We start from the raw sequence: 41873 nt of genomic DNA, 5'->3' as shown, positions 1-41873 counted from the left end.
GCGGACGAAAATTTCGTCCACAAACAGTCCGACTAAAAGTAGGTCTTTGCCTTGAGAAACAAAAGAATCCGCAAAAAAATCCCCGCTCCGAAGAGCTGGGATTTTCGCTATGACAATTTGGTTCTAGATTCTATCGCCTCTTCGAGGCTCCAGAATGACAACCTGGCTTACTTCTTTTCGTAGATCTGGTCGAAGATGCCGCCATTGGAGAAGTGCGTTCCCTGAGCCTTGTCCCAACCGCCGAAGTGCTCGATAGAAATCAAGTTCACGTTCTGGTCGAATTCCTTGTACTGGTCGAGAATGGCCTTGTTGGAGGGGCGGTAATGGTTCTTCGCGGCAATGTGCTGGCCCTCGTCGCTGTAGAGGTAGTTCAGGTACTCGGTGGCAAGTTCGCGGGTACCGCGCTTGTCAACCACCTTGTCCACGATGGCAACGGAAGGTTCAGCCAGAATGCTGATGCTCGGGATTACGATTTCGTAGTCGTTCGGGTAGTCCTTGAGCGCGAGGAAGGCTTCGTTTTCCCATGCGAGAAGCACGTCGCCCTGGCCGTTTTCGATAAAGGTCGTGGTAGAGCCGCGTGCACCGGAAGCGAGCACGAGCACGTTCTGGAACAGTTTCTTGATGAAGTCCTTGACCTTGGCTTCGTCGTTATTATACTGCTTCTCGGCCCATGCCCAGGCGGCAAGGTAGTTCCAGCGCGCGCCACCGGAAGTTTTCGGGTTCGGCGTGATGATGCCAATGCCCGGCTTCACGAGGTCACCCCAGTCCTTCAGGTTCTTCGGGTTGCCCTTGCGGACCAGGAACACGATGGTGGATGTGTACGGGGAACTGTTCAGCGGGAATTCCTTGACCCAGCCGTCTTCGATGAGGCCCGCGTCGCGCACGGCGTTCACGTCGAATTCGAGGGCGAGCGTCACCACGTCGGCTTCGAGACCATTGGCCACTTCCAGAGCCTGCTTGCCGGAACCGCCGTGAGACTGCGTGATTTCCACTTCGCCACCGGTCTTTTCTTTCCAGTGCTTCTTGAAGACTTCGTTGTAGTTCGCGTAGAGTTCGCGGGTCGGGTCGTAAGACACGTTGGTGAGCGTCTGCTTTTCAACCTTCTTGGCAGAAGTTTCGTTCTTCTGCTCGTCAGAAGAAGAACATGCACTAAAACCGATAGTTCCCGCAATCAGGAGACTTGCCGCAATGGCGGACTTGACAAAATTCTGATTCATTCTTATACCTCGCTTGTTTATTGTTTTTTGTTTGTTGTTTTTTTGTGTGCCGAAATATAGAACCCGTTTTTGCCATTGTCCAATACTTAATTCTTATGCGGTATTATCGGTTTTTTTTATAAGTATCGAACACAAAATAGCCTTTTGCTATCGGCAGGTATAAGAAAATAGTATAGCACCGAATATTGAGCCATGAAACCGCAATTTGTATTTTATAGCATCATCTTTTTTATTTGATTTAAAATGTCTTTAACCCGCGAAGAAGCTCTTAATATTCTGACCACCGACACGGAACTCTTGCCCGTGCTTGTTGAAAAAGCATATAAATTGCGTACAAAGTACAAAGGCAACCACGTAAGCATCCAGTTGCTCACCAATGTCCGCAGCGGAAACTGCACGCAGAACTGCGCCTATTGCGCCCAGTCCCGCGATTCCAAAGCACCGATTGAAAAATACCGCTATGTAGAAGACAAGAAACTTTACGGCGACAACGACCTCGTCGACGAAATGCATTTGGCGAGGCACTGTATCGGGCTCAGCGGCATCCGATTTGCGGATGACGATATCGAAAAGCTCGCTGAACGCATCCGCAAGATGAAAAAGAACGACACGCAAATCTGTTGTTCCATCGGGTTCCTGACCGAAAAGCAGGCGTTGATTCTTAAGGAAGCTGGCCTTAACCGAATCAACCACAACCTGAACAGCAGCCGTCGTTTTTACCCGAGCATCTGCACGACGCACACATACCAGGAACGCATCGACAACCTGAAAATGCTGAAGGGCCTCGGTTTCGAAATTTGCTCCGGCGGCATCATCGGCATGGGTGAAACGCCCGAAGACGTGGTGGACATGCTTTTTGAACTGCTTGAAATCAATCCCGATTCGGTGCCCATCAACTTCTTGCTGCCGGTAGAAGGCACGCGTCTTGCGGAACGCGACATTTCGGCACTCACGCCCGAATACTGCATCAAGGTGCTTTGCCTGGCGCGCCTAATGCTCCCGAAATCGGATATCCGCTGTGCCGCCGGCCGCGAAGTGTATTTCAAGGGCCACGAGAAAACGCTTTTCAAGGTGGCCGATTCCATATTCGCGTCTGGCTACCTCACCGAAGGCGGCCAGAGCCTCGAAGAAACATTCCGCACCATCGAGGCGGCTGGCTTCACCTGGCAAGTGGAAAGCGAAGCTTCTCATTAGAAAAAAAAGACCCCCGGCGCGGGTGCGCCAGGGGAAGGTTTTGGAGGTGTGATTACTGAATGCTTGCGGTGAAGCGGGCGGCGATGGCGACGTCGGAGACTTCGTTTTCGCTATAGGCGCTCAGCTGAATCTTGCCGTGCTTGCCGAGTTTCTTGATGAGGCTCACCGTCCAGGCGAGTTCATCGGCGTCTTCGGCAAAGTCTTCGCGATCGCCGACATATTCAAGTTCTGCATAGAGGCTGTTCAAGATACCTGCCGTCGGAATTTCTACACCCACGAAGAACGGAAGGTAGTCAGTACCCTGTGCATATTCTGGCTTGGTGGCATTCGATGCGTTCAGATTTTCGTCGTCACCCGTGGAGATGTAGGCGACTTCGCCATAGAGCCCCAGGTTCTTTGCGAAGTAGTAGCTGGCGCGGCCTGCGACGCGGTGCGTGACTTCGGCGGTATGCTGGATCGGGTCGAGGGCATTGACGCGGTAGGCCGCACTTATTTTGGCGTCACCGAGTTTAAGCGTTTCTTCGGCGCGAAGGTAGCCGGTATCGAACTTGTTGTCGTAAGTACCGAGCAATAGGCTAAAGCTAGAAATGCCCTTGTCGAATCCCAGTCCAATAGCGTCATGCTGGTAATCGCGGGCGAGGAAGCCGCGCTTGGAGAGATGTACGTCAACATAGGTACCGAAGTTGCCTGCAACCGTCCAGTCCGTACGGAAACGACCGAATTGAACGCTGAGATCGCCGAAAGCCGGATTCCATTTGTACTTGGCGTAGTAAGTATCGGCGCTGATCTTGTCCTGTGCGGTCTTGGTCACCTTGACATTGCCTTTGTCATCTGTCGTGACATCGGTGACATTCTTGTTGCCAAAGGCGGGGCTGAAGATACGCACGTTGATGACGGCTTCGAAGTTGTCGGAATTGTACTTTCCGCCAATGTTCGCACGCAAGAAGGAATTGTCGAGCGTGTTGTCGGCATCGTTGTCGTAAACGGCCTTGATGGCCTGCGCCTGCACGTTACCGGTGAGCTTGAAAGCGGGCTCCTCTTTCGGTTTTTCGGGCGCGGCAGTTTCGGCCTTCGGGGCTTCTGCTACAGGGGAAGTATTCTGGGCGAAAACGTTGGAGGTAAAAAGGGAAGTCGTAATGACCGCAGCGGCGGCGAGCTTTGCAAAATTCTGGTTCATTCTTAAACTCCTTGGTTGTGGTTGTTGCTTTGTTTTTTTTGTGCGCACAAATATAGAAGGCACTTTTCACATTGTCCAATACTTTAATTTTATGCTGGGTTATCGGTTTTTACTATTGGCCAATTCAAATTAATTTGTCATTATTATTACTGACAAAATAATTATTACAAAAAAATAAATGCCCGCCTGGAGGCGGGCATGATAATGATGGACGACTTGCCAATATTAATGAATTACGACTTTCCGGTAAGTGTCGAAGCGGGACCACTGTTTAAAGAAGGCTTCGCGGGCACTGTCCTTGGCGTTATCGTATTCGGTTAGCAACTGGCGGACTTCTTCGTCGGAATGTACCGCAAGTTCAAAGCCGCGCCCGTTGATGACGGGAACATTTCCGTAGCGGTATTCGGCTACCGGGGAAATTGCCACGATGCGCTTACCGCGCACCTTGACAGCGATGCTGTCGCGCAAGATGATGATATCGAAATCGTCCGGGTAGTGGTAGGTCTCGCCTACGGTCGGGATTTCGTCGCCCACGGTGTAATGCTGCCTTATGGGTTGCTGCTTTACGACCGAGAGCGTTGCCGTATCGTAGAAGAATTCCTCGAAGATTTCTCCGCGGCCATGGCGTTCACCCTGCACGAAGGCGGCCTTGTCGCCTGCGGCGATTTGCTTTTCGAACAGCTCTTCTACAACGCCACAAGCCGATGTCGCATGCGTCACGCGATCAATCAGAATCAGTTCGCCGAGCGTCTTGTGGTTCGCAAAGCGGTCTGCAACGATTGCTTCGGCAAATACGATTTCGGTGACGGCGATTCCGTTCTTGCTCAAGCTTTCTGTTTCAAGATGTGCGCCCGTGTTCACGTCGATCGCGTAATCGATTTTCGTGAGTGTCCCGGGAATCGTCTTGGTGCCGAGTTTTACAAGGTAATCCTTGCCGATTTCGAGCGGCTCGTCGTCCATCCACAGGATAGACGCCTTGATTTTCTTGTAGCAGCCGACGTCGGCACCATTGACAAGGACACTTCCTCTAGACACGTCTATTTCGCGGTCCAGCGTGATGGTGACCGGCTCGCCGGTGTGGGCTTCTTCCACATTCTTGTCGGTGCGCAGAATGCTCTTGACCGACGCCTTCTCGTTACTCGGAAGGCTCGTGATGGTATCGCCTATGCGAATGCTGCCCGATTCGATTTGTCCCTGGAATCCTCTGAAAGTCCTGTCGGGGCGGCACACGCGCTGTACGGGCAGATAGAAGCCTTGTTCATTCGTGGTGTTCGAAACGTCGATGTTTTCGAGGTATTCGAGAAGTGCGGGGCCCTTGTACCAAGGGATATTCGCCGACTTGACGGTGACATTGTCGCCTTCCGTTGCCGAAAGCGGAATGATTTGCACGTCGGGCAAAGAAAGTTCCTTGACAAGCGCTGCAATCTGCTGCCCGATTTCGTTGCATCGGCTTTCGCTGTACTTCACCAGGTCCATCTTGTTCACGGCGAACACGAAATGGTTGATTCCCATGAGGCTGCAAATGCGCGCATGCCTGCGGGTCTGCACCAGAACGCCCTGCGAAGCATCCACCAGGATAATCGAGAGGTCGGCAAACGAAGCGCCCACCGCCATGTTGCGGGTGTATTCTTCGTGCCCCGGCGTATCGGCCACGATAAAGCTTCTCTTGTCCGTCGTAAAGTAACGGTAAGCGACGTCGATGGTGATGCCCTGTTCGCGTTCGGCCATCAGGCCGTCCAGCAAAAGGGAATAGTCGATTTTTCCGTTGCGGCTGCCGACCTTGCTGTCCAATTCCAGAGCCTTTTCCTGGTCGGCGTAAAGCAGCTTGGAATCGTAAAGGATGTGCCCGATGAGTGTGGATTTTCCGTCGTCCACCGAGCCGCACGTAATAAACTTCAATAAGCCTTTCATTAGAAATATCCCTCCCTCTTGCGGCGTTCCATGCTGCCGGCGGCTTCGTTGTCGATTACGCGGGACGTGCGTTCCGAAGATACGGCGCTCAAGGTTTCGTCGATGATTTCGTCAAGCGTGGTGGCGGTCGATTCGATGCCGCCCGTAAGCGGATAGCAGCCCAGCGTGCGGAAACGCACCGACTTTAGCTGCGGTTTTTCGCCTTCGCGCAAGGGGAATCGTTCGTCGTCGATCATGATGAGGTTGCCGTCGCGTTCGACGACAGGGCGTTCTGCAGCAAAGTAAAGCGGAACGATGTCGATGTTCTCGCGCTTGATGTACTGCCAAATGTCTTTCTCGGTCCAGTTCGAAATCGGGAACACGCGGATGCTTTCGCCCTTGTTGATCTTGGTGTTGTAAAGTTTCCACATTTCGGGGCGCTGGTTCTTGGGATCCCAGGCGTGTGCGGAGTTGCGGAACGAAAAGATTCTCTCCTTGGCGCGGGACTTTTCTTCGTCGCGCCTGCCGCCGCCAAAGGCTGCGGTAAAGCCGTACTTGTTCAGCGCCTGCTTTAACGCCTGCGTCTTCATGATGTCGGTGTAGGCCGAACCATGGTCGAACGGGTTGATTCCCTGCTGTACGCCGTCCTGGTTGATGTATTCCAGCATCTCGATACCGAGTTTTTTTGCGGTCTCGTCGCGGAACTTGATCATTTCCTTGAATTTCCAGGTGGTGTTCACGTGCAAGAACGGGAAAGGCGGCTTTTCGGGATAAAAGGCCTTCATGGCCAGATGCAACATGACGGAGCTGTCCTTGCCGATGGAGTAGAGCATCACCGGCTTTTCGCATTCGGCGGCAACTTCACGGATAATGTAGATGGCTTCGGCTTCCAGCTCGTTGAGGTGTGATAATTCGCTCATATTAAATCTCCTGTGAAATTCCTAGTATTTGTTAGATTCTTTCGGGTCTATGTCGATCGATTTTACGCGCCCGTCGGGGAACTCGACAATCCAGCGGACAAGACCGTTTACTTTTTCGGTGTGCACCTTGCTTCCCTTGCCGCCAATGTCTTCGCCGAGGAAGAATCGAATGGCGTGAACGGGGCATTCCTTGATGCACGAGGTGCAACCCCAGCAATCCTTGGGGTACTTGATAAACGCCTTTTTATTTTCGCTTATCTTGATTAGCGTGCCTGGGCAAACATCGTGACATTTCCCGCAGCCGATGCATTTGCTTTGATCAATGCTGATGCTCATAATTCTTTTGCCCTTCTGCGGTGAGTTCGCGCGTGAATGTCTGGATTTCGCCGTTTACGAGGCGCGAATTCACGTACTTGCGGAAATTTTCGTTGTCTTTTTCGGGATAGTCGAGATTTTCGGCAAAGCTGTGCCAACGGGTCTCGTGGCGGGCTGCCAGGTGCGCAATCACGCTCTTGCAAACCGTAAGGCGTTCCTTGAGCTCGTAGATGTACATGAGCTCCTGGAAATCGTTGGCATGCAGGGAATTGATGCGGGCCTCGATTCCCTCGATTTTTTCGAGTGCAACCGCTAGCTGATTCTCGCTATAACGATAGCTTGTCTGGATGCCTCCTGCATAAGCGTCCATAGCAGCCTGCATTTCTTCTTCAAGGCGCTCGGCAGTGTCTCCGCCGTCGTCGCCTCGGGAGTCAAGGAATTTCTTGATTTCTGCGATGTGGTTTTCAACTTCCGCTTCCGGGATAGATGTGCGAGATGTGGTTAAACCTGCCGCGCCGATGTATTCCACCGCAGACTTCGCCGCGATTTCACCTTCGGCAAGAGCGCCTGTCACGTACTTTTGCGGGGCACCTCCGGCAACGTCGCCGGCTGCAAAAAGTCCTTCGATTGTCGTGGCGCGCTTGGTATCCACCCAGTAACCGCTTGCGGTGTGGCCGCCCACGATGTAGGGTTCCGTACCTTCAATTTCGACATTCGCTTTCGACGGCGTGCCGTTTTCAATCCAGCGAATCGTCTGCGACGGAGCCATGTTCAGGTAAGCCTTCAACAGGGATTCTTCCTGTTCGGCAGAAATGCCTTCGGTCCTCAAGTAGCACGGTCCGCGGCCTTCCAGATTTTCGGTGACAGTCCCATAAACCCTTTCGGAAGTCGAAAGACCGTACTTTGTCTCGTAAACTTCTCCAAGCGCATTTACCTGCTTCGCGCCCACGCCCTGCGCGAGCGTTCCCGTCGGGGCGATGGTGTCCTTGCAACGCAATGCGATAAAGCGCATCTCGAACGTGGTCATCTCGGCGCCGTGGCGGATTCCCATGGCGTAGCCCGCGCCCGTATTGAACGGCGGATACCACATCTTATGTCGGGAAAATCCCGGATTGTTCGGCTTGTAGAGCCCCGCGGCACCGCCCGTCGCGATAATGACTGCCTTGGCTTCGATTGCATAAAAAGTATCGTTTTCGATTCCGAATCCGAATGCGCCGTCGATTTTATTGTCGTGTACGGAGTAGTCGAAGATGTTGACATGGTTCAGAACGGTCACATCGTCGAGCTTCTTGACGGCGTCGGCAAGAATCGGCTTGATGTTCTCGCCGTTGATTTTGATGTTGCGGTTGCCGCGCGTTACATATTTGCCGTCCTTGTCCTTCAAGATGACAAGCCCGAGCTTTTCCAGGTGTGCGGTAACCTCATTGAACTTCTCGGAGATGGAATACAGCAGATCTTCGCGGACGATTCCGTCGGCGTCTTTCTTGGCGTATTCCACGTAGTCCTTGGGCGTGCGACCTTCGGTAATGTAGGCGTTCAAGGCGTTCACGCCAGCGGCAAGGCATCCGCTGCGCTTGATATTCGCCTTTTCGACGATGAGAATTTTAAGGCCCGCGGCATTATTTGCGGCATTATTTACGGCATTTGATGCGGCATCTGCTTTCGCTGCCGTAATAGCCGCATAACAGCCGGCTGTCCCGCCACCTATAATCAGCAAATCGGTTTTAATTTTTTCCTGTTTCACCGCGCGCCTTTTTCTTCTCGATATTAAGCGTTGTAAACGTCCTTGATTTTTTGTGCGAAAACATCCTTGCCGATGCGGTCGATGGTGTACTTGAATCGCTCGCTGGGCTTTGCGTTTTCGGCGAAGAACGTAATCGCGGCATCGCAAATGTCGAGCAGCTTTTCTTTGTCATCAATGAACGGGATAATGGTTTCACCCTTGTTGATGTTGTTGCCGAAAAGTCCGCCGAAAGAAACGATGTAGCCGGGAGTGGCGTCCCATGCGTCGGTGGGGCACGCCTTGTAGCAGCGCCCGCAGTAATTGCACTGGGATTCATCGAAAATGACTTTCTTGTTTTCGACCTTGATGGCGCCCTTGCGGCAGGTCTTTGCGCAGAGCCCGCAACCGATGCACTTGTCTTCGATCCACTTGACCTTGATGGCGCCCTTGATGCCCACGTCGTTTTCTTCGGCCTTGAGGCAGTTGTTCTGGCAGCCGGTCACGCCGAATTTGAACTTGTGGGGGAGTTCGCGGGCAAAGTAGCGGTCGTCAAGTTCCTTGGCGAGCGCGTAGGTGTCAATGCATCCGCTCGGGCAAACGGCAGAACCTTGGCATGCCGTAATCGTGCGCACACGAGGCCCGCAAACACCCGGTTCCACGCCGCCTTCGGCCAGGGCGGCCTTGACGTCGTCTACGTTTTCAAGCTTGATAAACGGGATTTCGACGCTCTGTCTCGAGGTCAGGTGGGCATAGCCTTCGCCGTACTTTTCTGCGACTTCGGCGATTTTTGCAAGTTGGGTAGCGGTAAGGTTGCCGCCTACGACGCGCACGCGAAGCGAAAAGTTGTCCTTTTGCTTTTGGCGCATCCAGCCGCCTTTTTTGAGAGTAGAATAATCTGTTGCCATGTTGTGTGTCTCCGTAATTAAATTGCCTTGATTGCCTGTTCGAAATCTTCCTTGAGGTCTTCGATATCTTCGATTCCGATGCTCACGCGGATGGTGCCTTCGAAAATGCCGGCATGTTCCTTCTGTTCCTTGGAGCTGTGCGTAAAGATCGTGCTTTCCGGGTGAATCACGAGCGTGCGCAAGTCGCCGATGTTCGTGGCGATGGTCGCATACTTCAAATTGTTGATCAGCTTGAAGGCCCTTTCCTTGGTTCCTGCGTCAATCGTGAGGATGGCACCGCCTTTTCCGTGCAACTGTTTTTGTACCAGGTCGTAATAGGGGCTGCTTTCGAGGGCCGGGTAGTTGACAGAAATACCTTCGAAATTCTGCAAAAATTTGGCGAGCTGCAAGGCGTTATCGCACAGGCGTTCCATGCGGAGCCCGAGCGTTTCGAGCCCGAGGGAATTCAGGAAGGAGGTCTGCGGCGCTACGCAGCAGCCCACGTTACGCCAGATGCCGTTGCGGAGTTTGGCAATATAGGCGAACTTGCCAAAGCGCCTGTATTCTTCCAGACCCTTGTAGCGTTCGTAATCCCACTTGAAGTTTCCGCTGTCGATGATGATGCCGCTGATTGCGGAACCGTTTCCGTTGATGTACTTGGAAGACGAATGAATTATGATGTCGGCTCCAAAGTCAAACGGATGCACAAGATAGGGCGTCGCTGTCGTGCTGTCGACAATAAACGGAACGCCTCCCCGATGAGCCTCGTCCGCGACGCTCTTTAAGTCGACTACGTTCAGTTTCGGGTTCCCGATAAGTTCGGTAAACACCGCCTTTGTCTTTTCGTTCAGTTCGGCGCGAACGTTCTCGGCGGTCACTTCGGTTACGAATCGCGTCTTGATGCCGAACGCTTCCAAGTCGTGGAAAAGGTCGATGGTTCCGCCAAAAAGTCCGGCGCTTGCAATGACTTCGTCGCCCGCCTGCAGAATGTTCAGGAGCGAAAGCGTCACCGCGGCCATGCCAGAAGAGCACGCCACCGCACCGATGCCCTTTTCGAGCGATGCGATGCGGCGTTCAAAGGAATCGGTTGTGGGGTTCGCGATGCGCGTATAAGCAAAACCAGGAGCCTTGTTGTTGAAAACGGCTTCGAGTTTTTCTGCTGAATCCTGCGAAAAGGCACTCACCTGGTAAATGGGCGTAAGCGTAGAGCCGGTACATCGATCGCTGCCGAAATCCTTGTGCAATAGGGTGGTATTAAAATTCATTTGGCTTTCTCCGTACTTTTTGAGTTGAAGCCAAATATAGAAGGCGCTTTTTGCCGCGTCCAATACTTAATACATATGGCCTTCTATAGAAAAAAATTATAGAAGACCTTTTTACGGAATTTTTCTATTTCGCTATCGCCTTCTGCCAGATATCCTGCATCACGAGGCCGGCGAGCGTAAAACCGAAAATTGCAGTGGCGTGGGCCATAGTCCCGTTGATTTGCGCCTTGCTGCTGCACCATTCGTGGCCGATGAGTTCGGCGTTCTTGAGTTCGGCTTCGCTGTGTTCGTTACGGATTTTGGGGCACATGCAGGCGGCTGTTCCGCAAGAGGAATTCTTGCCGCGGTTCGTCAGCAGTTCGTCGCTGTAGACGCACATCACCTTCTTGGCGAGATTCTTTTTTTTGCGCTTGAACTTGTCGCGCAAGGCGCGCCCGAGCGGGCAGCCTGCCACTTTCCAGAATTCGGCGACCTTGATGCGCGTGGGGTCCATCTTGAGTGCGGCCCCCATCGAAGAGAAAACGGTTGCCTTCGTGCGCGTGGCATGCCACAGCAGCTGCATCTTGTTTTCGAGGCTGTCTATCGCGTCGATGATGTAATCGAAGGTGTCCAGCTGGAACTTGTCCGTATTCGCTTCTTCGTAGATGTCCTGTAATGCGACAATGTTTGCGTGCGGGTTGATTTCGAGCAGGCGTTCCTTGAGAACATCGACCTTGACTTTGCCGACGGTCTTTGTGGTGGCCATCAGTTGACGGTTCACGTTGGTAACGCACACGCGGTCGGAATCGACGAGTACGATTTCCTTGATTCCTGAGCGTACAAGGCTTTCGGCGCACCAGCTGCCTACGCCGCCGAGCCCGAAGATGATGACGCGCTTCTGGAAGATGCTGTCCATGACGTCGTCCCCGAGCAGGAGCGAGGTGCGGTTAAAAATGCCTTTTTCGATTCCCATGACCATTCAAATATAGAAAATAGGGAAAAGTGGAAAAAATCCGACGGATAACGGGAAAAATGCCCGTTTTATAGCCTTTTCCCATATGCTAGTTATAGTCAAAAACTATTAGTAAGAAAAATGTAAGCGAAAATGGCACGGTTTTTTCTTTTTCCTATTGAAATGGTAGGAAAATGATTCTATCTTAATCCGCGTCACCTGATTGTTACAGTTCGTCTGGACGCAATCTAAGGAGGTTTAAGTGCAAAACATTTACTTGAATACTGTCCGATGTTGAACGGAGAACACTGACAGGAATTATAAACAACGGGCTCGAGCCCAAAAAACTTAAACAGTGATTCCGGCACAGGGCCGGGATGACAAAACAAAAAAGGAATTTCAAAATGTCTAAAATCTATACCTCTGCAGACCAGCTCATCGGTCACACCCCGCTTCTCGAGCTCACTCACATCGAGGAAGGTCTCGGCGCCAAGATCGTCGCGAAGCTCGAATACTTCAACCCCGCAGGTTCCGTGAAGGACCGTATCGCGAAGGCGATGCTCGACGAAGCCGAGAAGAGCGGCAAGCTCAAGAAGGGCGCCGTCATCATCGAACCCACTTCCGGTAATACCGGTATCGGTCTTGCTTCCGTCGCCGCCGCCCGCGGTTACCGCATCATCATCGTGATGCCCGAAACCATGAGCATCGAGCGCCGCCAGCTGATGAAGGCCTACGGTGCCGAACTCGTTCTCACCGAAGGCGCGAAGGGCATGAAGGGCGCCATCGCCAAGGCTGACGAACTTGCGAAGGAAATCCCGAACAGCTTCATTCCGGGCCAGTTCGTGAACCCCGCGAACCCGGCCGCCCACAAGGCTACGACCGGTCCTGAAATCTGGGAAGATACTGACGGCAAGGTGGACATCTTCGTGGCCGGTGTCGGTACGGGCGGTACTGTTTCTGGCGTGGGCGAATACCTCAAGAGCCAGAACCCGAACGTGAAGGTCGTCGCCGTCGAACCGGCTAGCTCTCCGGTGCTCTCCAAGGGCGTCGCTGGCAGCCACAAGATCCAGGGTATCGGTGCGGGATTCGTTCCCGACACGCTGAACACCAAGGTCTACGACGAAATCATCGCTGTCGAGAACGAGGCCGCGTTCGAAGCTGGCCGCGAAATCGGCAAGAAGGAAGGCGTTCTGGTGGGTATTTCTTCCGGTGCAGCCCTCTGGGCCGCGAAAGAACTCGCGAAGCGTCCCGAGAACAAGGGTAAGACCATCGTTGCTCTCCTCCCGGATACCGGCGACCGCTACCTCTCTACCGCCCTGTTTGCAGAGTAAGTAGAATTCCTAGCGATTATTTCGAACAGCTTAAATCCCCCGCGCGTCGGGGGATATTTTTTTTGTGCAAACGCCGTAATACATACAATAATCTGTAATTTTTTATAAAAAATTGTGACTTCGCCTAAATCCCGATGTATTTTTTTTACTAAGATTGATGCCTAGAGAGGGATTTTAATTGAGGGAAAATTATGAGATGGGCACATTTGTCTAAAGCTCAGAAGTTTTTGTTTGCGGTAGGTCTGGTTGTTGCCGCATTCCTTATAAATATCGTATTTTCCAAGATTGTACTCGCGTTGGGCGCACCGGTGTTCCTGGATTCGGTGGGAACCATTTTGGCGGCGATGCTGGGCGGGACTCTTCCTGCTGTAATCGTGGGCTTCTGCTCCAATGCGTTTAACGGTATATCCGACATTACGACTCTCTATTATGGCATTATCAGCATCCTTATCGGTGTGGCCGCCGCAATTTTCCAGCAGAAGGGATTTTTCAAGACACTTCCCAAGATCATCATTGCCATCCTGGTGTTCTCGCTCCTGGGTGGCGGCCTCGGTTCCGTCCTGACGTATTTCCTGTTCGGCTATGATTTTGGCGAAGGCGTGTCGGCCCCGTTCTCCCTGGCGATTTACAACAACCTCGGCCTGTCGAAGTTCTTTTCCCAGCTGATAGCCGATATCATCATCGACGTCTTTGACAAGTCCATCGTGGTGGCCGCTGCGGTGGTGTCTTACCGTTATATTCCCGTTATTGTCAAGGATCTCTTTGCCCGCGTGTTCCTTTTCGATCCGCATATTGATCAGCACGAAAAGAGGGATTCGTACCATTTCATTAGACGTTCGCTTTTGCGCAAAGTGGTTGTCATGGTGATCGTGGCCGAAATCCTGCTGGGTGCGCTCGCGAGCATTACCGGGTTCATCTTGTATAGGCAGGTCTCTGTCGGCAAGTTCACCGATATCGCGAATGGCGTGACCAAGTCCAGTGCGGTAGTCATCGATATCGACAGGGTAGACGACTTTATTGCGCATGGGCACGAGGCGGAAGGCTACGACGCCATAGAGAAGAAGCTCTACAGCATCAAGGAAAGTTTCCCGCAGACGACGTACCTGTATGTCTACAAGATTCTCGAGGACGGTTGCCATGTCGTGTTCGACCTTGAAACCGAAGATGGCGCTGAACCGAGCAGGCCGGGTGACCTTATTCCGTTCGACCCGTCGTTCGAACCGCTGCTGCCGAAGCTTTTGGCGGGCGAAGAAATCGAACCTATCATCAGCGACGACCAGTATGGCTGGCTCCTTACGGTATACAGGCCGCTCAGGAACTCTTCGGGTAAGACGGTCGCGTATGTCGCTGCGGACATCGCCATGGGCGAAATCGTCTATGACCAGGCCAAATTCTTTATCAAGCTCCTCTCGATGTTCTTCGGCCTTTCGATTATCATCATGAGCATTGTTCTCGAAATGGTGAAGCGCGGCATTGTGCATCCGGTGAACGGCATGGCTTCGGCATCCATCCACTTTGCGTACAACCTGGAACAGAGCCGCTTGAGCAGCCTCCAGGAACTGGATTCCCTGAACATCCACACCTTCGACGAAATCGAGTACCTCTACAAGGCGTTGACAAAGACATGTAAGGATTCGCTGGAATTCATTCAACGATTGGAACTGGCCGCCGAACGCATCGCCAAGCTGCAAGACGAAATCATTATCAACTTCGCCGAAATGGTGGAAGCGCGCGACAACAGCACCGGCAACCACATCAAGAAGACTGCAGCCTACGTAGAAGCCATTGCCAAGGAACTGCAGCGCGAAGGCAAGTTCCCCAATATCCTCAATGACGAATACATTGCCAAGCTCAAGAGTTCCGCTCCGCTTCACGATATCGGCAAGATTGCCGTGTCCGACCTGATCCTGAACAAGCCGGGCAAGCTGACCGACGAAGAGTTCGCCCTGATGAAGAGCCATACGACCGAAGGAATGAAGATCCTCACGAAGATCGAGGCGAGTGCGAACGAGAAGCACACGATGGACGACAACTACTTGAAAGAAGCTATCGAGATGGCCCATTTCCACCACGAGAAGTGGAACGGTACGGGTTATCCGACCGGTATCCGCGGCGAGGCTATTCCGCTTTCGGCGCGAATCATGGCCGTTGCCGACGTGTTCGATGCGCTTGTGGCCGAACGTGTATACAAGAAACCTTTCCCCTACGAAAAGGCGATGGCTATCATTACCGAAGGATCTGGCCAGCATTTCGACCCCACGATTGTCGAAGCCTTCTGCCACATATCCAAGGAAATGTACCAGAACCGCACAGTCCTGCAAAAGGACGACGCACAGGAAGCGTAGTGTCGCCCTGTCGCATGATGCGGCTCCGGAAATAACTATATTTGACGGACCATGGCACTTTGTTTAGAGACTGAACAACTGGAAACGGTCCAGCGTATACTGGGGCTCCATTTCGAGGGCCTCGAGGTATGGGCGTACGGATCCCGTGTTACCGGTGTGGATTTGACGCCCGAGACGGAACTGGAACTGGTGGTGATAACCGACAGCCCCCTTTCTGTCGAGGACATGACGGCTGTCGAGAAGGCTTTCGCCGATAGCGGCCTGCCCTTCCGCGTGGATGTCATCGACTGGGTCAAGCTCCCGGAATCCATCCAGAAACAAATCAAGAAAGAACACGACGTAGTCCAGGCCGCAACCGAAGCCTGATAGAGTATTATGAAACGTCTTTTTTCTCTTATCCTTGCAATCTCCCTGATGACTCCACTCTTTGCCCAGGACGATAACGCCCAGGCCAAGGCGCTAATCCGCGATGGCAGGTGCGCCGACGCCATCGCGCCGCTCCAGAAGGTATCCAAGGCGAAGTTCAAGACCCACGCCGGCGCGCAGGCGTCCGTGATGCTGACCGAATGCTACCTCCGCGAACACAAGCGCGACGAGGCGATGCAGCTGGCTTCCCGCTTTTTGGAATACCATGTGGGTTCGGAATACCGTGAACGCATGGAACTGGCCCACGCCATCGTGATGGTGGAATCCGGCGCCGTCTACGAAGGCGTCGAGGCGATGCTCCGCATTTTGGCCTATACCAAGAACCCTGCCGCGAAGAGCCGTACCAAGGAAGTCGCCATCCAGACGCTCGCGGCAAGCCTCATGAACGCCGACCAGTTGCAGGCCCTGCTCGAGAAGTACCCCGTGGACAAGGACGTTGTCGGCTGGATGCAGCTGCAGATTGGCCGCGAAAGCCAGAATGCCCGCCGCTACAAGGCCGCCCGCTACTGGTACAAGAAGGTCGTGAACGGCAAGGTGGCCGAGAACCTCTCCAGGACTGCCGAGAAGGGACTCGAGTCGCTGGAAGGCCAGGGTGCCGGAATGCCGACGATCCTAGTGCTTGCCCCGCTTTCGGGTGACTTTGCCGAGTTCGGCGTGGCCGCCATCCAGGGCGTGCTTTTGGCGCAGGAACAGTCCGGCTTTGCCAAGAAGGTGAATGTCCGCATTGCCGATACGCGTGCCGACGCCGCCCAGGCGCTCATGCGCACGCAGCAGGCGGTGAACCAGGACAGCATTATTGCCGTTATCGGGCCTATCATGAGCGCCCCGGCGGCGACCGTGGCTGCCTGGCTCGGCAGTAACTTCCAGAACATCCCGATGCTCACCCCGACGGCGACCGACGACGGCATCGCCAAGATGGGCCCGAACATTTTCCAGGTGAACATCACCATGGATAACCTCGCGCAGAGCATCGCCGATTTTGCGGCCAAGTGCCTGGATATCCGCGAGTACGCCATCTTGAGTCCGCTGGGCGATTACGGTTCTGCCATGACGACGAGCTTTACCCGTGCCGTAGAACGCCGTGGCGGCAAGATTGTCGCTTTCCGCAACTACGAGGAAGGCCGCCCCGACTACAAGACGGAATTCGACCTGTTGCGCGACGTACGTTTCAAGCAGGATAACCGCCGCAGGAACATTGCCCGCGGTGCCAGTGACCTCGATGCGGTGAGCCCGAAGGAACGCAAGTTCTACATGAACGATTCCACGTTCAATATCCCGGGCATCTTTATCCCGGCGACGAACCCGGCCGATGCCGGTGCCATGGTGAGCCAGGTGGCGTTCAACCGCTTCTCCGGCGTGCTGCTCGGGACTTCGGGCTGGTACGGCCGCGAACTCCTGATTCGCGGCAAGCGCCTGGTCGACAGTTCCTTCTTTAGCGTGCCGGCTCTCGACATGAACGGCAACAGCGCCGAATACGAAAAGTTCGCAAAGGCGTTCCAGGAACGCTGGGGTACTGAACCGGGTGAAGACAAAGTAAGCGGCCTCAGCTTCGATGCGGCCAATATCGTTTTCACTACCTTGGCAAGGAAGCCCGAGAGCCTGACAAATGCGCTGAACAACGCCGACTTGTTCAAGGGCGTCTATGGCGATATCAAGTTTAAGCGCGGTGCCAACGTCAACACGAAAATCGTGACCGTGCAGAAGGGCAAGTTCGAAACGATGAACGGATGCAAGATTCCGAGTGTCGAGTCGGCCAAGGAAGACAAGTCCAAGGACGCTGGCAAGAAATAGCTAGCTGGCGTCGGCAAGGCTGTCGCAGCGGTCCTGTTCTTGCATGGAATCGATTTCCATGTCGGGACCGATGATTGCGGCGGCGATATATTCTGGAGAGTCCCCGTTCCTGTAGTAGGCGCCGAGCGTCTCGTCGTCGACATAGTCTTCTAGGGTCAGCCCGCTAGTGGCGCAGAGAATTTCACGGAGACGACACTTGAAAGACTGGAATCCTGTGTGAACCAGGTAAAAGGGAATTGCGGATGTTTTGTGGAGAAGTTTCATTTCGACCTCCAGAGTGAATCCTTTACCCTATTATACTTATTGACCTCTCCGTACGGCAAGTGATAAAAATCATATGCGGATTTACGGATGCGTCCGCAAGGCTTGTATTTGCTGGCTTTGCGGCGAATTATGTGGAAATGGGTGATCCGTATCTTGTTGAGCATGAATGTGTTGCGGTACTGCGGAATGACCCCGGGCGGGGCGGGCTGCGGCAGGGGGCTCTTATTCCACTTTGGATTATGTTTTGCGGACCGCGTTTTTTTATCTTTGCCTTGATATGTTGCGATTCCTGTCTTTTTCGATATTTGTTCTTGCCGCCATGGCTTTTGGCGGGCCCTTGACGCTTGCCTTGCCGGATTCCCTGGAGGCGCTTTCGAAGAAGGTCACGGAACAGACGATGTCGTTGAAGTACGGCGAGGCTCTTTCTGTTTCCAAGAAGTTGCGCGCGGCGAACGAGTCTGCAGGATGTGTCATAGAAAGCATCGTGCGCATAAGCATGTACGACGACCTGGGCGATACTGTGGCGCTGGCGCAGGCGGGGAAGACTTTGGATAAGTGCGAGGCGGAAGGCCTTTGGGAAGCGCTCCGCAAGTTCGAGATGGGATTTGTGCAGAGCGAACAGGGTCATTCCTTCAAGGGAGCCTTGCAGACACGGTCGGCGGCGAAGATGTTCGAGGATTCCAAGGAGCGCGATGCGCGCGCTTTCTATGCGATATACGCCTACTATGTGGACAAAAGCTTCAGCTGGGTCCCGTTCAAGTCGGATCACCGCGACGAATACCTGGCGACGCTGGACAGCGCTTCCAAAAAGTCCGTCCGTTTCTGGCCGCTTTTCTTGACTCCGTTAATTTGGATGTACTACGACAAGGAAGATTTCGCGACGGGACTCAAGCTTGCTGAACGCGGGCTCTCGAAGGCTCCCGCCCACCCGGTAATGCTGCAGATAAAGGCGGACATGCTCTACAGGCTCAAACGCTACGACGAGGCTGCCGCCATCTACGTGCGGAGCGCCGCGGATTACCAGAAGCGCACCGGCAAGTCCATCCGCTACTGGTGTTCCGTGCTGAACCTCATCCGCATCTATAACGACGCCGGGGACTTGGCTTCGGCAAAGAAGTGGCGCGAAAAGCTCCAGGATCCGGCGTACAAGGCCCTGGAAAAGTGGATGCCCGGCTCCCTGATGGATGACTTGAAGAAGCGCAAGCTTCTGTAAAAAAGCGTTGTAAACAAATTTTTTAGGCACAATTCCGGACAAAAATCCGTTTTAAGGGATAGACACCCTTAAGAAGGAGAATGTATGCCCGAAAAGAAGCCCTTGCGTATAGCCTTTTTTGTCGACGGCTTTACGCTCAAGAAAGTGAACGAGTACTACCGGTATTTTCACCCCTACCATACGCGTGTCGATTTCCGCGGCCTCAGGAGCTGGGCCCGCCACGAGGCGCTCCGGTTGTTTTCCCCGAAGAGCTCCTTCTGTACCCTGGAATGCCATTATTACCACCCGTACAAGAAACCCCGCGACCTGTGCACCGACTACGGGCTGAAGGGCCTGGAACGCGAGCTGCACCATGTGGGGTTCAACGTGCACTATGCCGAGAGCTACGGCAAGGACCGCTATACCCCAAACATGTCGCTGATAGAGGATGCGCTGACGTTCGCTTCTTTCGACCGTATGGATGTCGCGGTGCTTTTCAGCACGCAGGGGCAGTACTCGCTTTTCCCGGAGAGGCTGCGGACGGTAGGGGTGCGTACGCTGGTGCTGGGCTGGAACTTCACTTATCCGAAAGCGGACCGCTGGGTCAGCTGGAAGACGGATTCCGGACTCCGCGAATCGTGCGACTACTATGTGGCCATGGAGCAGGTCGCAAACAAGTACCCGCCCGTGTCCGACGGCCGTGTAGGGCTGTTCCTCCGATAAAAAAAGAGCCCCGTCAAACGGGGCTTTTCTTTATAAGAAATGTTATAGGGATTCTAGCACGAGCGGTCTCCGTGAGCAACAAACGCCTCGTATTAACGAGGCGTGATTGCGAGAGCGAGTGCCAGCCCAGTACTTGTTATAGGGATTCTAGCACGAGCGGTCTACAACTTGTTGTTCTGCTTTTCTTGCCAGTCGCTCAGGAATGTCCAGGTAAGGCGCAGACCGACGAACCAGGTGTCGCCGATGTTGTCCGTATCGTACTTGCCGAACGCGGTTTCGAGCTTGTCGCCTTCGACGTTGAGTTCGTTGTAGCGTACGGCGCGGTAGCCGCCGTAGAGGCCGATGCCGAACTGGCCGAGTTCAAGGCGGATTTCGAGTTCCGAGTTGAACGTGCTGGCGAGGGTGCTGTAGTAGCGGTCGCGGAGCCTGCTGTAGGATCCGTCCTCGTTTTCCAGGTCGAAGTTCGAGGCGAAGTGGAAGTTGATGAGGTTGAAGCCGAAGCCGACTGCGGGAATCAGGTTGATGACCGAGTTTTCGCCGAGGAGCTTCCAGCCGAACATCCAGTCGGCGCCGTAGCAGAACCAGCGGATGTCGTAGAGCGGGAACTTGATGCCTACGCCGCTATCGGAAACGGCCGTGTACGTGGAGCTCGGACGCTTGGATATCTGGGTGGGCATGAAGTTGATGTCGAACCAGGTGAGGAACTGCTTGTACTGGGCACCGATGTTCACGTGGAGTCCCATGTAGTAGTCGTCAAACTTGGAGTACTTGATGTTTCCGGCGTACAATTCGGTGGAATCGCCGTCTTCGACAGCATGGACGCCGTTACTGAGGGCGACCTGGTTCACGTAGTTGCGGAATTCCTTGAACATGCCGCGGTAATCGCCGCCGATAGAAATGAATCCACGGATGTGGTTCTTTTCGTAGAATCCTTCTTCCGTATCGGCCGAGGCGGTGGACGCGAACATGAGGGCGCACGCCAGGGCGACGAGGTAAGTTATTTTTGTCTTCATAAAGACTCCAATTAGGGCAAAATCTGTGTATAAAATACATTATGTTTTGGATATGTGCAGGGAAAAAATTCATAAGATGTTAAAAATCAACACTTTACGTGCTTTTTTTAGCCCGTTCCTGGGGTGGCGGTTTGCCCGTTTTTCCGTTTTGGCGGCCCTGGGTTGCTTTTTTTGCGTTTTTTCGGCGGGGTGCGGTGACGGCAGTTCCCGGGAGGTCGGGCGGAAGAATGCCGGGCCTTCCTGTGCCGATTCGGTGGCCTGGGACTCGCTGCAGTACAGCCGGATGTTCCGCCTGGGGCATGCCTGCGGCGATGGTGTTGTCGAGGTGCGGTCGATCGTGGGTCGCGACACCCTGGTGCGCCGCGTCGTGGTGAAGGAGCCTTTCAGGCGGGTAGTGGTGCTGTCGTCGGCCCAGATCGGGTTCATGGTGCGGCTCGGCGCCGAGGACCGCATTGTGGCGGTGGGCGAGGGCAAGTACGTCGTGGACAGCTCGCTGTACGCGAAGGTGGAGTCGGGCGGCATTGCTGAGGTCGGGAACGGCCCTTCGATTTCGCTGGAAAAGGTGGTCGCGCTCAAGCCCGACCTGCTCATGACTTTTGCTACCGGAGGCAGTTTCGACGACTACGAACGCCTGCTGACGCTCGGGATTCCCCTGCTGGTGTCGTCGGAATGGCAAGAAGACCACCCGCTCGCCAAGATGGAGTGGATTAAGTTGTTCGGAATGATTTTCGGCAAGGAAACGCTTGCGGACTCTATTTACGAACAAACTAAGACAGACTACCTTTCGTCTTTCGTCTTTCGTCTTTCGTCTAAAAACGGGGGCGTTGCGGGGGAGGTGTCCCCCGCAGAGGGGGTAGCGGATGCCGCGGGCGGCAGGAGCGGGGGGGAGGCTTCCCCCTGCCCTCGGGTAATCGCCGGGATGGCCTACGGGGGCGTGTGGTATGCCCCGGGCGGCAGGAGCTATACGGCTCAGCTGATTCGCGGCGCGGGCGGGTGCTACCTGTGGGAAAGCGATACGACCCGCGAGATGAGGCTTTCGCTGGAAGAGGTGATGTTGCTGGCGGACAGCGCCGACGTGTGGGTGAACCCGGGGGCGTTCGGGTCAGCCGAGGAAATCCTGGCTGCAGAACCGAGGGTCGGGAACTTGAGGGCGCTACGCGAAAGGCGGGTGATCCAGAATGACGGGCGAAAGGGGCCTGGCGGCGGGAACGACTTTTACGAGAGCGCCGTGACGAGGCCGGTGGAACTGGTCAGAAATTTGCGGGAATGCATTTTCGCGGGGTTTGGGGGCGTTACGGACGAAAAAATGAAAACTTCCCATTACAAATGGTATAGAAATATTTATAATTAGCTATTATGATGAAAACTCCTGCTGGAATTGGTGAATGGATTGCCCTGAGCTACGAGGCCAAAGTGCCTTTCTTGCAACAAGTGCCCAGGGATTGTGCAGACTTTTTGTTGCTGAATGCGCAACTCCGCGAATATGACGCTGGCGAGATTATCCTTGAAGGCGGTACGGAAAGCACGTCTTTCTGCGTGATGCAGAGCGGCCGCGCCCTGGTTTGCGGCCAGATCCTGCCCGACGGCCACTACAGTGTCATTGCCTACGTGGAAAGCGGCGCTTGCTTCGCCGAAATGTCCATTATCTGTAACGAACCGACCAGCAATACCATTATCGCCGCCGAGGACGGCTGCACCGTGCTTCATATCCCGAAGGCGGAATTCGTGAAGTTCCTCGATAAGAACCCGAACATCATGGTCTACCTGTACAAGGTGGTGGCGGATAACCTCCGTGCGAAGAACAAGGCCTTCGACGAGTTCCAGCGCCTGTCGTTGCTCGCTTCGGGCAAGGTGCTGCCCTTTATCGATTTCGCCCAGACTATGGAAAAGAGCCGCCTCACGGGAACCGTGATTTGCGAATCCAACGGGGAATCCGGTTTTGTGGCGTTCCAGGAAGGCCGAATCTGCTGCGCCAAGTGCGGTAAACTGGCGGGGCCGGACGCCCTCGAAAAGATTCTCTCCTGGGGTGATGACTCGCTGTTCAAGCTGGATTCCCACTTGATGCCGGATATCGTGAACATCAACCAGATGTCCGATACCACGAGCCTCATCCTGGACGCGCTCAGAAATATTGACGAAAAACAAAGCGCCCGCAAGTAGGGCTAAACAAGGTGCCCGATTTAGGGCAAAGGAAAAAAGATGAATTACGCAGACGCAGGAGTGTCCTTGGCCCGTGCCGACGAAGCAATGGTCGGTGTCAAGAAATCCGTACGTACTACATTCAATCAGGGCGTCCTCGGTGACGTCGGCAACTTCGGCGGCCTCTTCACGCTGAACCACCTGGGCATGAAGGACCCGGTGCTGGTCAGCTCCGTCGACGGCGTGGGCACGAAGCTCAAGGTCGATATCGAGATGGGCACGCACGAACTGCCGGGTCAGGACATCGTGAACCACTGCTGTGACGATATCCTGGTGCAGGGCGCGCGTCCGCTGTTCTTCTTGGACTACGTGGCTACGGGCCGCCTGGAACCGGGCGTGATGGACAAGCTCGTCGCCGGCATGGCCAAGGCTTGCCGCGAGAACGACCTCGTGCTCATCGGCGGCGAAACGGCTGAAATGCCGGGCTTCTACGGTCCGGGCGACTACGACATTTCCGGTACGATCGTGGGTGTCGTCGAACGCGAAAACATCATCGACGGCAAGAAGATCAAGCCGGGCACCATCATCCTCGGCCTGCCTTCTACCGGCCTCCATACTAACGGCTACTCTCTGGCCCGCAAGGTGCTGTTCGACGTCGCCGGCTACAAGGTCGACACTCTGGTGGACGGCATGGACAAGACAATCGGCGAGGCTCTCGCTACGCCGCACCGCAGCTACTATCCGAGCCTTATCGACCTCTGCAACAAGAAGATTATCCAGGGCCTCGCCCACATCACGGGTTCGGGCTACCAGGGCAACATCCCGCGTATCCTCCCGGACAACGTCGACGTGATTATCGACCGCACCACGTGGGATCCTCCGATGATCTTCAAGCTCATCCAGCAGGCCGGTTCCGTGGAGAAGGACGAGATGTACTCTACCTTCAACATGGGCATGGGCATGCTCATCTTCATCGACCCGGCCGACAAGGCCGAAGTGGTCGCCCATCTCGAAGCCAAGGGCGAGAAGTGGGTGCAGATCGGCGAAGTCGTCGCCGGCACCAAGCAGGTGAAGTTCCGCGACTAGTGAGGGCCGCTACGCGGCAGTTACTAGTAACTAGCCCGAAGGGCGAAGTAACTAGTAATTCAAAAAAGGCTTCCACGTTAGTGGAGCCTTTTTTTTTGCATAAAAGTGTGCGATTGTGCACGGTGGCGCACAGTTTGGGAACATTATAATGTTGCAAAAACCTTTTTTGCGTGCGAATCGGACGCTATAAATATATTTTTAGATGCGTATGAAAAGGAGTATTATGAATAGAACAACATTCAAGTACGTGACTGCCGCTGGTGTCATGGCGGCCTTCTGTGCGTGCGGTGACGATTCCGGTTCGACTTCCGATGCGGTTGTCACTCCGTCGCAGGTGTCGAATCCCTGTTCTCCGTATACCGTGTTCCATGCGGGTCGTATTCTCGACTTGGCCGCAGGCGAGTACTGGGTCTTGGACGAGGCTTCCCTGCAGACGGCCGGTGTAGGCGATGTCTATGACAAGGATGGAAAAAAGCTCGAGGGTTACCGCTATTCCCTCGAGGGCGATATTGTCAGTATTTTTGATCCGGAAGAACTTGTCGTTTCGGCCTCGATGCAGACGTTGTTGCGTTGCGACGTGAACGCGACTATCGACCCGTATACCGGCGAAGTCATCAAGAGCAGCGAATCCTCGGTGCCGGTGGAATCCAGCGGTGCGGTGAATCCTGGTTCCAGTGCGGCAGTGAATCCCGGCTCCAGCACTGCGGTGAATCCAGGCTCGTCAACGGATTCGGGTGACCCGACTTCGAGCGGTGCGGTGAATCCCGGTTCCAGCGGCTCGGTAGTTCCGGGCTCTAGCGCCGACGTGGTTCCCGAGAGTTCCAGCAGCGAGGATCCGGACCTCGACGAGAACGGTTTCCCGACTCTTGAATCTTACGGCGATCCTCCGGCTGAATACACCAAGGATATTCTGAGCAACGGAAAGACGGGCTGGAGCAGCCGCTACTGGGATGCTTGCAAGCCGCACTGCTCCATTCGTGAAAATGTAGATGCTTCATCGGAAGAAGCATATATTGCCGGCAGAATGACTGCAAGGAACTGCAATGTGCATGATGTGGAAATTCCAACATTTGTTCTTTCAAGTAATGTAAGCATATACTATTTAGGTTATGAAGGTACACCGAGCGCATGTACGAAAGGTGATGCAACGGGTTCGTTCACATGTACGGACATGGCCCCGATTCAGGTGACAGAAAATCTTTCTTATGGTTACGTTGCGGCTCCGGGCGCGCAGTTCGGCGGCGGTTGCGGCAAGTGTTTCCACTTGCAGTTCAACGGCGGCAACCACGCGAATGACGTGAAGGAAACCCACAAGGCACTCAAGGGCAAGCACATGATTGTGATGGCTTCGAACATCGGTTACGACGTGGAAGCGGGCCAGTACGACATGCTCGTGCCGGGCGGTGGCGTGGGCGCATTTAACGCGCTCTCTACCCAGATTGGCGTGCCTGCTAGCGGCCTCGGTGCAAATGGTGGCGGATTCCTTACGGAATGTCAGAGCAGCCTCGGTTGGGACAACACCGTGGAAGCCTACCAGCAGTGCGTCATCAAGAAGTGTGACGAAGTGTTCAAGGATTGGCCGAACCTGTTGCGTGGTTGCCACTGGTTTGCCGAATGGTATATGGCCGCAGACAACCCGACCTACAACTGGGAAGAAGTGGAATGCCCGCAATACTTGATAGATCATTATACAACGACTATTAACACATCGAAGGAAAATAACTATAAGCAGCAGGCCGATTGGTCCACGTACAAGAAGGGCGATGCTTTGGACACGCTCCATTGTTGGAGGGAAGGCGTTAATCCGCGTGATCCCAATGGCGGTCCTGGTTGTGACCCGTAACGAGGTGCTATGAAACGTAAACTGTTCAAGTTGATGCTTGCGGCCGGTGCGGTCGCCATGGTTTGCGCTTGCGGCGATGACGCGAGTAACGCTCCGCAACCAAATAACGGTACCGATCTTTCGAGTAATTCCGTCCCGTCGTCTGACGGTTCCAATAACGGTGCCGTAGACAGCCGCTGTGCAAAATACAAGGTGGTCGCTCCGGGATGGATCGAAGATCTCGGAAAAGGCGATTACCTGGTCATTGACGAGGCGACATCGGGAACAGGACGTGGCACGGTTTACGATTCTGCCGGAAATGTCGCCCCATACTATTTCTATGAAGAAGAGGAGAACGGGCTCAATGTCGGGCATGTCTATGAACTGATCAATGGTGAAATAGATATCTGGATTGACATGAACATGGCCGTAAAGCTGTTCTGTCAAGCCAATACGGCTTTGGACGGTACTCCGCTTTCTTCGGTAGGTGGCAATAGCCAGGGCGTGGGCAATTCGATGTCGAGCGCTGCGGTGAATCCCGGTTCTTCGGCGAATCCGAACGACCCGACTTCTAGCGCCGCGGTGATGCTTTCAAGCGGCTCGGTGATTCTGGGCTCCAGTGCCGACGTGGTTCCCGAAAGCTCCAGCAGCAAGGAGCCGGAACTCGATGCGAGCGGATTCCCGACGCTTGAATCTTACGGTACACCTCCGGCCGAATACACCAAGGACATTAGCGCTACGGCAAAGCGTGGCTGGAATACCCGCTATTGGGACGCCTGCAAGCCGCACTGCTCCTGGTATGCGGAAAGCGAGAACGATAAGACTCGTGCAAGCATGTCTTCCAATGAGGCCTATCTTTCCACCTTTGGCACTGCACGTAACTGCAACATCCACGATGTCGAAGTCCCGACCTTTACCTTGGGCAACGTATCGAAGTCCTGGTTCGGTTACGAAGGCACGAACAGCGCTTGCACCAAGGTCAAGGAAAAAGGCGTGTTTACCTGCACGGATATGGCGCCGATTGCCGTGAACGATACACTTTCTTATGCATACGTTGCGGGCACTGCCGATAGCAAGTGCGGCAAGTGCTATCACTTGCAGTACGATGGCCACTTCGCGAACGAGATGGAAAACAACCCGCCCAAGGCGACCCATAAGGCACTTAAGGGTAAGCACCTGGTGGTGATGGCCTCCAATATCGGTGGGGATGTCGCTGGGGGTAACGACAAATTGCCTGCTGGCCAGTTCGACTTGATGGTGCCGGGTGGCGGCGTGGGCGCCTTCGATGCGCTCTCTACTCAGGTGAACAAGGGCGCCGGCTTTAACTGGGGTGCTGGTTTTGGCGGGTTCCTTACGGAATGCCAGAAAAACACCAACTGCGGCACCGAGGGCTCCCTGGATTGTTACCAGACCTGCGTTAAGGATATGTGCGATGCTGCTTTCGCTGACGCCGGGCTCCCGAACCTCTTGCGCGGTTGCCACTGGTTTGCCGACTGGTACATGGCTGCCGACAATCCGACCTACTACATCGAAGAAGTGGAATGCCCGCAGTACTTGATCGATCATTACTCGAGCCGAATCAACACCACTAACGAAACCAACATCAAGAAACTGGAAGACTGGTCAACGGTCAAGGAAGGCGACGTGCTCGATACGCTCCATTGCTGGAAGGCGGGCGAGGCACCCCCGGAAGAGGGCTGGGTAAATCCGAGCGCCGGCTGCGATGTGAAATAATCTGCTTTAAGCTTGTACGAAAGCCCCGCGAAAGTTCGCGGGGCTTTTTCTATATATTTGGGGCGTGAAGTTCCTGAAGTCAATCATATGCATTTTACTTGCATTCTCGCTTGTCGGGTGCGCCGTGAGCAGGAACCCGAATCCCGTGGTTCGTTATGCTGTGAATACGGGAACGTCGCTCGCGGTTCCCGGGATGGTCGTGTTCGTCGCGGCCGGTGCGGCTTCGTCGGACAAGGATGAGGACGATATGACGGAGCAGGAGCAGCAGTTCGAGGAAGACCTTGGAAAGACGGTCTGGATTGGTGTAGGCGTCGCGGCTGTGGGTTTCGTGGCGGGAGCCGTGGTTGGCGGGACCGTTGGCTTTATCAAGTGGACGTATAACGGATTTAAAGACGATGACATGACGGAATATTCTACGGAAATTCCGGAGTCGGCTATGCCCCCGAAAGACGAAGCCCACATGAAACCCGATACGGTTAACATCGATATGAGTAAATGATTATCTTGCGAGGTGCAGTTTGCGGAGAACTTTTCCGAGCAATTCGTTCAAGATGTCTTTAGCGTCTTTGCTGCCGAGGTAGCGCTGGACAATCAGCGTGAGCGTAAAGAGGCCGATGCCCGCGGCGCAGGCGTATATGACGAGGACGACGAAACTTGCGTTGCGCACGAACTCGCCAGAAACGTGGTCGAGACCGATGGCGGCCACAATCATGATGCCGAAGGCGACGAGCGCACGGAACATGTTGAGAAGCGCTTCCTTCATGCCGTCGGTGCCGTTCTTCTTCGCCCACATGAAAATCATCGAGAGCACTTGCAGTATGGCGCCCGTGGCACCGATGATGGGTACGCTCTTGATGCCAAGGCCCACTTCGGGGGCGCCGAGCACGATGTACGCGGGAATAGTCGCGGCGAAGATGCCGGTGTTGAGGAGCGTGGGCACCCACATGCGTTCGCAGGCGTAGAAGCTGCGTACGAGCACCGCCTGCAGGCAGAGCCCGAGGCTCACGGGCAAGTACCAGCGGAGTATTTCGGAAATGGCTTCGGTAGTTTCGCGCTGGAAGGCGCCGCGCTCGAAGAGGATGCGAACCGCCGGGAAGCTCAGCGCCCACACGGCGACGACCGCCGGAATCAAGATGCAGAACATGCGCGAGAGGCTTTTCCAGATTTTCTGGTTGAGGCTTACGAAGTTGCCTTCTTTTACGAGGCGCGCCATGTCGGGGTAGCTCGTGACCGATACCGAAAATCCGAAGACTGCGACAAGCGTGTACATGACGCGGTAGGCGTAGTTGAGGCTCGAAATACCGCTGGTGCCGAAATTCGCGCCAAAGCTACGGATGATGAATTCGAGCCCGAACATGGAACCTACGCCCAAAGACATCGGGAGCATCATCTTGAAGTAGCGCACGATATCGGGATGAGTCGGCTGTACCAGCAGCTCGTAATGCACGCCGCCACGCCGGGCGCCGAAAATCTGCAGTGCGAAAAAGCCGATGAAGGCGCCCACCGGCACGCCCCAGGCGAAGCCTTCGAGGCCGAAGTCCGTGCCGGTGTACTTACCGAGCGCGAGCCCGGCCGCACCGCCAGCGACAATCGCCACGTTGTAGATGAGGCCCGTGAGCGAGGGAATCAGGAACTGCTTGCGGGTGTGCTGCACGGCAACAAGGATGCTGCCCACGAAAATGAACACTTGGCCGGGCAAGATGATGCGGCCGTAGTACGTGGCGCGCTCGATAAGTTCCGGCGTGGCGCCGTCGACCGTCAACAGCTGCAAAAGTTCCTTCATCCAGATGAACGCGGGCACTACGAGAATCAAAAGTGCAATCCCGAACGTGTTCAACACGTTGCTGAAGAACTTCCATCCGCCTTTCTCGTCGCCGGCCACCTTGTAGCCCGTGAAAATCGGGATGAAGATAATCGAGAGGAATCCAGTACTCACCACATGGTTCAGAATGTCCGGAATCATGAACGCGAGGTCGAGCGCGTTCTTTTCGAGCGACACGCCCGCGGCGTGGGCCAGGAGCATTTCGCGGAAAATACCGAGCACGCGGCTCAGGAGCATGCTTACGGCGACGATAATGGCGGCTTTGTTCATAGGTCAAAGGTAGTAATTATATATATTTGAGGGCATGAAGAAGATTATTACAGCCGTTATTTCTCTGGTGGCCTTTTCCTTGGCCGCCAATGTCCAAGTCCTTCCTCCCACCGGAGCGGAATTCTCTCCCGAAGCCCCCAACATGGTTTCGTCCATCTTGCGAGCCGCGGTGAGCCAGACGGGCAATACCCCCGTCGAGTCCGAAGCCGATGTGCAGCTGCGCACGAGCCTCATGACCATGGGCAGTTCCATCGTGGTCGTCTGCGAACAGGTGAGCAACGGCTCTGTAGTCGGCAGTGGCAAGCAGAAGGCCGCGTCTATCGATGAACTCGATGTCGCTATCGAAGGCGCTACGAAGCAGGCCCTCGCGAACCTCTCGCAAGAAGCCCCGCAGAGCGCCGCCTATGCCCCGGCCCCGACTTCTAGCGAAGAACCCCAGTATGTCTACGTCGTGCCTGTCGAAAACAGCAGGGCCGACTCGGACGACCCGAACGACAACTTTGCCCACAAGCGCCCCACCCGCAACTACGTGAGCTACGGTTTGGGCATGGCCATATGGCACAACTACGACTATGTCGAGGATCGCTGCGAAGACGACAAGAGCTGCCACAAGCATTACGATGTCGACCGCAGCTGGGACAAGGCTTTCGTATTCCACTACGCCCGCATTTTCGAAGTCATTCCCAATGCCGCGATTACCATCGTGAACAACATGAACATCTCCTTTAGCGATGATTGGCAGTGGCACGAAACATTCCTTATCGGTGGCCGTTGGTTCCCGAGCACGGGTACCATCACGCCGTTTGTCGGTGCAGGCCTCGGTCTCGGCATCCAGATGGACGACCACTATGACAACAGCGCTGAAAACTTTGCCATCGGCCTTGCCACCGGCGCGGAACTCGGCGTTATCTTCTTCCGCAATTCCGCCACGCAGCTGGAAGTCGGCCTTGCCTGGGATGCCCTGTGGGACGGATTCGACAGCTTTGACCGTCGCTTTGGCGCCGGTAGCTTCTACATCGCCATCAACTACTAATCATTAGTAGACGGATTTTTATAGCTGGCCGTTGGCATAGAGCCGACGGTCATTTTTTATTAGACGTCCTTGCCGCTGCGGGCGCAGAATGCGAGCAAGATGAATGCGCCTGCGATAATCCCGATGAGCGGGAGGTCGGGTTGGCCGCGCAGGAACATCTTCAGGAGCTTTACCAGTTGCGACGACATGAACGCGTAACCTGCGCTGCAGAGCAACACGAATAGCGCAAAACGTCCGAGGAAAGGGATGCTCCTGGTTATCTTCTTGAAATAGTTGTTGATGTAGCCGCCGTAAATAATCAACAGTGTCGCGACGATGCCCACGGAAATGGAATCCATGTGGATGCGCAGGAAATTGGCAAACTGGTGTATGTATGGCTGCATGCACCAAATATATAAAAGGCCGTACTAGCCGTAGATAAAGCCGAGAGTGACGGCTACGGTGATAAGCAGCACGATTTGCTTGACGATGATGTATTCATGCGCGTTCATGTCCCACAAAATACAAACATGCCTACAAAAAAGACTACCCTGTAAGCTATGAATAATTTTGAAATCGTGGATATGTGATGCAGTGCACATGAAAAACGGTCTGAAAGCGCCATAACCTATAAAAAAATTTACATCGGGTTACTTCACTACCTTAACTTTTTTCCCGTTCCTGTGCTGGTGCGTGGCGGCGTCGGGGCGGGTAATTTTGCGACCTACGAATGTGCCGTCGATGCGGTAGGTTTCAACGGGGGCGACTGTGGCGCGGTTTTGTGCCCGCGGCGTAATCCGGTCGGTGCCCGGGGCGGTTGTGTCCGGTGCGCCCGTCTTTACCGCGATGGAATCTGTCGATACGGTGAAGTTGTCGTAGCGGATAAAGCAGTCGTGGGTGGGGGCCCATTCGGCGCTGCTTCCGCCGTGGAATGTGGAGAGGTAGAACTTGTCGACTTTCACGGTGTCGTAGTCGCGGAGCCTGAGGGTATCCACGTCCAGTACGAGTTCGCCGTCTAACCAAGTCTGCACGCGGCCGTTCTTGTCGCCGTTGCCGGGAGAGGCGATGGTGTTCATTCTTACTTTGTTCACAATGCGGTGCCAGGTGCCGGTGGTGAACTGTTTTTGCAGGATGGTGCCGTTCAAATCCCACTTGAAATCGTCGCCGTATACGGATTTTTGCCCCATGAAGTAGATGAGCTGCACGGCGTTGCCGTCTTTGCGCCACATGATGCGTGCGCTCCAGCCGTCGCCGGTTTCGGGCATGGCGTTGCCGGTGTAGCACTTGCCGCCGCATAGGCCGGGGAGTTTGCCGCCCAGCTGGAACTCGAATCCGTCTTCGAAGAATATGTCGTAGGCGCTCCACATGGTGTCGGCGGTTTTCACGAGGGGCTGGATGATTTGCGCGGCACAGGCGGGCGTATCGTTGTCATTCGGGCCTACGCAGCCCTTCGGGTACTTGAGCTGCAGTACGTTGCCGTGTTCCTCGCCATCGTACACGACCTTGGAGTTTTCGCCATTGTTCTTGTCCATGGCGTACCACCAGCTTTTGTCGTAGTCGTTGCGCTTGAAGTCTTCCTTGGCTTCTGCATTGCCGTACACGCCAACGCTGCGGTTTTCGAAGTTCACAAACGAGACGGTGTCGGATGCCGTCTGTGCGTAGCCTGCCGGTGCGAAAGAAATTGTCGCCGCGGCAGTGAACACTGCTGCAGAAAGGATGTACTGAATTTTTGCGCTCATGTTTTTAAAATAATCTTTTTTGGCTGGCATTAAACTATCTTTTTAATGTATGGCCGATTCACTTGACGAAAAACACATTGAAGAGCGTCGCGCAGAGGAACGCAAGGCCCGCATCAAGAAGATGCGCGGGTGGCTTTCGCCGCGCGATACCGTAGCCGACGACTTCGGGCCCGAAGATGCCGCCCTCTATTACGGCGAGGGGCATTCCGGCTGGAATCGGTAGGAAAAACGCTCCGACCGGATTTTTTGTATATTTAGGATAGCCGGTCAGGTGGCCGGCCCCGTATTATAAGATCGTCTATCCGCGTTTGTCGCGGAGACGGTCTTTTTTTATGCGGTGAAAATGGAAATGCTCGAAAAAAGGAGTACAGATGAAGGAATTTGAAATGGTCAGAATGCGCACGATAGGCAATGTGGAACTGCTGCAGAAACCGCATGCGCGCATCGGCGTTTTCGCATCGCGGCAGCTGGATAGCGTGGGGAGCATTGTCAAGGAGCAGTGGGCGGTGGCGAAGGGGAGGCAGCGCAAGTGCATTGTCGGCACGTTCCATTCGCGCTCGGAATGCGAGATACTTTACCTTGTTCTGAAATATGGCGGCTCTGCCGTGTGGTTCATGGGGTGCAAGTTGCCGGATACCCTGCCCGATTTCTGCAAGAAGGCCGTGAAGAGCGGGCGCCTGCTAATGGTGTCGTGCTTCAACCGCGAACGGCACAACCTTGCGACCGCCAGGTACTGCATGCACATGGTCGACCTCGCGTCGAGCTACCTCGTGTTCTGGGCGCTGGAAGGCAGCCGGATGCTCGGCCCCATTCACGCCCGCGCCGTTGCCCGCGGCAAGTGGGTGGAATGCTTTTGAGGAGTGGGATGGTAATGAAAAATCTGACTCTGAGTAAATTTAAGCTTGAACATACCGAATGCGATTTTAAACGCGAAGTTGAACACAAGAAAACAAAAAATTGGCTCAAAAGTGTTTGTGCCTTCGCCAATGGCATTGGTGGAGCGTTGGTTTTTGGGATTGATGATGAAAGTCGTCAATATTTCCCTATAAAGAATATGCAGGGAGAAATAGAGTTTATTACCCAATGCATTAAAGACCGAATCTCTCCTATTCCAGAATTTATTCTAGAACCGGATGCAATGGACGGCAATGATATTCTTCTGTTGAAAATTTCCGGTGGTTTGCATACTCCGTATTATCTAAATGAAGGTTCTTCAAAGGTTACTTTCATAAGGGCAGGCTCTTCGTCTGTTTTGGCAGACACTCCTATTTTGCATGAGCTTATCCTTAAAGGAACGAATAGAACCTGGGACACATTGAAATCCGAATACGAGGCGAGAGATTATAGCTTTACGTATTTAGCATCGTATTACTTGGATAGGACCGGAAAACACTTGACTTCCGCGGATTACCGTTCTTTTGGATTTATTACCAAGGATGGTTTTCTAACGAATGCGGGTACTCTTTTTGCCGACATTAGTCCGCTATTACAGTCTAGAGTTTTTTGTACGCGTTGGAATGGACTTACAAAGGCCCCTAGCTCAGTAGACGCCTTGGACGATAAAGAATTTAGCGGAAATATTTTACAGTTGCTTGCAGCTAGTCAGGAATTTATAAAGATTCATAATGCAAAAATGTGGTATAAGGCTCCCGCTACAAGAGTAGAAAAACAAAGCTATCCAGAACGCGCAGTTTTTGAAATTTTGGTAAATGCACTTGTTCACCGCGATTATAGTGTTATTGGCAGCGAAATTCACATTGATATTTTTGACGACCGGCTTGTGATAACCAACCCTGGTGGAATGTATGATTGTATCCCCGTTCAATATCAAAACATTGAAGATGTGATTTCTACAAGGCGAAACCCTATTGTTGCAGATTTTATGACTAGGCTTGAACTTATGGAACGACGGGGAAGCGGATTCAGAAAAATTCTTGATGCCGTTAAGCGTGAACCGGGTTATAAAGAATCGGATTTGCCTGACATCAGCTCAACACCGCATAATTTTTCGTTTACCCTGAAAAATATGAATTATGGTGAACCGGTGAGTGGCCAGAAAAATGGCTTGAAAAGAGGCCGGAAAACCGCAAATGGCCCTGTAAATGGCCCTGTAAATGGCCCTGTAAATGGCCCTGTAAATCTTCTTGAATTGATAAGGAATAATCCCGATTCAAGTTATGAAGATCTTTGCAGGATGATGAACATATCAAGAACCACCTTACGACGATATTTAAATGGTTTAAAAAGGGATGGTTTAATAAAGCGTGTAGGAGCCGATAAAAATGGGCATTGGGAAATAATTGAAAAATGAGTGCTTTTCCACGATAATTGGGCGGGAAAATGTGTTTTGAAAAAAATCCCCGCGCATATTAAATTGCACGGGGAGATTTTTTAGAGATCCTTCGACGGAGTTTATCCTGAGCTTGTCAAAGGACTCAGGATGACAGCTCAAAGGCACGAAGTGCCGTGCTCACGCCTCAGAGCGCAGCGACCCCAAAGCGCGATGCGCGACCTCATTAGTACCTGTAGTGATCCGCCTTGTACGGGCCTTCCACAGGCACGCCGATGTAGTCGGCTTGGGCCTTGGTGAGGGTCGTCAGGTGAACGCCGAGCTTTTCGAGGTGGAGGCGTGCGACCTTTTCGTCGAGGATCTTCGGGAGCGTGTACACGACACCGCTTTCGTACTTGATGCCGGCGACGGTCTGCTTGCCCTGGGCGTTGAGCCAGAGGTCGATCTGCGCGATGGTCTGGTTCGTGAAGGAGGCGCTCATCACGAAGCTCGGGTGGCCGGTAGCGCAGCCGAGGTTCAGCAGGCGGCCTTCGGCGAGCACGAGGATGCTGTGGCCGTCGGGGAAAATCCATTCGTCGTACTGCGGCTTGATTTCGTTCCTCTTGATGCCCGGTACCTTCTTGAGGCCGGCCATGTCGATTTCGTTGTCGAAGTGACCGATGTTACCGACGATGGCGCGGTGCTTCATCTTGCCCATCTGGGCGGCGCTGATGATGCCGGTGTTGCCGGTGGTGGTCACGAAGATGTCGGCCATGCTCACGACTTCGTCGAGGGTCTTGACTTCGTAGCCTTCCATGGCGGCCTGGAGTGCGCAAATCGGGTCGATTTCGGTGATGATCACGCGGGCGCCCTGGCCGCGGAGGGACTGTGCGCAGCCCTTACCCACGTCGCCGTAGCCGCACACGACTGCGATCTTGCCTGCCATCATCACGTCGGTGGCGCGGTTGATGCCGTCGATGAGGGAGTGGCGGCAGCCGTAGAGGTTGTCGAACTTGGACTTGGTCACGGAATCGTTCACGTTGATTGCCGGGAATTTGAGGCGGCCTGCCTGGGCCATCTGGTACAGGCGATGCACGCCGGTCGTGGTTTCTTCGGAAACGCCGCGGAGAGTTTCGCGGGCGCGGGTCCACTGCTTCGGGTCCTTCTCGAAAATCTTTTTGCAGGTGGCGAGGAACACGCCCCATTCTTCGCTGTCGGTAGCGGGGTTGAATTCGGGCACCTTGCCGGCATCTTCGAATTCGGCGCCGCAGGTCACGAGCATGGTGGCGTCGCCGCCGTCATCCACGATGAGGTCTGCGGTCTTGCCGTCGGGCCACACGAGGGCGCGGGCGGTATTTTCCCAGTATTCTTCGAGGGTTTCGCCCTTCCAGGCGAACACGGGCACGCCCTGCGGGTTTTCTACGGTGCCCTTTTTGCCGACCACGACGGCGGCGGCAGCGTTGTCCTGCGTGCTGAAGATGTTGCAGCTCACCCAGCGCACGTCGGCACCGAGGTCCACGAGCGTTTCAATCAAAATAGCGGTCTGCACGGTCATGTGGAGGCTACCCATGATGCGGGCGCCAGCGAGCGGCTTCTTGCCGGCGTATTCCTTACGGAGAGCCATCAGGCCCGGCATTTCGGTTTCGGCGAGGTCGAGTTCCTTGCGGCCTTCCACTGCAAGGTTGATGTCCTTAATTTTGTATTCCATAATGTTTCCTTTGGGCACGGTTCTTGCGACAAATTTGGGCCATAGCCGTGCCGATTCTGTTTATGCGCAAATTTAATTAAATGCATAAATATGTCAAGTTTTTGCGTTTTTATTCCCCCGCTGGAGGGATTGCAAGAATAAAATAATAACGTCCGGCGTAATTTTTTTTCTTAATAAAGCTAATTTTCGTCCTTGTGAAGCCTATAACGGATTATCAGGACTACCGCCTCTATATGAGGGACTTCTACGAGGAACAAAAGCGCAAGACGGGATTTTCGTGGCGCGAGTTTTCCAAGGTATCCGGATTTTCTTCGTCGGCTTATCTGAAACTTGTCTGTGATGGCAAGACGCGTCTGAGCAAGATCGGCATAACCCGTGTCGCGAAGGCCATGAAGCTTTCGAAGATGCAGTCGGAATATTTTGCGGCCATGGTCGTCTACTGCGATTCCCAGGATTCCCCGAGCAAGAAATCCGCACTGGAAAAGATGCAGTCCATTGCCGAGAACTGCAAGGTCCGTATTGTGGGCGATGATGCCTGCAGGTATTTTGAATCGTGGTGGAATCCGGTGCTGCGTGAGCTGGCCACGCTGATGCCCGGAGCGACACCGCTCCAGATTTCCAACATGCTTTATGGCGGGGTGACCCGCCTGGACGTGCAAGAAGCGCTCGACTTCTTGGTAGATGCCGGGTTCCTGGCGCGCGTGGCGCCGAATACGTACGAACAGACGGACATGGCCATTTCCGGGGCTTCCGACGCTATCCCGAAGGCGATTCTTTCCATGCATTCGCAGATGGCGGAACTGGCCAAGAAAATCGTGAACGGCCTGCCGAAATCGGAACGCAACTTTTCGGGACTGACAATTGCTTCGAACCAGCAGACATACGAGCTTATTGTAAAGGAGCTGGATGCGTGCCGTAGGAAAATCGCATCCATCGTGGCAAACGCCGAAGGCGCGAATCGCGTCTATAGAATTAATTTGCAAGTATTCCCCGTGACTAAGGAGATAAAGCTTGAAAAATAACACAGGGTTGGTTTTGGGTATCGGGATGCTTATTCTGGCGTCCTTTTTCTTTTTTGCCTGTACAAAGGCAGACGACAAGGTAATTGCTTCGGGGTATACCGAAGAAAACAATGCGCAGAACAATCTGGATTCTGTGCTTGTCGGGATTCTCGAGACATGGGAAGTGGTTACCGGGACGGATTCTTCGAGAAAGCAGGGTGCGGGAGCCAACGAGGACAAGATCTGGTACGAGGTGAAATTTTCGTCAACGGCAAAGCAGCTCTACGCCTACGATGCCGGCGGAGAAGATTCCGCTTTGTTCGTGATGAGCCTGTACGACAGGGAGAATGGCCTGAGGCTCGACATGAACACTCCCGAAAAGACAATCTTGTTTACGCAGGTCCTTTCGCGCGACTCGATGATGGCGGTGGCCGAGAACCGCATCGACAATACGTACAACAGTGTGAATGCGGTATCCCTGTGCCGTAGCGATTCCGCGGAATTTGTCAGCGACTGTGCGGCCGCTTCGGGCGCGATGGTGGACCAGTTTATGGACGGCGTGTGTAGCGAACTGCACCTGGTGTGCATCAAGCGTTTTGTCCCGCAGAGCAAGGCGGACGATTACCTGCTTGCGACGGCGCAAATGCTCAAGAAAAAATACGAAGACGAAATTGGCCTTCCTGGGATGGATTTCTTCGTGGACGCCCGTGACGGTCGCATTTACAGGTCGGTGGAAATCGGCGGACAGACATGGATGGCCGAAAACCTGAACTATGCCTATCGCCAGCCGACGTCGCTCTGGGATTCGTCCAGTTTCTGTTATGACAACGATACGGCGAATTGCGACAAGTACGGCCGCATGTACACCTGGTCTGCAGTCATGGATTCCGCGGGGATATTCGGCGACGGTGGAAAAGGCTGCGGTTTCGGGATTGCCTGCAACCCGGGGCGTAGCGTGCGCGGCGTGTGCCCCGAAGGATGGCGTGTGCCCAATTACGATGATTGGTCCCGCTTGAAAGATTTTGCCGGTGGCATCGACAGCGCCGGGTATTACCTGAAAGATGCGGAAAGTGGCGGCGTCGATGCCTATGGATTTTCGGCGAAGCTGTCCGGGTTCCATATCCATTTCGAAACCGCATACACCCAGAAGGATTCTGCGGGCGTCTTCTGGACAACTACCGAGAAAGAAGGCAAATCGGTCTACTTGTATCGCTTTTTCCGGTTGTACGACTATGTGGGCGATGATATGATTTCCAAATACGGATCGGCTCCGGTGCGGTGCGTAAAAGGCGAGGCCGATAGGGTTGGGTACGGTTACTTGGATCCGTCACTTACAGTGGAGGGCTCCATGACGGATCCGCGTGACGGACGAACCTACAAGACCGTTACGGTCGGTGGCCAGACGTGGATGGCCGAAAACCTGGCCTACGATGCGGGCGAAGAAAGCCTGTGCTACGATAACGATACTACGAACTGCGCGACTTACGGCAGGATGTATACGTTTTATGCGGCAAGGGATATCCCCGTATGCCCGACAGGATGGCATCTCCCTTCAAAGGAGGAATACGAGGAATTCCATGGCAGTACGGGAAGGGGCTTTGCCGACAAGAAAACCGTGAGCGGCTGGAGCGAAGAATCGGGAAACGGAAGGGATTCGTACGGATTTGGTCTCCTTCCCGGAGGGAAGGCCTCGTATGCGACGGATTCTGCCCTGTCTTTCTCCGACATGGGGGAAGGAGCCTACTTGTGGACTGTGACCACGATGTACGACAGCTTTAGGAAGGATTCGATATCTTACTGCTATAGTTCCACGGTGGATATCCCGACAGTCTGGACTACATTGTCGTGGAAATCCTACGGCTACGTGCGCTGCATGATGGATTAGTTTATTCTTGACAAGGAAAAGGCCTCCAAACAAATTTGTTTGGGGGCCTTTTTTGAGGTGTGTATGCCAAATTAGAGGAGTATTAAGTTCTCATTAGAAGCACTCGGCGCCATCTTCGTAGTAGAACGAAGTGACGTCGCCTTCAGCGCATTGGGCCTTGGCGCCGGACGGGCAGCCGCTGGTCTTTTCGACGGTGACGTTTTCGCTACCGACGCACATCATGTCGACGAGCGTGGCGTCGCCTTCGATGCACATCTGGGTGCCGTTGCTGTACTTGTAAAGGCAAGCGTTGCCACCGGCAGAAGAGGAATCGTCGCTACAAGCGGTGAAGGCGGCTGCAATGCCGATGATGGCGATGAGAGAGAGTTTTTTCATGGTGTGTATCCTTTTTTAAAAAAGTGTGTTGATACAAAAATAGGTCTTGTGGGGCGAATCAGGGAGCGTCCAGAAGCCTTTTTTGGGAATTTTTTTGACGCGATAAGTTTTTTGTAGCGATTTGGACAACTTATATGAAACGTTCTGTTTCATATAAGAAAAAACCGGCTCCGTAGAACCGGTCTTGAAATTTGTTGGAAATGCCGCTAGATGGACCTTGTTAGTACTTCTGCTTGAGCACGTCGGGGCATTCCACTTCGACATAGTTGTGCATCGGGTTGCCCGCCGCGTGCATGTAATCGGCGAGGAAGAGGCAGCCCTTCTTGGCTTCGGCGTCGTTGCTGAACACGCTGTTGCACTTGTTCTTGAGGCAGGTGAGCGTTGCGCCGGCCTTGTAGTCGGATTCCCTTTCGCAATCAGAGAGCAGGCCGCCGTACTGTTCGCCCTGGCTACCCCAGCCCATGCTGGAACAACCGTTGAAGATACCCACGCCGCCGCCCGGGATCATGATGTCGAACTGGCCCTGTTCCACGTCGGTACCGACGTTCGTGACCATGATGATGAGCTTCTTGTTCTTGATGGCAGCGGTGTTCTGGTTGTCGCCGTACTTGCCCTTGCCGGTGAAGGTCAGCTGGAAGCACTTGCCGCAGGCGCCGCCGTTGCTTGCCGGGACTGCCGCGAAGGCGAAGCCCATGTCGGTGCAGCCGTCGATAGTGAACGGAATCTGGCTCGTGCAGGTCATGGCGGAACCCTGGCCGTCGCAGATGCTCTTGTTGCCGCCGTAGTTGGTGTCTTGAGTCTTGCCCTTGTTGGTGCACTGCCTGGAGTAGTTGCCGTTAGCGTGTTCGGGCCAGGAACAGTGGGGCTTGCAGCAATCCCAGTAACGCGTTGCCCAGCCGCTTCCGCTGGCGCCGCCCTTCTGCTTGATAGTGGGGCACTGGCCGGTCTTGGAAGAGCTGCTCTGCACGGAGCTGTTGCTCTTGACAGAAGAGCTGCTCTGGCGGGCGCTGCTGTTGTTGTTGCCGCCGCTGCTGGAGCTGGTGCCGGGGTTGATTTCGCCGCCGTTGGAGGATTCCGGTTCGACGCTGCTGGAAGATTCGATAGGCGTTACTGTGCAGCGGGCGCCGATGTTGTAGATCTTCATGTTCTCTGTCGATCCGCTCGTCATCAGTTTGCCGTCCGGGCTGTAAATGGTGATGGTGGGGAGCGCCGTCAGGTTGGCAACGCCGATAGTGTTGCCCATGATGTCGGTGACAGTGCCGAACTCGTCGTTCTTGATGACGTATTCGCCGGTGCCGTCCTTGAGGTACCAGGAGGGGCCCGTGATGACGATGGCTGGAGTGTTGACCGGTTCGACGGTGAGTCCGGCGAGGTCGACATTCTGGATGAGGTTCCTGCCGTCGGTACCGATAATCGAGCCGATAGTGCCGTTCGTAATAAGGAAGCTGCCGACAACGGTTCCTTCGCCGTTGGTGACGACCAGGTCGGGGTAAATCAGGATGTCCATGCCACCCTGGAGATGGTACGCTCCGTTTTCGCCAGCCTCGGGGCAGACCTTGAAGGCCGGGGTCGGTGCCGGGTCTTCGGCGGTGATGGAGTCAGAACAGCTCCATGCGCCAAGAGCCGCCATCGCCAAAAAAACGGACTTTAAAAAAGACATTTTCATAACATAACCTCTAAAGCCCCTAAACAACGCCCATCAAAGATATCAATAAGATATCCTAATTTAAAGGAAATGGCACGGACAGGGACGATAATTTGTTCCGCAAGTGTTCCCGGACACACAATTTAGCAATTGTTGATAGAATGTTGATAGAATTCGGGGTGAAAAGTTCCGGAAAATTCGGAGTCGAAAAAAGGGGCATGGAGGAGGATTTTTTGCGCCGAAATCTATATCGTTAATTGCCATGGATTTGCAAACGCAATAAATGTAAACTTATGTAAAATTTTTTGATGTAAACAAAGTTTTACAATTATTTTTCGGTGGATTTTTTGCTGAAATCGCCTTCTTTTCTCCAGTTGAGAATTTGTTGATAAGTTGGAATTTTGTTTGCGATAGAAATGTTGAAGTTTGGAAATTTTGAAAATTTGGGCGTTTTGCCCATAACGTGGAATGGGGGATTCGTGCCTGCGGGAAAGGGCGGGGAAGGTGTGAATTGGGGCCGTTTTTTGCCTTTTTGCGAAAAAAATAAAGAAAAACGCTTGAAATTCAAATGACATTTACTAAATTTGTGGCTCAATTTCGTGGAGTACCGCTTCCTATGCTCCACGGTATCACGGAAACCAAACGGGTTTCTTGACTTGAAGCGATAAACCTTCTGCTGAAGAAGAGGAATAAAATGGCAAAAGAACATTTTGACAGAAGCAAGCCGCACTGCAACATTGGCACCATCGGCCACGTTGACCACGG

Annotated in this window: 37 protein-coding genes; 19 read left to right on the top strand and 18 right to left on the bottom strand. The window is 54.0% G+C overall.

The annotated features are described in order from the left end of the window. Nucleotides 1-167: 167 nt before the first annotated feature. Complete coding sequence (locus B3M32_RS10040) at nucleotides 168-1217, bottom strand: sulfate ABC transporter substrate-binding protein (RefSeq protein ID WP_290746224.1); 1050 nt, start codon at nucleotides 1215-1217, stop codon at nucleotides 168-170. Nucleotides 1218-1460: 243 nt separating this feature from the next. On the opposite strand from B3M32_RS10040, the gene bioB reads away from it, so the two are divergent. After that, nucleotides 1461-2411: a biotin synthase BioB gene (bioB, locus tag B3M32_RS10035; protein WP_290746221.1), complete on the top strand. Its 951-nt coding sequence runs from the start codon at nucleotides 1461-1463 to the stop codon at nucleotides 2409-2411. Between the two features lie 52 nt (nucleotides 2412-2463). On the opposite strand, the gene B3M32_RS10030 is transcribed toward bioB, so the two are convergent. The 8 genes from B3M32_RS10030 to B3M32_RS09995 all read right to left on the bottom strand — a co-directional run bounded on the left by B3M32_RS10030 (nucleotide 2464) and on the right by B3M32_RS09995 (nucleotide 11537). Next, a complete protein-coding gene (locus tag B3M32_RS10030) occupies nucleotides 2464-3588 on the bottom strand; it encodes a hypothetical protein (RefSeq protein ID WP_290746218.1) in 1125 nt (374 codons plus the stop codon). 225 nt (nucleotides 3589-3813) lie between these two features. Beyond that, nucleotides 3814-5499, bottom strand: coding sequence for a sulfate adenylyltransferase subunit 1 (locus B3M32_RS10025; RefSeq protein ID WP_290746215.1), 1686 nt, complete (start codon nucleotides 5497-5499; stop codon nucleotides 3814-3816). Continuing rightward, entirely contained in the window at nucleotides 5499-6398 is a 900-nt protein-coding gene (gene cysD, locus B3M32_RS10020) for a sulfate adenylyltransferase subunit CysD (protein ID WP_290746212.1), read from the bottom strand. The genes B3M32_RS10025 and cysD overlap by 1 nt, the downstream gene beginning before the upstream one ends. 21 nt (nucleotides 6399-6419) lie before the next feature. Then, the gene (locus B3M32_RS10015) at nucleotides 6420-6734 is read right to left on the bottom strand and encodes a 4Fe-4S dicluster domain-containing protein (RefSeq protein WP_290746209.1); all 315 of its coding nucleotides are present in this window, start codon (nucleotides 6732-6734) and stop codon (nucleotides 6420-6422) included. After that, a complete protein-coding gene (locus B3M32_RS10010; RefSeq protein WP_290746206.1) occupies nucleotides 6718-8457 on the bottom strand; it encodes an adenylyl-sulfate reductase subunit alpha in 1740 nt (579 codons plus the stop codon). Before B3M32_RS10010 ends, B3M32_RS10015 begins: the two co-directional genes overlap by 17 nt. Nucleotides 8458-8480: 23 nt before the next feature. Further along, complete coding sequence (locus B3M32_RS10005) at nucleotides 8481-9341, bottom strand: 4Fe-4S binding protein (protein WP_290746203.1); 861 nt, start codon at nucleotides 9339-9341, stop codon at nucleotides 8481-8483. Nucleotides 9342-9358: 17 nt separating this feature from the next. After that, nucleotides 9359-10585: an O-acetylhomoserine aminocarboxypropyltransferase/cysteine synthase family protein gene (locus B3M32_RS10000; RefSeq protein ID WP_290746200.1), complete on the bottom strand. Its 1227-nt coding sequence runs from the start codon at nucleotides 10583-10585 to the stop codon at nucleotides 9359-9361. Between the two features lie 124 nt (nucleotides 10586-10709). Next, entirely contained in the window at nucleotides 10710-11537 is an 828-nt protein-coding gene (locus B3M32_RS09995) for a tRNA threonylcarbamoyladenosine dehydratase (RefSeq protein ID WP_290746197.1), read from the bottom strand. A gap of 383 nt (nucleotides 11538-11920) precedes the next feature. Between B3M32_RS09995 and cysK the strand changes: the two genes are divergently transcribed. The 4 genes from cysK to B3M32_RS09975 all read left to right on the top strand — a co-directional run bounded on the left by cysK (nucleotide 11921) and on the right by B3M32_RS09975 (nucleotide 17409). Beyond that, nucleotides 11921-12847: a cysteine synthase A gene (gene cysK, locus B3M32_RS09990; protein ID WP_290746194.1), complete on the top strand. Its 927-nt coding sequence runs from the start codon at nucleotides 11921-11923 to the stop codon at nucleotides 12845-12847. 206 nt (nucleotides 12848-13053) lie between these two features. After that, complete coding sequence (locus B3M32_RS09985; protein WP_290746191.1) at nucleotides 13054-15192, top strand: HD-GYP domain-containing protein; 2139 nt, start codon at nucleotides 13054-13056, stop codon at nucleotides 15190-15192. Nucleotides 15193-15243: 51 nt separating this feature from the next. Continuing rightward, nucleotides 15244-15558 (top strand): nucleotidyltransferase domain-containing protein, encoded by a 315-nt coding sequence (locus B3M32_RS09980; RefSeq protein WP_290746188.1) that lies wholly within the window; start codon nucleotides 15244-15246, stop codon nucleotides 15556-15558. Nucleotides 15559-15567: 9 nt separating this feature from the next. Then, nucleotides 15568-17409: a penicillin-binding protein activator gene (locus B3M32_RS09975; RefSeq protein ID WP_290746185.1), complete on the top strand. Its 1842-nt coding sequence runs from the start codon at nucleotides 15568-15570 to the stop codon at nucleotides 17407-17409. Here the strand turns inward: B3M32_RS09975 and B3M32_RS09970 are convergent, their stop codons facing one another. After that, nucleotides 17410-17673, bottom strand: coding sequence for a hypothetical protein (locus B3M32_RS09970; RefSeq protein ID WP_290746182.1), 264 nt, complete (start codon nucleotides 17671-17673; stop codon nucleotides 17410-17412). 277 nt (nucleotides 17674-17950) lie between these two features. Here B3M32_RS09970 and B3M32_RS09965 point away from each other — a divergent pair, with 277 nt between their 5' ends. Both B3M32_RS09965 and B3M32_RS09960 read left to right on the top strand, forming a co-directional pair. Continuing rightward, nucleotides 17951-18886: a tetratricopeptide repeat protein gene (locus B3M32_RS09965; protein WP_290746179.1), complete on the top strand. Its 936-nt coding sequence runs from the start codon at nucleotides 17951-17953 to the stop codon at nucleotides 18884-18886. 84 nt (nucleotides 18887-18970) lie between these two features. Next, nucleotides 18971-19588 carry an NYN domain-containing protein gene (locus B3M32_RS09960; RefSeq protein WP_290746176.1) on the top strand — a complete coding sequence of 206 codons (618 nt, stop codon included), beginning with the start codon at nucleotides 18971-18973 and terminating at the stop codon, nucleotides 19586-19588. A gap of 161 nt (nucleotides 19589-19749) precedes the next feature. Here B3M32_RS09960 and B3M32_RS09955 read toward each other — a convergent pair whose 3' ends face one another. Then, nucleotides 19750-20601 carry a hypothetical protein gene (locus B3M32_RS09955; protein WP_290746173.1) on the bottom strand — a complete coding sequence of 284 codons (852 nt, stop codon included), beginning with the start codon at nucleotides 20599-20601 and terminating at the stop codon, nucleotides 19750-19752. Nucleotides 20602-20677: 76 nt separating this feature from the next. On the opposite strand from B3M32_RS09955, the gene B3M32_RS09950 reads away from it, so the two are divergent. From B3M32_RS09950 to B3M32_RS09925, 6 genes are all read left to right on the top strand, one after another. Further along, nucleotides 20678-21952: an ABC transporter substrate-binding protein gene (locus B3M32_RS09950; RefSeq protein ID WP_290746170.1), complete on the top strand. Its 1275-nt coding sequence runs from the start codon at nucleotides 20678-20680 to the stop codon at nucleotides 21950-21952. Nucleotides 21953-21957: 5 nt separating this feature from the next. Then, nucleotides 21958-22761: a cyclic nucleotide-binding domain-containing protein gene (locus B3M32_RS09945; protein ID WP_290746167.1), complete on the top strand. Its 804-nt coding sequence runs from the start codon at nucleotides 21958-21960 to the stop codon at nucleotides 22759-22761. A gap of 39 nt (nucleotides 22762-22800) precedes the next feature. After that, nucleotides 22801-23826, top strand: a complete 1026-nt coding sequence (gene purM, locus B3M32_RS09940; RefSeq protein ID WP_290746165.1) for a phosphoribosylformylglycinamidine cyclo-ligase — start codon at nucleotides 22801-22803, stop codon at nucleotides 23824-23826. 223 nt (nucleotides 23827-24049) lie between these two features. Continuing rightward, on the top strand, nucleotides 24050-25669 hold the full coding sequence (locus B3M32_RS09935; RefSeq protein WP_290746161.1) for a glycosyl hydrolase family 5: 1620 nt from the start codon (nucleotides 24050-24052) through the stop codon (nucleotides 25667-25669). A 9-nt stretch (nucleotides 25670-25678) separates the two neighbouring features. Beyond that, nucleotides 25679-27382, top strand: coding sequence for a glycosyl hydrolase family 5 (locus B3M32_RS09930; protein ID WP_290746158.1), 1704 nt, complete (start codon nucleotides 25679-25681; stop codon nucleotides 27380-27382). Between the two features lie 64 nt (nucleotides 27383-27446). After that, nucleotides 27447-27881: a hypothetical protein gene (locus tag B3M32_RS09925; RefSeq protein WP_073189388.1), complete on the top strand. Its 435-nt coding sequence runs from the start codon at nucleotides 27447-27449 to the stop codon at nucleotides 27879-27881. On the opposite strand, the gene murJ is transcribed toward B3M32_RS09925, so the two are convergent. Beyond that, the gene (gene murJ, locus B3M32_RS09920; protein WP_290746152.1) at nucleotides 27882-29474 is read right to left on the bottom strand and encodes a murein biosynthesis integral membrane protein MurJ; all 1593 of its coding nucleotides are present in this window, start codon (nucleotides 29472-29474) and stop codon (nucleotides 27882-27884) included. A 34-nt stretch (nucleotides 29475-29508) separates the two neighbouring features. Here murJ and B3M32_RS09915 point away from each other — a divergent pair, with 34 nt between their 5' ends. Then, a complete protein-coding gene (locus tag B3M32_RS09915) occupies nucleotides 29509-30507 on the top strand; it encodes a hypothetical protein (RefSeq protein ID WP_290746149.1) in 999 nt (332 codons plus the stop codon). A 59-nt stretch (nucleotides 30508-30566) separates the two neighbouring features. Here B3M32_RS09915 and B3M32_RS09910 read toward each other — a convergent pair whose 3' ends face one another. After that, nucleotides 30567-30890 carry a DUF3392 family protein gene (locus B3M32_RS09910; RefSeq protein WP_290746146.1) on the bottom strand — a complete coding sequence of 108 codons (324 nt, stop codon included), beginning with the start codon at nucleotides 30888-30890 and terminating at the stop codon, nucleotides 30567-30569. A 246-nt stretch (nucleotides 30891-31136) separates the two neighbouring features. Then, complete coding sequence (locus B3M32_RS09905; RefSeq protein ID WP_290746143.1) at nucleotides 31137-32225, bottom strand: polysaccharide lyase; 1089 nt, start codon at nucleotides 32223-32225, stop codon at nucleotides 31137-31139. A gap of 49 nt (nucleotides 32226-32274) precedes the next feature. Between B3M32_RS09905 and B3M32_RS09900 the strand changes: the two genes are divergently transcribed. The 3 genes from B3M32_RS09900 (at nucleotide 32275) to B3M32_RS09890 (ending at nucleotide 34536) form a co-directional block, all read left to right on the top strand. Continuing rightward, nucleotides 32275-32448, top strand: a complete 174-nt coding sequence (locus tag B3M32_RS09900) for a hypothetical protein (protein WP_290746140.1) — start codon at nucleotides 32275-32277, stop codon at nucleotides 32446-32448. A gap of 148 nt (nucleotides 32449-32596) precedes the next feature. Next, nucleotides 32597-33082, top strand: a complete 486-nt coding sequence (locus tag B3M32_RS09895) for a hypothetical protein (protein WP_290746137.1) — start codon at nucleotides 32597-32599, stop codon at nucleotides 33080-33082. Nucleotides 33083-33096: 14 nt separating this feature from the next. Next, nucleotides 33097-34536 (top strand): ATP-binding protein, encoded by a 1440-nt coding sequence (locus B3M32_RS09890; RefSeq protein ID WP_290746134.1) that lies wholly within the window; start codon nucleotides 33097-33099, stop codon nucleotides 34534-34536. 205 nt (nucleotides 34537-34741) lie between these two features. Here the strand turns inward: B3M32_RS09890 and ahcY are convergent, their stop codons facing one another. Then, a complete protein-coding gene (gene ahcY / locus B3M32_RS09885; RefSeq protein ID WP_290746131.1) occupies nucleotides 34742-36202 on the bottom strand; it encodes an adenosylhomocysteinase in 1461 nt (486 codons plus the stop codon). Nucleotides 36203-36396: 194 nt separating this feature from the next. Between ahcY and B3M32_RS09880 the strand changes: the two genes are divergently transcribed. After that, nucleotides 36397-37224: a TIGR02147 family protein gene (locus B3M32_RS09880; protein WP_290746128.1), complete on the top strand. Its 828-nt coding sequence runs from the start codon at nucleotides 36397-36399 to the stop codon at nucleotides 37222-37224. Further along, on the top strand, nucleotides 37214-39088 hold the full coding sequence (locus B3M32_RS09875) for an FISUMP domain-containing protein (protein ID WP_290746125.1): 1875 nt from the start codon (nucleotides 37214-37216) through the stop codon (nucleotides 39086-39088). Before B3M32_RS09880 ends, B3M32_RS09875 begins: the two co-directional genes overlap by 11 nt. 93 nt (nucleotides 39089-39181) lie before the next feature. Here B3M32_RS09875 and B3M32_RS09870 read toward each other — a convergent pair whose 3' ends face one another. The 3 genes from B3M32_RS09870 to B3M32_RS12395 all read right to left on the bottom strand — a co-directional run. Beyond that, nucleotides 39182-39463, bottom strand: a complete 282-nt coding sequence (locus B3M32_RS09870; RefSeq protein ID WP_290746122.1) for a hypothetical protein — start codon at nucleotides 39461-39463, stop codon at nucleotides 39182-39184. A gap of 220 nt (nucleotides 39464-39683) precedes the next feature. Then, a complete protein-coding gene (locus B3M32_RS09865; protein ID WP_290746120.1) occupies nucleotides 39684-41129 on the bottom strand; it encodes a glycosyl hydrolase family 5 in 1446 nt (481 codons plus the stop codon). 307 nt (nucleotides 41130-41436) lie between these two features. Beyond that, nucleotides 41437-41873: hypothetical protein (locus tag B3M32_RS12395; RefSeq protein ID WP_349679868.1), on the bottom strand; the 437-nt coding region annotated here is incomplete at its 5' end.

The organism is Fibrobacter sp. UBA4309, assembly GCF_002395745.1.
GTDB lineage: Bacteria > Fibrobacterota > Fibrobacteria > Fibrobacterales > Fibrobacteraceae > Fibrobacter.
This window is presented reverse-complemented; position numbering and strand designations above follow the sequence as displayed.

Bases quoted from the DNA above. Each gene is read 5' to 3' on its own strand.
- B3M32_RS10040 (WP_290746224.1), bottom strand. From the start codon at position 1,217: ATGAATCAGAATTTTGTCAAGTCCGCCATTGCGGCAAGTCTCCTGATT.
- bioB (WP_290746221.1), top strand. From the start codon at position 1,461: ATGTCTTTAACCCGCGAAGAAGCTCTTAATATTCTGACCACCGACACG.
- B3M32_RS10030 (WP_290746218.1), bottom strand. From the start codon at position 3,588: ATGAACCAGAATTTTGCAAAGCTCGCCGCCGCTGCGGTCATTACGACT.
- B3M32_RS10025 (WP_290746215.1), bottom strand. From the start codon at position 5,499: ATGAAAGGCTTATTGAAGTTTATTACGTGCGGCTCGGTGGACGACGGA.
- cysD (WP_290746212.1), bottom strand. From the start codon at position 6,398: ATGAGCGAATTATCACACCTCAACGAGCTGGAAGCCGAAGCCATCTAC.
- B3M32_RS10015 (WP_290746209.1), bottom strand. From the start codon at position 6,734: ATGAGCATCAGCATTGATCAAAGCAAATGCATCGGCTGCGGGAAATGT.
- B3M32_RS10005 (WP_290746203.1), bottom strand. From the start codon at position 9,341: ATGGCAACAGATTATTCTACTCTCAAAAAAGGCGGCTGGATGCGCCAA.
- B3M32_RS10000 (WP_290746200.1), bottom strand. From the start codon at position 10,585: ATGAATTTTAATACCACCCTATTGCACAAGGATTTCGGCAGCGATCGA.
- B3M32_RS09995 (WP_290746197.1), bottom strand. From the start codon at position 11,537: ATGGGAATCGAAAAAGGCATTTTTAACCGCACCTCGCTCCTGCTCGGG.
- cysK (WP_290746194.1), top strand. From the start codon at position 11,921: ATGTCTAAAATCTATACCTCTGCAGACCAGCTCATCGGTCACACCCCG.
- B3M32_RS09980 (WP_290746188.1), top strand. From the start codon at position 15,244: ATGGCACTTTGTTTAGAGACTGAACAACTGGAAACGGTCCAGCGTATA.
- B3M32_RS09975 (WP_290746185.1), top strand. From the start codon at position 15,568: ATGAAACGTCTTTTTTCTCTTATCCTTGCAATCTCCCTGATGACTCCA.
- B3M32_RS09970 (WP_290746182.1), bottom strand. From the start codon at position 17,673: ATGAAACTTCTCCACAAAACATCCGCAATTCCCTTTTACCTGGTTCAC.
- B3M32_RS09965 (WP_290746179.1), top strand. From the start codon at position 17,951: ATGTTGCGATTCCTGTCTTTTTCGATATTTGTTCTTGCCGCCATGGCT.
- B3M32_RS09960 (WP_290746176.1), top strand. From the start codon at position 18,971: ATGCCCGAAAAGAAGCCCTTGCGTATAGCCTTTTTTGTCGACGGCTTT.
- B3M32_RS09955 (WP_290746173.1), bottom strand. From the start codon at position 20,601: ATGAAGACAAAAATAACTTACCTCGTCGCCCTGGCGTGCGCCCTCATG.
- B3M32_RS09950 (WP_290746170.1), top strand. From the start codon at position 20,678: ATGTTAAAAATCAACACTTTACGTGCTTTTTTTAGCCCGTTCCTGGGG.
- B3M32_RS09945 (WP_290746167.1), top strand. From the start codon at position 21,958: ATGATGAAAACTCCTGCTGGAATTGGTGAATGGATTGCCCTGAGCTAC.
- purM (WP_290746165.1), top strand. From the start codon at position 22,801: ATGAATTACGCAGACGCAGGAGTGTCCTTGGCCCGTGCCGACGAAGCA.
- B3M32_RS09935 (WP_290746161.1), top strand. From the start codon at position 24,050: ATGAATAGAACAACATTCAAGTACGTGACTGCCGCTGGTGTCATGGCG.
- B3M32_RS09930 (WP_290746158.1), top strand. From the start codon at position 25,679: ATGAAACGTAAACTGTTCAAGTTGATGCTTGCGGCCGGTGCGGTCGCC.
- murJ (WP_290746152.1), bottom strand. From the start codon at position 29,474: ATGAACAAAGCCGCCATTATCGTCGCCGTAAGCATGCTCCTGAGCCGC.
- B3M32_RS09915 (WP_290746149.1), top strand. From the start codon at position 29,509: ATGAAGAAGATTATTACAGCCGTTATTTCTCTGGTGGCCTTTTCCTTG.
- B3M32_RS09910 (WP_290746146.1), bottom strand. From the start codon at position 30,890: ATGCAGCCATACATACACCAGTTTGCCAATTTCCTGCGCATCCACATG.
- B3M32_RS09905 (WP_290746143.1), bottom strand. From the start codon at position 32,225: ATGAGCGCAAAAATTCAGTACATCCTTTCTGCAGCAGTGTTCACTGCC.
- B3M32_RS09900 (WP_290746140.1), top strand. From the start codon at position 32,275: ATGGCCGATTCACTTGACGAAAAACACATTGAAGAGCGTCGCGCAGAG.
- B3M32_RS09895 (WP_290746137.1), top strand. From the start codon at position 32,597: ATGAAGGAATTTGAAATGGTCAGAATGCGCACGATAGGCAATGTGGAA.
- B3M32_RS09890 (WP_290746134.1), top strand. From the start codon at position 33,097: ATGAAAAATCTGACTCTGAGTAAATTTAAGCTTGAACATACCGAATGC.
- ahcY (WP_290746131.1), bottom strand. From the start codon at position 36,202: ATGGAATACAAAATTAAGGACATCAACCTTGCAGTGGAAGGCCGCAAG.
- B3M32_RS09870 (WP_290746122.1), bottom strand. From the start codon at position 39,463: ATGAAAAAACTCTCTCTCATCGCCATCATCGGCATTGCAGCCGCCTTC.
- B3M32_RS09865 (WP_290746120.1), bottom strand. From the start codon at position 41,129: ATGAAAATGTCTTTTTTAAAGTCCGTTTTTTTGGCGATGGCGGCTCTT.